Origin of the sequence: Bradyrhizobium sp. 17 (assembly GCF_023073515.1) — a bacterium.
Classification (GTDB): Bacteria; Pseudomonadota; Alphaproteobacteria; order Rhizobiales; family Xanthobacteraceae; genus Bradyrhizobium; species Bradyrhizobium canariense_D.
In genome coordinates this window covers 4676-60403 of record NZ_JADPJQ010000095.1, presented here as the reverse complement: position 1 = coordinate 60403, position 55728 = coordinate 4676, and the positions used below count along the sequence as shown (strand labels likewise).

Below are 55728 nucleotides of genomic sequence, written 5' to 3'. Positions count from 1 at the left end.
GATTGGCACCCGCGCTGGTCGGCGTCGGAAAAGTGTTCGGGCCCTTGGGCGCCGAGCCGCGCCTGCGCGAAGCCGTGACCGCTGCGCTCGGCCGGCTCTACAAGGATGGCGCGCGGCGTGCGGTGGAGATTCTGGTCTCGGCGTGACCACAAAACGGGCAGCGATGCTGCGTTGCGGTCCAGATCGACGGAAAGTCGACGGAAGTCTTGCTTGATTTTTGCCTGTCATTGCCCCACCCGAGAGGCATGGCAAAGGACAGCAAGGTGATCGCCGCGAACGCAGCGTTCTACGCCGCCTTTTCGACCGGCGATTTCGACGAAATGGAGCGGATGTGGGCGGACGATGACGCCATTTCCTGCATTCATCCCGGCTGGCCGGCCATCATCGGCCGGGCCACGGTGATCGGAAGCTGGCGCGACATCCTGCAGAGTCCGGAGCGGCCGCAGATCGTCTGCGCGGAACCGCAGGCCATCGTCGATGGCGACAGCGCGCGCGTGCTCTGCATCGAGATCGTCGACGGCACGGCATTGGCTGCGGCCAACCATTTTCGGCGCGTCGGCGACGACTGGCGCCTGGTGCACCACCAGTCCAGCCCGATCGCGCAGATTGTCGAGCAAGCTGAGGACGATAGAGCGAGCCACCGCGTCCATTAACGGGCGCCCGGCCCGCAGGCACATTCTACTGTGCATGGGGTTGTTTTTTCAGTTTTTTTGTTTTGCCGCCTCACCCGAGCCCCGACAGATCATCCAGCACGACCCGCGCCTGGCTAAAATCGTCGTCCCGGAAGAACATGCTTCTGGTGATGAGCACGGGAATGTTCGCCCGCGAAGCTGCGGTCAGGCCGTTAGCGGAATCCTCGATCGCGACGCAGTCGGACGCGTTGAGCTTCAGCCGCGCCAGGGTCTCGACATAGACATCCGGCGCAGGCTTTTTATGCCGCACGTCATCTCCGGCGACAATCGCATCAAAATCCGCGGCCCAGCACTTTCCCAGGGCGCGCGACAGCAGCGCGTCGATGTTGGCGTGCGACGTGGTCGTCGCGATCGCGAGCCGCTGGCGGCGCGCCTTGGCAGCGACGAGGAGATCCGTCACCCCGGGCCGTAAGGGGCAGCAGCCGGTTTGGACCAGTCCGGCATAATGCGCGGTCTTGATGCGGTGGAGTTCCGCGATGTCCACATCCGATAATGGCGCGGCGATCCTCAGCCTTTCATGGTGGGCGCGAATGCGTTCCTTGCCGCCCGTGACCCGCAGCAGGTCCTTGTAGACGGCCCGATCCCATTGCCAATCGAGACCGTGGCGGGCGAAGGCATGGTTGAAGGCTTGCCGATGCAGCTCTTCGGTCTCAGCCAAGGTGCCGTCGACGTCGAAGATCAGCGCGGCGGCGCGGCGGACTAGCTCAGCCGCGTCAGATAGCATGATGGCTGGCGCTTCTGCCTGCATGATCGATGCGTCCCTCCGGTGAGCGACCATCGCCTGCACAGGCGGGCGAGACAAATTGCAATATCTTTTGCCGGACCCAAAAATCTCTTATGAGCGGAGGCGCGCTGCGGCGCGAACGGGAACTCCGACCTGCAAGGAAGATGTATGCGGCTCTTTATCCTTGGCCTCGGCTACAGTGCGCGGCACTTCGTCCGCCTGTTCGGTGGCCGCTTCTCGCATATCGCCGGCACGGTGCGCGATCCCGCGCAGCGGGGCGCTCTCGCCGGCGTCGAGGTGCATGCTTTCTCCGGCAGCAGTCCGGCACGCGAGACGATCGAACGCATGAGGGACGCGGATGTCCTTCTCGTTTCGATCCCGCCCGGCAGTGCCGGCGATCCCGCAATCGCGGCCTTCTCCGGCCTGCTGGCGGCGGGCGGCGACCGCAAGATCGTCTATTTGTCCACGATCGGCGTATATGGTGATCACGCCGGCGGCTGGGTCGACGAGAGCACGCCGCCGAAGGCGGACCTCGACCGGACGCGCATGCGGGTCGCGGCGGAACAGGCATGGACCGACACGACCGGTGGCGACGCCGCGATCCTGCGGCTTGCGGGTATCTATGGCCCCGGCCGTAACGCGCTGGTGACGCTGCGCGCTGGAACGGCGCGGCGCATCATCAAGCCGGGACAGGTGTTCAACCGCATCCACGTCGACGACATCGCGAGCGCGATCATGGCTGCGATTCATCACCCGAGCGGCGGCACGTGGAACGTCTGCGACGACGAGCCGGCGCCGCCGCAGGAGGTGATCGCTTACGCGGCGAAGCTGATGAATGTTGCACCGCCGCCGGAAGAGCCGTTCGAGACCGCCGAGATGTCGGCGATGGCCCGCAGCTTCTATGCGAGCAGCGCCCGCGTCTCCAACGCGAAAATGAAGTGCGAGCTCGGCGTCACGCTTGCTTATCCGACCTACCGCCACGCCCTGGATGCGTTGTGGCAAGCGGGGGAAGGAGGATCAGGATCAAGCGTCAGCTCAACACGCCATACTTCTTGAACCAGGCCTGGGCCTGCTTCCAGGCATCTTCTGCTGCGTCCTTGCGATAGCTGCCGCGGTAGTCGGCATGGAAGCCATGCGGCGCTTCCGGATAGATCTTGAAACTCGGCCGTCTTCTTGTTCTGCTCCAAGGCTGTCTTGAGCTGCTCGACCTGGGCGACGGGAATGCCGGTATCGGCGCCGCCATAGAGGCCGAGCACCGGTGCCTTCATCTCGGGCGCGAGCTGCATCGGGCTCTTCGGCCACGGCCGATTGGCTGGATCGACCGGCGGACCGTAGAAGGCGACGCCGGCCTTGAGGCTGCCCCTGTGAGCGGCATATTCCCAGACGGTGCGTCCGCCGCGGCAGAAGCCGATGATGCCGAGCTTACCGGTGTCGCCGCCTTGCGATCCCGCCCACGCCACCGTCGCGGAATACTGGATCGCCCGGTCAAGCCGGGCGATGACAGGGAGTGTGTAGCCGTAGACACGCCTTCGCGTCCTCGCGGCGTTTCGCCCGAGCTTTGCCTGGTCATTCCACCCTCAAAGCCAAGAGGGCGCAGGGAAGACCGGGTGCCGGCTGGCACCCGCGGTCCGCTGCGCGAAAATGTAGCGCAAGGGAACCGCACAGCAGCATACAGGTGTAGCCAATCACTCGGCCTTCCCTGCGCGATGGTTGGACGGCTTATGCCGTGCTCTCCCGGGAGCCGAGTTCCTTTTGGCCTCCCTCGTCCCAACGAAAGTCACCGGCACCGCGCCGGTTGACGCGGATGCCGCATTCGCCAGGGCTTGACCGTAGCAACGACGGCCAGGACCACACGTCTATATTTTGACGTTCAGTGAAACACGCTGAAACTATGAAAATCCTTCAGAAATAGGCTTTTTCGACTACCTTGTTTCAAGGTGCTTCGGTGGGTTTCGCCAAAAATAGGTCCCGGCCCTAAGGCTTTCAGCGTCCGCACGACAAACTGAAAGCCTCAAAAGCTGAGCCCCTTGATCCCAAGCCCTTTGGAGCCGAAACCACATGCACACTACCATTACCGCCGACCCTGCTGGCAAGCGCAGCCGCAATGGCAGCGTAATCCTGGCTGATCGCCTCTGCCAGAAGCGGGTCAGCAAGCGGGTGAAAATCTACGACCGCAAATGCCCCGGTCTGTACGTCAGCATCACCAGCGCTGGCGTGGCGACCTTCTCGTTCAAGTTTACCGATCGGACCACGGGCAAGCAGCGCACCGGATGGCTCGGTGCCTACAACCCGGAGACTTTCACGGTCGAGGATGCCCGCAGCAAGGTCTACGGCCTCAAGGGCATGGGTGGCGCCGCGCTCGCCGAGACGTTCCGCGAGCAGAAGGCCACGAACGCGAAACGCGGCAAGACGGTCGCCGAGATCATCGAGGAGCGGATCGATTGGATGAAGACCCCGGTCAAGAAGCCGGACGGCGAGATGCGGCCCCGGCTGGAGGCATGGGAGAACACTGCCAGCCATCTTCGTCGCTTCCTCGGCGCGCGGCTCGGCAAGACGCTCGCGCCAGAGGTCACCAAGAATGACATCGCGACGCTATCCAACGACATCGTCGCGGGCAAGTTCGGGAGACCTTCTGTCAGCAACGCGAGGCATATGCGGAAGGCGGCCAGCGCCCTGTTCAATTGGGCAGCGGAGGCTGGCCGCGACTACGTCAGCGCGTCGCCTTGCATCAATCTTCCAAAGCTCGATGCGGAGCATGCCCGCACCCGCGTTCTTTCCGAGGACGAGATCAAGATATTCTGGCATGGCCTCGACGATGAGGATCGGATGGGCTCATGGGATCGCAGGACGCGGCTGGCGCTCAAGTTTGAGCTGGCGACCATGCTGCGGTCGAGCGAGTTGCTTAGCGCGCACCGTGACGAACTATTCGATCTCGACGGCGAGAACCCGCGCTTTGAAGTGCCGCTGAAGCGGGTCAAGAAGCGGCGGACGATCCAGCAGCCCCTCTCCGATCTCGCTGTGGAGCTCATCAAGGAAGCCTTGCGCGGATCGAACAAGCAATACGTCTTCGCCAGCCCCCTCGCCGATCAGCCGCTGCATCGCAAGGCGATGGCGGACGCATTGCGCGGCGACAAGCGCACGGGCAAAGTGAGGACTCCCGGCATCTGCCAACTGCTCGGCCTGAAGCCGTTCACGCCTCACGACCTGCGCCGGACAGCGGCGACCTTGGCCGGCGATCTCGGGTTTGACGATGCATGGATCGCCAAGTGCCTCGATCATGCTGCCAGCAACAAGTCGGAGCAGATCGTGCCGACCGTGACCGGCAAGGTCTACAATCACAGCAAGCGGATGAAGGAAAAGCGGGCGGTGCTCGATGGTGTCGCGGTCGAGCTGCTGCGGATCATCGGCAGGCCGACGGCGAAGCGATTGGAGGAGGAGCCTCGGCGCGCAGCTTGACTACATTATCCGACCGGCTCTCAGCGCGGTCAGAATTCTTCGCGGGGCCGCCTACATTCCATTGCGCAGGGCTGCGCAGACTACAAAAATCCAGTTAAATCAAGGGTGTGCTGCCGGCGTGTCCTCCGTTGTGTCCCGAACCGCTGCGGGGCCGGTTAGCGAAGATTTTTTGGCGTTCTGGCCGGTGGCGGCCCCTGCATCCCGATCCGCACGAGCATCACCGACCAGCCGCGCTCCACGTGGCCTTGCGCAAATCAATCATGCCGGCCGGTAACCTTAGTCCGCCGATGGGAGGCGCTTGTGTGCAGAAGTGAACAGACTTGTGCGCGGCGATCAATCTCAAATGGCCCGCATTGCGGCTGACCGAATAATATTTTCGATCGCCCGGCTCGGTTGGCCGGGCTTTTCGCTCTGTGGAAACCACCGCAAGCCCATTGCGGTGTAGTTGGTCAGGGTCGCTGTCGCGCATTCCTAGCCGCGCTAATGCCGCGAGCCTTCTCCCCGATCTGCTTCGCTGTTGCTTCTGCTCGTATAGCCTAATAAAAATGACTGATGTTTTGCTGATTTGCGTAACGCTGTTGTTTAGTCGGAGCATTCCCATGGCTCGGCGAGCAGTATCCCGCGACGAATTCCGAGGCTTGTTCGCGCTCTTTGCCTTCGCTGCGCAACACCACCAGAAGCACGATGGTGCGTCTCGGCTGCTGCATCTTTTCACATCCAGCCAAAACATCCCTGACGACCTTCTTGACCGATGGGCAGAGCGCGCCGAGGCGATTGGTCCTGAAGCGGTGGGCAATGAACTCAGCCTGCGCGCTCATGCAGTAGCAGACGGCAATACAAGTTACGACCACGCCAGTGCATTTCTGCACGCCCTGCTGAAAGCCTTGGATCAAACAAAGCACTGACCTTCGTTGTGCCTCTGCTATTCACTGCGCGCGCCTCGCTAATTGCTCGCAGCTAGAAGCGACGGTGCCGCATAGCGCGCCTGTCTGTCGTTGAGCTGGGGCCGGTGTCCCACTGGAAGCACGAAAGGCAGCGCTTCATCCCGCAGACAAGTAAGTGCGATTTAGTTGGAGGACATCTCTAATGCTCTATCTGCTTGCAGGCCGTCTTGGCGTTTCAAAAGTCAGCAGTTTTGCTCGACCCGACAACGCGGGTATGCAATTAATGCCACACTGGGGGATTGCCCTGTCCGGCGTTAACGCAATCACTAAGCATTGTTCAGCCTTGGTGATGTGTGCTGAGGGTACTCGTCTCCACTAACATTGCGATGTGGCAACATTGATCACTCAGCGCGACATTTGGAAAGTATACTACGCCTCTCGTAGAGAGAGTTGAAGACCATTTCAAATCGGCTGGAGCTTTTAATGACCTGTTTCAAACGGCGCATTGACGCCGTTGTCGACTTGCGCACAGCAGCCCTCATCGAAGTGCGAATTGCAGCCCTCACTGCAACGTCAGCTAAGTTCAAAATTCGGTTGGCCGAATTGAACCATCTGCGCGATCAGATCGGGGTGTCAACGCGGGAGATTGCTGGCGACAAACGTAGCCGGAGAGCCGAGAATGCTTACCATTGAAGAGTTCGCGTCCCTGCTTCTGATTGCCACGCCGTCTACGTACGGCGTACCGACTGCAATCCCTCCCGAACATAGCGCCCGGCTGATCGCGCTTGGTTACATGGCCGATATTGGAGGTAAATTGCGTATAACCACGCCCGGTAGAAAGGTCGCGACTGAGCGCCAAAAACGACGCTTGTGACCCAGAGCCGAGATCGTTTCATTCCAAATGCAACTCGTCGTTCGAAACGTGAGCAATATTGATCAGCGGGCGCAGGGGGCACTGTTTGCGTTGGTTGCCACATAGCGCGCCAAAGCGCTCTAGCCGCAACTTTCGCTCATGGCCCATGTCCGACCTCGGAGACCATTCGCTCCTCGGCCGCTGTTGGCTGTAAACCGGACATCAGAGGCCAGCAGTAAGCCCCACACCTAGGCAGGGCCGCCCAGCTTCAAACAATGAAAGGACCCCGGTCTGGGAAACCGGGGCCGTCTCATTGATGCGAGCGACGGAAATCCGCGAGATCCCAAACGGCTGCACCGACGCAGGTGCTCCATCCCGGCAACGAACAGGCTTATCGCGCTGGCATTGGTAGGCTATATCTGAGCCCTTGAATTTCGGGAGAGGGTCCTATGGCTTACTTCTACGGCAATCAAGACCGCATTGATCGCAGGGGCAAGATCGTCGCGGACATATTTTGTGCCGTGCTGCTGGCGATAATGTCTGTGGCCTTTTTTGGTGTCCTAGGTGGGATCATCGCCTTTCTGATCCTCGAAGCCGCGATCGTAGGGGTTGATTTCGTCGTTCCCGACGAACACGCAAGTTCTGGTGCAGTTGTCAGGTAACAGCGAACACTATGGTGGCGCGTTAGATAAGACCGCTCGACCGGGCATGTCGCTATCGCCGCTCATCGCCACAGGCAAGCACGGCTCCGGTCAGCGCATGGCAGCCGGAACTATCCGACCAGTGCCACGGTGACAGTCCACCGCGTTGGGTTGCTCGACTTAACTTCCATGATCGAGCGGACCATCCCCGTGACAGGCAATCCGTCCAACATCACTACCGCCCTTTCGCCCCGATACTGGGCAAAGCGGCAGCGTCGCGCCTCTCGCGGGTCAGTAATTTCTATCGTTTGCATGCAACACCAAAGGTCGCAGTACGCGATACGGTTCTGCGACGATCAGCACCGTATCAGGGAAGTGTTAACCAAAGCCTTTCGGCCCACCAGCCGGTGGCCCGTGGGTTGAACCGGCGCTGAAACCTGACGTGATAGCCGATCCGTGCCCAAGCAAAGAAGATGAGCACACTGGTCGGTCGGTTAGACGCGCGTACCAATGCTTCGAGGTCGGTTGGGATAGAGGCGTGGCGAAGACAGATCAGCGGCGGATCGACACGGCCTCGGCTTCCCATGTTTCGGCTCCCCGAAATGGAAAATTCGGACCTCGAAAACGTATTCTTGACACTCGCGATATTGAAAGAAGAGCTGGCCAGAACCCGTTGACTACCTACCCGCTCCCGCACCACAATCCCCCCTTCAGGGGCTGGTAATATGGACTACCGCAAAGAGCTAGAAGCGCTCATGGCCGAGACTGCCGCGTTGGCAGCGGCAACGGCGGTCACCATTCCTCACAAGCCGCCTGTTGCCCGTCCGCAAGCTCCGCTCGACCTCGTCGTATCGATCCTAAACGAGCCCAGCCGTCCGGCACCTCGGCCTGATAATTATGGTCCGTCCGAACGCGAGCAGATCACCAAGCGCGTAGAGAATTTCAAAGCGCACCAAGAACGGTTTCGGCGGGAGCGGGAAGATTATTATTCGAAGATTATGACGCGGGTCCGTGATGCGGCGGAAGGCCGGAGGCCGCCGGACGAATTTTAATAGGAGATCCAATGTCGCAGATTGCTAAGCGATCCATTGCCATTCGTAACCACAAAACGAGCATCAGCCTTGAGGACGAATTTTGGACGAGCCTCCGCGAAATTGCTTTGACGGAAGGCACAAACGTAAACGGCCTGATCGCGGAAATCGATAATGAACGCGCTCATGCAAATCTGTCATGCGCCATCCGGCTCTACGTGCTCGATCACTATAGATTGCGCGCCCGGATGGCCGCGCACAGCGCGATGGCTCCTACGAGCGGGTACAGCCATGAAGCAGATCACAGGCTCGTCGCTTCTTTGGAAAAGTAAGTCGCCGCTTAACCGCGCAGTCAGTGGGTAGTACCTGATGGACGCTCAGCGTCCTTATGAACTCAAAGTTATACTCAACCGGTTGGTCACGGCAGCGAGTGAATTGCGCGGGCTTTCGGGTGCGCCTGCTGATGCAACACGAGCGCACCTAATGCAACAACCGGTGCTGCGACCCTTCCTCTAGCTCATCGCTCATTTGGTCGCTGATGCGCATTAATCTATGCTCTAAGAGCTCGTTGAGAAGCATCAATGCTCTAAGCGCATCGCGCGGGTCGTCATTACAAGCGGCGATGATCTCCTCGATCGCCAGCTCGTATTCGTCGAGAACGTTTTTGGTTTGCAGGCGTGACATGCGAACAACATACAAACAGAAATTGCGGCTCGGCCAGTTTTTGCTGAGCTTATGCCCACAATTCACAGGCACGGGTCGTGTCCGAAGCGGAACGATGGCCAAAATACACGAATACCGTGGCAAAATTGCAACCTATGCACGCAGCCGGGCGCGCTACGCTGGATGGCCGGGAGGGGGCACGATGTTCGAGGTCTACTTCAATCAGAAACGTGATCTGCTCGTGCTGTGGAAAGGCTCCGCAGTGCCTGTACTCGGCTCGCGCGGTAAATGGCGGAAGAGCAAGAAGCGGGTGATCAAGGTCAGCGACGAAATCAAGTCAGCCGTCGAAACACAGGGCTACTACGTGCGAAGGCTACGGGATCATCAGCAACGGCCCGTGTAGGTTCAAGCACATTGCCCTCGTCCAATGTGTGAACAATGAGCAGCTTTGACGCGCCAAATTGTTCGAGGAACGAAATGCCGCTGACCAACATTCTCCAAGCGCCAGAAAGCTGAAGGAGAATGGGATGCGCAGGTACTTGTTTGCTTCACTTCTCGCGAGTGCGATCGCGACACCCGTAGTTGCTGATGAAGTTGGCGTTGGTGTTCAGGCCGGTCCCGTCGGCGGAGGCGTCACTGTTGGCGAGACGCATGAGCGCCGACCCGTTGATCGCGAACGCACAACTGTCATCAGGGAGCCCGAGCACCGGGAAAGTGATAGAACGACGGTCATCAAAAGAGAGAATGAGGACGGCAGCAGAGAGAAAGAAGTTATCCATCACGACAACGACTGACGGAAGTAGCCCGGTCGAACGTCCGGGCTGTTCGGGCCATTTCAGATCAGTTGGTCGAAATTGTAGAACGGCCCGACCTGATCGTCGCCGTCAGTGAGATGCACCGGGAGTACTAGCCCGGTTGGCCCAGACTGCGCCAGCACTTGCCATTCATCTGCGAGTGCCAACCATGCGTTTTGGTCCGAGGCATGTCGCGCCTGAGATGCGCGGGCGCGACACTCCTCCGCGAGCGCACGATACCTCGCCACTTCGGTCGATATGTCCGCGTCGCACTGCATGTCGCATTGTTTGCGGCGCGGTGTTGCAACGCAACCACTGCGGGGTTGAGCACTGCCGAAAGAGATCATCTGTGACAATGCCGCAACGGTTCCAAAGAACTTAAGTTCGCCAGAAAGTTGCCGGCTTCGATGCCAAATCCCGTCAAGAACGTTCCTCACAACGACGTGAGGCAACGCAGGGGATCAACTATGCGAAGAATTTGGAGCGCAAGTCACTTAGGGACCGTCGGGAGCTTGCAGGTGCAACTGGACGATTTGAATAAGCGATTGAATGAGTTTGAACGTGACCTCACCGCGCGCTCAACAATCGATGCGCTGAAGCGCGATGCACTTTCCGTTTCTAGACAGATCGACAGCATACGGTGCGCGGAAGCAACTGCTTCGCTCGGCGAACTTTTGCGGAGATAACCAACAGAAGCGCCGCTAACAACAACGCGGGCACACCAAGTCTTCTCCAGTGTCCAGCGGCTAGAGGAGAAATTCGTTGGGCATCGCGGGAGCCGCGCACGGTAGGCCGTCGCGCAATGAACGCCGCGCCGCTATCTGCAGAGTTCCTACCCGACCGCCTTGGCGCAGGTGGTGGAGAACATATTGCCCCGGCACTGCCACCCGTCGCCGAGTTCGGTCCTGTCAATCCGCTGAGGGACAAGGCCGGCGGCGGTAACGAGTACAATAGCAACGACGACTAAAGCCCAAGCGGTTGTCCAAACCCTGCTCATGATCAGCTCCGTTTCGCTGAGCAGGATCATACGCTGGGTTTTGCTTCGGCCGAATGTCGCTCGCCCGCGATCGTGTTTCAGGACCGTTTCTTGGGCCTGAGAGCACCGAGGGATTGCTGGATCACCTTCTGGCGGTGGCCTGTTGGCTGCCTTCCTAGCGTCGCGGCGGCTTCCGGCACGCTCAGCTACGAGCCAACGCTCGCGCGAGGGTGGTCCCAAGGCTCGCGAAGCGGTCCCTTTAAGCCGCAGGCCCCGTTGGGACACGATCCGCACGGCACGCTTGAGCGTCCTCCCGTTCAAGGCGCCGGGCTTACGGCTGCACCCTGCCAGCTACTAGCTCTTGAAATCACCCTTGTTGTGGGTACGGCTTCTAATCGCGTTCTGAAATGCAGGAGTTGCCGAATACCGACAGACTTCTTATCGAAAAGTTAAATGATTGCCATCATGCTACGCCCATATTTTAATCATTCAGAGGACAGCGATGTCCGAAGTGATCAATTTCCGGCGCGGCCAAGAGCATCCTGCGGTGCATCCCGCCATTATTCGAGTTCAACGGCTCACAACTGTATTATCGGGCCTACACGGAGCAAACCTGCGCACCCAAGACGACATGCGTGGCGCGCTATGGATGCTCGATCTCACCATCAGATGCGTTGGAGTTATACTGTCGGACTTCAAGGATGATCCCCGCATTAGTGAACTCATTCGGCAAGCAGAGGAACTGACGGCTTCGGTCGAGACAGCCCGCCGCATGGTTCAGCACCTTGGCCCGGCTTTGCAGACTGCTGGCCGTTCTCAGGCAAGTGATAATGACTTAGTTGTGCATGGAGCCATGAGGTTGGGAGGCCCGCGAGATGAGGCTTGTCGCAACACGTGAGTATTCGTTTCTCGACGTCCAAACTTTGAATGAGTGCCAAGCGCGTGACACGCTTTTTCGATACGGCGAGAATTCCTTTCTGTTGCACATGACTCCCGGCGCAGGCGAGAACGACCAAGTTTTCTGGTTGGACAGCCGCGCTGCTCTGCTCTGGATCAATCAGAGCGTTGAAGAATACGGATCACACTAGAAACCTAGACAGCGGACCAAAGCCAATGGTTGGAAGTCGGCGTGCACCACGCTTTCGGGTGTCCAAGCCAGCGCAGATCGAGCTTGGAGGCGACAAAACTCCCTGCATGGTGCGTGACATTTCTACGTCGGGCGCAGCACTTCAACTCCTCAACACGATTGACAGAATACCCTCCGCCTTCACGTTAATTATCCCAGAAGATGATTTGAAATTGCCCTGTCAGGTCGTCTGGCGGACACCCTTTAGGGTGGGCGTGATGTTCGTTTGAACTGACGCGGCTTAAGCCATAGAACGTCTGTGTCACTAGGACATGGAATGCCCTGATGTCCGCTTCGGGTCCGCAAACCGCCCGAGCCTTGTGATAGGGTCACATCCGGGGTTGGTGCAACAGCATACCGTGACGTCGAACTTTACCTCACCAGCATTGCTATGTGAGACGAAAGAGTAAGGTGCCTTCTAACCCACAAACAACAATAGACCCCCGGAGACTAGCTCCGAGGGTCCTGCCATGGCTGGGGTTCGGGTACATCCGCCGATCATGCCCAGCCGATGCAGTCGCAATCACGTCATCCGATCGTGGCCTCGATGTGGCCTGAGCACGCTAAAGTTCGCTCGAAAACGACTTGGCCGACAGCTCCCGTGCACGCCAATCGGCACGCCGCCGATGCTCAACCGCCATAGGTGACGCACTCCTCGAGGAAGGATGCCGCGACGTTGCTGTCCTTACGCGACTGCTCCAGCAGATCGTTGCCGGCCTTGGTGTTTACAAAATGCCCGCGCTCAAGCGCGCGCTTCAGCCCGGTCAAAGCCCAGTTGAGCACCCCCGGCAGTTCCGTGTTGATGATAAGGTCGAACGGCTCCCATGCCGGATTGCTCTTGCGAGCTGCAGCCGCAACTCCAACCGGGCTCTCCTTGTCGAAGGTGCGCGTCATCGGGATGATCAACATCCGCGTCGCCATGGACCCGCTGCTCTCCCGGAACTTGGGAGGGTGGTTCGTCGCCCAAAAAGCAGGCGTATTCGCCTTCATCGAGATCGCTGGGATGTTCTTCCCGTTAATCTCGACCGGATCGCCAGTGATGATGCACTTGACCATGTCCGAGACATGCCAGCCCGCCTGATTGAAGGCTTCGCCAAGCACCCAAGGCAGACGTTGGACAAACGACTGCAAGCCATGATTGCCTTCGAGCTTTGCGAACGCCGTCGTGATGGCGCCGCCGAAGAGCGCCGTGATCACCTTCAGGGCCACAGTCTTGCCGGTGTCGGGTCCACCATAGAGCACCAAAGCCCGCGACAACGCCTTAGGCTTATTGTCGATCAACGCCATGCCGACCAGCTCCTGAACCAGCTCAACCGTCGTCTTCCGGTCCGGGGCCGTCATGTCGGCAAATGCGTCATTGAGGGCCTGCTCCCAATGGGGACAGGTAGCGTTAGGGTCGAACCGGACAGGTAACTGCCAAGTCGCGTAATGGTCGGACTGGATCGGCTCCATCACGCCCGTGATCGGGTCGATCAGCCCGTTGAGTGCCGGCACCTTCCCATGCGCATCGAACGACACTGCAACTTGCTTGCACACCTCCGCACTACGGAGAACATGCGAGGCAGCTTCGTTGAACAAGCTGTTCGCGGACTTATTTTCACGGCCAAGATCGTTGAGAATTTTTTGCAGAGCCGGATGCAAAGATCGCGCGGCGTCAGCGTCCTTCAGCAACAGCCAGAGGCCACCGCGACAGCGCCAAAAATGCTCGTTACCCTTGAGATCGGGCACGCGCTGAAAGCGTTGTCCAATGTCCTCGCACATTCCCGCGATATAGGCATTCGCGATAACCAGCCGCAGCGGCATCTTGTCATCGCTGTTGTGGCCTACTCCGGGTCGCACAGTCGGCATATTGTTGCCGGACGAAGGATTGCCCGGCGCGACGATGCACAGCGTCGGCGACGCCTTCTTGCGCTCCTCCTGCGGATGCTTCTTGATCCAGCTCTGGCAGTCCTTGCGGATGTTGCGCTCCTCGATGTGCCAGTTCCAGCGGGCGCCGTATCCGCCGGCCGCGCGCATAGTGTAGGCTTTGAGGATGGAGACCACATCCTCGACATCCATCGCCTCGATCATCGGCCTTAATGCAGTGTTCGCACCTGACCTGATGCACCGCCCCATTACCTTCTTTTGTGTCGCAGGTATCGCGGCCGACGCGGTTCTCGTCGGGAGGCCGTCGCCTTGCCGCTGGATTACGCCTTCGGCTCGAGCTTGCTGACATAGGTGCGGGTGCACGGGATGAAGCGCCCAGCGCCGACGCAGGTCAGGGTTGCGCGTACCCTTTCTGACCCGCCAGAGGCCCCGCCCAAAACGAGCGTCACCGCCTGATCCGCCCCGCCTCACATCAAAAATATCGGTGCATCTTGCGCGCGAGGACATGCGAGCACACAATTTCCTGTGCTAAGGAACCCACGGGCCGTCAGGTTTGGGGGGTAGTTCACATGCCGAAGGCGCTCTACGTCGCCTACTTCACGGGCGTCGCAGGTCAAAGCATTGGCCTTTTCTATATCGGCGACGGAATGCTTGTCGGTGTCGATGTCACCACGATGCAATATGACGGCTCCTATGAAACCAAGCCCGACGGCAGTCTCGAAGGCGTGGTCGAATACGTGCTCGCTGCCGGAGCCTCGCTTATCACCGGAGCGCCAGCTAGTGCTGCTCCGACTACGGTCGCGGTGAAGCTCATACTTCCGGCCGATTTTGCTGATGGTCGCGTCATAACAATCGAGACACCACTCGGACCTGTGAATGCGAAGTTCGAAAAGGTCAAGGATTTGCCGTCATGAATTGTCCCGATGGCTTCTGGTGCATGCAATTCAAGGATTGGCTCAACGTGGCAATCCTTGTCATCACAGCCGTTGCGATTGTCGTGGGCCCGATCGTGGCCGTGCAGATTACGCTTCGCTTTGAGGAAAAGCGAGAGAAGCGCCGCAGGAAATACGATACGTTCCACGCTCTCATGAGGACGCGGCGGGTAACGCTTTCGGCTGATCATGTGACGGCGCTCAATGTGATCCAGACCGAATTCCACGACGATGATAGGGTGATCACCGCCTACAAGAAATACATCGACAACCTAGGAGGCCCGGCATTGCCGCCAGCATCATCAAACGAAGCTATTCGCCATTTCCTTGACGAGCGCGATGACGCCTTCAATGAGATGATGTTTGAGATCGGAAAGCATCTGGGCTTCGCACTCGATAAGCGTGAGCTCGCGAAGTACTCTTACGCTCCGCAGGCTTGGGTCAACATCGAAGCCGAACAGAATGCTCTACGACAATTCGCATTGGAGCTACTGCAGGGCACGCGAGCAATCCCGATCACCCCGTTCCAGCCGAGCCCCTCAGCAAACAAATTTCCGCCACCGCCTTCGAAGCAGCGCTGAGCGCCGCCACGACACACGGCCAAAGAAAAAGGCGTGGAGCGCGGCGGGACCGCCGGGAGTAGCAGAGCAGGCCGTGCCAGCGCATTCGATGAAATAGGGCCTAATAGGGCTCAGCGGGTTCCGGCAGGCCCTCAGCTAGTCCGCCAGCAAGTCGAAATTTTCCTTCATTTTCTGTCACTTCTGCCGATTTCAACAGGACGAAAATAGTGCTGGCGGAAAGGACCACACGGTTTTGCCGTACGCACGGCTCGCCATTTCGCCGCAGTTTTTCCAGCCCTGTCGACGGAGCCGGAAACTTACAGACGAGACGAAGCCTAGCAGCGCCGCTCGTCGGAACGCAGCCTTGGGCTCACGGAGAGCAATCCGCCCTGCCCTTGGCCTCTCGCACCCGAACGCTGCCGCGTCCACCGCAAGCCCGGCTCGCGAACATGACGACCACAAGATCGCCCCTCAAGGATGAGCCGGGATGGACGACACATACGCCATTTCCGAATTTCGGTAAAGCGGAATATTTTTGTGAGAGCGGATTGACACGGGGGCGACACAGGCGCGGTCCCGTAGCCCGGATGAAGCGAAGCGTGATCCGGGAAGGTGCCAGACGCAGCGCGAGCAGCCCCCGGATCACGCTTGCGCTCCATCCGGGCACCGGGGCTTCGCCGCCCTATCATCTGCCTTGCGCAAAAAAACACCCGGCGGTTTCCCGCCGGGTGTTCGTTCATGTGTTTCGATAGATTTTACCAGTTGCGCTGAGCGCGGAGGATCATGGCGACCGAGTCCTGATCCTTCAGCTCGTAGGCCGCGGTCGGCTTGGCGGTCGCGACGCTCGGGGAGGCGCCAACCGTACCAGAATATTTCTGGTCGAGATGGGTCCAGGACACGTCCGCCGAGAAGGTCAGGTTCTTGACCGGGGTCCACCGGGTGACGACACCTAGCTGGCCGATCGCGAAGTCCGGGTTGCAACCCGTCACACCTGCCAGGGCTCCGAACACACCGGCGCCGCCGCCGGCGCCGCAGATGGTGGTCTTGGCCAGCGTGCCGAACTGGGCCTGAGCGTAAGCACCGTACAGCGAGGAGTTCCAGTTGGGATCCCAGTTGTGGGTGTAAGCGCCACGGAAGCCCCAGGTCTTGACGGTTTCCTGCGAGCTACCGGTCACGTACACCGTGTCAGGAGCATTGGCGAAGCCAACGCTCTGGTAGGCAACACCCGAGCTACCGAACAGCGAGTAGCTGCTGCCCGACAGGTTCTGGAAGTTGTAGCGGGTCGCGCCGTCGGTGTAGACGCCCTGGATGTTGATCGTGTCACCCGCGCCGGTCGGGATGTTCTTGATCGACAAAGCGAGCTGAACAGCCCAACCCCATTTGTCGTCGGGATGGCCGGTGGCTTCGGTCGCGCCGTAATAGGCGACATGGTTGTCATGCGCAGCCACTGACGCCTGGAAGAGACCCCAGGCCTGATCGACACGCAGCTGACCGACGAGGTTCGGCGAACGCGAGCCGCCGAGGGCGTTGGTGCCGTACGAACCGCCGATGATGCCACCTGCGGTCGCGCCGGTCATGTTGAGGTTGCCGGCCTGATAGTAGGCCGTCGCATCTTCAGCGGAGAACGATGCCGTGACGCCCTGGCCGAAGTCGGCGGTGTATGTGAACTGGGTGACGCCGGTAACGGTGCCGCTGCCGCCGACGAGGTTGTCGGTGATGTTGCCGGGATAGTTGGTCCAGGGCGCGTCGAACTGCGACACGGCCTTACCCATCGTGAAGCCGGCGAACTGGATGAAGGCGTAGTATACGCCGAGCGCACCGGCCGAGGTATTGCCGTCGGTGCCGTTGACGTTGCCGCTACCCGAACCGACGAGGCCTGTGCCCGCAGCGTTGAGACCGAGCGTACCGCTGTACTGGGTGCCACCCGTTGCCGAACCGGTGCCCGAATAGTTGCCGGTCGTCCAGGTAAAGACGCCGTCGAAGAACGTGCGGACCACGCCGTATTCGGTCGCGGTGCGGGTGTCGATGTTGAGGTCTTCACGAGCGCGGAAGGTGTAGTAGTTCATCAGGCGGTTGCGTGCACCGGCAACACCGCTCTGGTTCGGGTTGAAGTCCGAATTGGTGTTGAGGTTCGCATCGGCCCGCAGGTAACCACCCAGCTTAATGCAGGTGTCGGTGCCGGGGATGTAGTAGAAACCGGCGCCGTACAGCGAGCAGATCTTCACGTATTCGACCGCCTTGGCCTTCACGGGAAGATCGGCAGCGAACGCCCCGGAGGCGGCCATCAGGCCGGCAGCCGAGCCGAGAAAGAGTGTCTTCGTCAACTTCATCAGTAAACCTCCAGGTCGGTTCAGGGGGCTCGGGTCCTCGGTGGACGCCGCTTTACCCTCTCAATTTCCGTTCAATTCAGGCCCGCACCGAAGGTTCGGACTGAAACGACAGCGAGGTGCCCCCTCCGTCGCGGCTTCACATATAGTTTATAAAAACAATGGTCTCAATTTATTGCTTTGATGAATCGACACTTCAGGTCGCGATGTGGCTTGAGGGCAACAGCGGCGATATTACCCCGGAAGATCACTATAGAAAAACCAGAAAAGCCCTCGGGGGGCATCCCGAGGGCTTCTTGGAGGTCTCGCATCGCTGTCCGTCGCGTGGGTCAAGAGCAGCGAAATAGAGTGCGATAGTAGATAATAAAATTAATTGTTCTTTGCAAGTAATAATTGAGCCTACGATTTCTTCCGCGCGGTATCTCCCCTTTGGTCGACGCGCGATTTTCGAGACGCTTCCAAGATATCCCATTAAGGATAGGCAAGGGATAAACGGGGAGGGAGCCACATGATCGAGAAGAAACTCGACAGGGCGATTACGGACTTCATCTGGAACGTCGTCGAAATTCATTCCCAGCTGGAGGACATCCACACCAGCTGGGCCGGACTGCTGGGCATTACCGAGCCGCAGTGGCTGATCCTGATGGCCATCACCGAACTGGACCAGGGGCGAGGTGTCGCGGGAATCGACATCGCGAACAAGCTGCGCGTCCACCCCGCCTTCGTCACCAACCAGACCAAGAGTCTCGAAAAGGGCGGCTTCCTGTCGCGACGGCCGGCCGCAGACGACGCACGCTACGTCCTGATGTCGCTGACGGCGAAAGCAACGACGGAGATCGAAAAACTGTCGAAGAGAAAGCTCGCCTTGAACTCGACCATGTTCAACGAGCTCGACGAGACGACCTTGGCCGATCTGAATGCCGCGCTCGCAACGATTGCCAAGAATGCCCGGCTGGCCGCACGGTTGCTGGCCATCGACGCTTCCTGACTCCCTGACGTCAGGCGCGGAACGCGCGCCTCGATTCATCCCCAATCTCTCCTCGCCTTCCCAATCTTTTCTCGCCTTCCCCCAATCTCTTGGCGCCTTAGAGGTAGGTCACGGAATCCAGCTGGCGGGCAATTCCAAGTTTGCTGTCGAGCCATTCGAAAATGAAATCGTCCACCGCGATGAAATTCTCGACCTCGCCCAGAGGGTACGGAATGCAGTTCGGCACGACGGTCGCGCAATCGGCTCCGGCCTGCCGATAGCCGGCTTGCAGTTCGAGAGCATCCTCCTCCCAAACCATTGAGCGGCTGCCGACGACCATCAGAAGCGGGCAAGGTATCCGACACAACGGCAGCAACGAACCCGTCGAGGGCCCGTCACGGACCGCCTGCTCGACGCCGATCATCCAGCGCAGCGATGCCCGGCGCATGACCGGCGTGGCAATGCCGCCGTCGCACACGGCGGCAGCCATTCTGCGATCCACGAGGGCAAGACGGGATGCGTGACTGGCGGCCGCCCCCTCGCCGTAGACCGCGATCTGCTGCGAATCGACGTCCGGACGAGCTTCCAGGTAATCCAGCCAGCATTGAAGAATATGCGCCGGCTTGAAGGGGCTACGACCGGATGAATCGCCGGCATCAACGAGCAGGAGTGACACGTTCCGTCGCCCTGAAGCCGGCAACAGCCTGCTCATCATCGAGCCGAGGGTGATGTCCTCGTCGCTGACGCAGATAACCGCGGGTGCGAAAGACCGATCGGGGAACGCCGGCAGAAAGTAGCCCGCAAGCGAGCCTTGATCAAAGCAGTCGATCTCCACACGCTCGATCGCCGAACCGGCGTCCTCCTCGAAGCCCCGGAGGCAGAGTCTGACCTTGTCTACGAGGTCGGTACCCCCGGGATCTCCGGGCCAAGACAGGTTCCTCGCGACTTCAAGGGCCGTCAGCGAGCACAGCCACGCTTCCCGCACGATCTGAGCTGAACTGGTTACGCGCGCCGATTCGGCGAATATCCGGTACTCGCCTGAGATCCTCAACCACTCCGAAATCCACCGATGCCTGTGCGCCTCGCGCACGAGTTCCCCGACGGACAAGCTTTCAAAAAAATGGGACGCACGTTTTCGCAAGCACGCCAGGCTTCGACCGGCGCCGTCGCACGTGCCGTGAGGCCAATGATCATCTTCCATGTCCGTCCCCGAACGGCGCGTCGGCGGTTGCTTGGACTCGGCGCAGCGCTGTCAGCGCAACGCCCTGCATGTCTGCTCGATGCGATGGCACGCGTGCGTGATCGCGCTTGCGTCTGCCGTCCCGATGATCGTTCCGTTTTCCCTTCGCGGGCGGGGGCACTGGACCGGACGGACTACAGTCCGAACGAACCGGTCGCAAAACAAGTCGCACGCCGACTCCAACTCAATCGTCACGTCTCAGCTCCGTTGCTGATACACAGTTTAGGCCCGCACCACTCTGCCATTTTTTGCTGTCCCGCGTTTGCAGTTTTTTGTTGCGGTGGACGACTAAAATTGGAGCTCATTTAACGAGGGAGAAGGCATCGCCTGTGTCGGCTTCCATCATGATTCCTCATGACGCTGATCCGGCGCGCCACCAATCACGCCAGCGATAAAAATGCGGCGGGTTACCGCCTGATCGATGCCGACGGCCTTCGCCAAAGGACTTTCCGCTAGTCAATGTCGCAGGAAAACCGGCGCGACAAAATCCTCGAAGTCGCTCATCCGCACCCGGCGCGCGAGACGTGACGAGGTATGATCGCGTTCTGGGAGAGCTTGGGCGATCGAGATGTGCAACATTTCTTACTTCGGTAAGCCAGTTATTTGAGCAACTCAACGACCCTGCACAACCGCCGCCGGTTTGGCGTCGTCTTGCTTTCGGCGTCAAGCAACACGGCGGGCCGCCCGCTAATCCGCGCCTTGTATCCATTATCCCAGTTGCCATCCTCACGCACTTTGCCTTACATGCCCGCCAAACTCGCCCGCGGATGACGGCCGGGCTCAAAAATCACAATTGTCAAAGGGACGAGACATGGCGCGTAACATCCTGATTCTTGGGGCTTCCTACGGCTCCCTGCTGGGCACGAAGCTGCTGATGGCGGGGCACAACGTGACCCTGGTCTGCCGCACCAAGACCGCGGAGCTGATCAACCGCGAGGGGACCGAGGTGCGCATCAAGTTGCGTGACGAGGCTGTTCACCGCGCCATCTTCTCGCGCGACCTGCCCGGCAAGCTCGACGCCGTGACGCCGGCCAATGTGGACTTGTCGCGTTACGACATGGTCGGCCTTGCGATGCAGGAGCCGCAATACACCAACCACACGGTGCGCGTTCTCATGGTCAGGATCGCCGCGGCGAAGCTGCCGTGCCTGTCCATCATGAACATGCCGCCGCTGCCCTATCTGAAGCGGATCCCCTCGCTCGCGGACATGGATCTTGAGGAGGCCTACACCAATGCGCAGGTGTGGGAGCGCTTCGAGCCCGGGCTGGTGACGCTGTGCTCGCCCGACCCGCAGGCGTTCCGTCCGCCGGAAGAGGCTGCGAACGTGCTGCACGTCGGCCTGCCCACGAATTTCAAGGCCTCCGTGTTCGGCGACGAGAAGCACAACAAGGTGCTGCGCGAGCTCGAAGCCGACATCGACGCGGTGACCCTCGACGGCCACGACGTGCCGGTGAAGCTGAAGGTGTTCGATTCCCTGTTCGTGCCGCTGGCGAAATGGTCGATGCTGCTGACCGGCAACTACCGCTGCATCACGCCGCACGAGCCGCAGTCGATCCGCGACGCCGTGCACGGCGATCTCGCGCGTTCGCAGACGATCTATGAGCATGTCGACGCCATCGCCCGGCGTCTCGGCGCCGATCCGCAGGACCAGGTGCCGTTCGCGAAATACGCCAAGGCTGCCGAGAGCCTGCTGAAGCCGTCATCGGCCGCGCGCGCGGTGGCCGGCGGCGCACCCTTCATCGAGCGCGTCGACCTGCTGGTCAAGCTGATCTCGCATCAGCTCGGCGCGCCCAATGCAGAGATCGACCGCACGGTCGAGACCGTGGACCTGAAGCTCAACGAGAAGATCGTGCAGGGCGGATCGGGCGCGCTGTAACGGGCCGCGATCCCCTTTGCCCCGCACCCATCATTGGCTGGGCGCATGCCAAGCGCACGGTGCAATGGCGGTTTCGCACATCAAGGGGGGAACTCGCGCAAGTGATACCCCAGGACGCCGGTCCGCAAGCGCCCTATCGGCCCGCACTTCTACGGCAATCGAATCGCGCCTGAAATCCGCCGTGGGCAACAACGCATGATTTACGCCATGGTGCTCGACGCGCCACGGCCGGATTGATAAGCCCCTGTCCGCGAATGATGGGACTTGAGTCGGGCATGACGGTTGCGATCGAGATGGGGCAGACCACGGCGGGCGCCGCGGCGGCCATGGACCTCGAGGAACTGCTGGCGACCCGCCTCCTGGTGCAAGGCAATTCGGGTTCCGGAAAATCACATCTGCTGCGGCGGCTGCTGGAGCAGAGCGCACCCTGGGTGCAGCAGGCGATCATCGATCCCGAAGGCGATTTCGTCTCCCTGGCGGAGCATTTCGGCCATCTCGTGATCGAGGCCGAGGATCACACCGAACGCGGCCTTCAGGTTGCCGGCGAGCGCGCGCGGCTGCATCGCGTCTCCACCGTGCTCAACCTCGAAGGGCTCGACGCCGAGAACCAGATGCGCCGCGCCGCGGCCTTCCTCGGCGGGCTGTTCGACGTGGACCGCGACCATTGGTACCCGATGCTGGTGGTCGTCGACGAGGCGCAGCTGTTTGCGCCTGCGGTCGCGGGCGAAGTCTCTGACGAAGCGCGAAAGCTTTCGCTCGGCGCCATGACCAATCTGATGTGCCGTGGCCGCAAGCGCGGGCTTGCCGGGATCATCGCGACCCAGCGGCTGGCGAAGCTCGCCAAGAACGTCGCGGCGGAAGCGTCCAACTTCCTGATGGGCCGCACCTTCCTCGACATCGACATGGCGCGCGCCGCCGACCTGCTCGGCATGGAGCGGCGGCAGGCCGAATCGTTTCGCGATCTCGAACGCGGACAATTCATGGCGCTCGGCCCCGCGCTGTCACGCCGGCCGCTGCGTTTGAACATCGGCGCGACCGAAACCCAGCCGCGCAATTCCACGCCGCGGCTGATGCCGATGCCCGAAGCCGCACTCGAAAATATGCGCGCCGTGATCCTGGCCGCGCCGCCGCCCGATGCCAGCCGGCCGCAGCGCCGGCCCGCGCCCGATCTGCTCGAGCAGCTCCGCGCCGCGAAGGCTGCCGCACCGGAGCTCGGCCCCGAAATAATCGAGGTCCCGATTAGTGCCGAAGAGCTCGCTGAACGGCGCGAACGCGTGGATCGGACCCTTCGTGCCGTGCTCGCCGCGCCCGATGCCGGTTTCCGCGCGGTGGGCGTGCTGTACCAGGAGTTCGTGGTCCGCTGCCGCATCGAGGGCCTCGGCTCGGCGGTGCCCGACCTCACCGAATTCCGCCGCATGCTGACACGCGCACGCGCCGGGCTCGGCGCCGAGCATGCCGAGGACGACGCCTGGCAGGACGTGTCGCTGCGCGCCTCGATCCTGCCCGACGACATGCAGGGCGTGTTCATGATGATCGCGCGCGCGGCGAAAGAAGGCTGGCCCTGCCCCGGCGACGCCGCGATCGCCCGCGCCTACGGCTCGCATTCGCTGCGCCGGGCTCAGCGCCTGCTCGGCTACATGGAAGAGCAGGGCCTGATCGTCTGCCAGCTCGACGGCGCCGGCCGCCGGTTCGTGACGCTGGTGGAATTGGCCTGGGCCACCGCGCCGGGCGATCCCAATGCCGACGACCTGCCGGCGGAGAGCGCAGCTTCGGCTTGAGCCCACGATTGACTCACGCTGTCTCGGTAGCATCGGCGCCCACCAGCACATCAGGCGTGCGCCGCCGCTCGAGCGCGAATAGCCTGCGATAGAGCACGACCGAAACCAGCCATGCAATCGCGAACAGCGCGATCACGGCGAAGCCGACGTTCGCGAGCGAATCGTTGAGGCCGTCGACCAGCGTCCACACACCGCCAGACAGGCCGAGCCGATCCCCGATCAGGCCAAGCGCCTCAATGCCGCCGATCAACAGCGCCACCGCGACCGAGGCACCCGTGATCGTGAGGTTGTACCAGAGCTTCCGTAAGGGATCGACGAAGGCCCAACGATAAGCGCTGACCATCAGCGCGGAATCGGCGGTATCGACCAGCGCCATGCCTGATGCGAACAGCGCGGGAAAGACCATGACGTCGGCCAGCGATGCACCAAGCGCGTATTCGCTGGCGGAGATGCTGAGCAGGCCGATCTCGGTGGCGGTGTCGAAGCCGAGGCCGAACAGGAAGCCGAGCGGGTACATATGCGCCGGCTTGGTCACCAGGCGGAACATCGGGCCGAGCAGCCGCGCGAGCAATCCGCGGCTGGCGAGCAGCGCATCAAGCTGCGCGGCGTCGTGGATGCCTTGCGCGCGCGCGATCCGGAACGTCCGCCACAGGCCGGCGAAGATGACCAGGTTGATGGCCGCGATCACCAGCAGGAACAGCGCCGACACCGACGTGCCGATGAAGCCGCCGACGTCCTTGAGCAGGCTGTCGCCGCCAAGGCTCACCAAGCCCAGCGCGAGCAGCATGGTCGCGACCACAACCACGGTGGAATGACCAAGCGCGAAATAGAGACCAACGCTGCGCGGCGCATCGCCGGCCTGCATCAGCTTGCGCACGACGTTGTCGATGGCCGCGATGTGGTCGGCATCGACGGCGTGGCGCAGGCCGAACACCCAGGCAAGCAGCGCGGTCGCCATCACCGTCGGCCGGTCACCGAACGCCGCGAACGCCCAAGCCCACGCCGCGATGTTGGCCGCGATCAACCCGCCGAACAGCAGCATCATTCCGGGGTCGACCGCCCGCAAAGATAATTTCGTCACGCCAATCATTCCGTCCGCTGCACGACCCATCGCACGAGCGGTATGATCTTTTCATAAGGTGGTCATACTGACCAGTGCAATCCCGGAGGGGCGGCACGGTTCTGCAGCAGTGCTTGCGGCGTCCTTCGGGACGCCCGCTGCGCGGGCTCCTTTAGGATGAGGTCTTGCTTCGCCGCGAGATCGCCAGACCCTCACGTTGAGGCGCCCGCCAAGGGCGGGCGTCTCGAACCATGCAGGCCGAGATGGCGCTACGCCGCCTCGGAGCCGCCGAGATAGGCATCGCGGATGCGGGGATCGTCCTTCAGCGCGCGGGCGGAGCCGGAGAGAACGATCTTGCCGGTCTGGAGCACATAGGCCTCGTGCGCGATCTCGAGCGCGAGGCTGGCGTTCTGCTCGACCATGAAGACCGAGACGCCCTCCTGGTTGATGGTGCGGATCAGCTCCAGCACGCGGTCGACGTAAAGCGGCGACAGGCCCATGGTCGGCTCGTCCATCACGATCATCCGGGGACGGCTCATCAGCGCCCGCGCCATCGCGACCATCTGCTGCTCGCCGCCCGAGAGCGAGCCGGCGCGCTGCGACAGCCGTTGGCCGAGCTTCGGGAACAGCGTGAGCATCTTGTCGAGATCCTGCGCGATCGCCTCGCGGTCGTCGCGCACGAAGGCGCCCATCAGGATGTTCTCGCGGACGCTCATGTCGGCGAACAGCCGCCGTGCTTCCGGCACCGAGGCGATGCCGCGGCGGACGATCTGCGGCGTGGTAAGTCCCAGTAGCGAAGTGCCGTCGAACGTCACGTCGCCCGAGCGCGGCTTCACGAGGCCTAGAATGATCTTCATCGTGGTCGATTTGCCGCTGGCATTGCCGCCGAGCAGGCAGACGATGTGGCCGCGCGGAACTGATATCGACAGGTCGAAATGCACCTGGGCCTGACCATAGAAGGTATTGACGTCGGTGATCGCGAGCAGCGCATCGGGAGGCGGGTTCGTCATGCCGCGCTCTCCTGCTTCGTCGTCAGGCCGTGGCCGAGATAGGCCTCGATCACCTTGGGATCACCGCGCACCGCTTCGCCCGGGCCTTCCGCGATTTTCTTGCCCTCGTCCATGACGATGACGCGATCGGAGAGGCGCATCACCATTTCGAGCTTGTGCTCGATCAGCAAGATCGTCAGCCCTTCGGCTTTCAGCTCGGCGACGAGCCCCTGCATCTCCGTGGTCTCGGTCGGATTCATGCCGGCGGTCGGCTCGTCCAGCAGCAGCAGGCGCGGCTTCAAGGCGAGCGCGCGCGCGATCTCGACGCGGCGGCGGTTGGCGTAAGAGAGGCTGTAGGCCGGCTGATCGATACGCGGCAGCAACCGCTCGCCGAAGCGCGCGAGAATGACCTTCACCTCCTCGCGCAGCCGCTCTTCCTCCGCCTTGACGCTGGCGGGGCGCAGCAGCGCCAGACCCAATTCCAGCAGCGGGCCGATCACCGGCACTGCCGGTTTCACCGCGCGCAAGCGCGTATGCGCACCGATCAGGACGTTGTCCATCACGCTGAGATTGCCGAAGACGCGGCCGAGCTGGAACGTCCGCGCGATGCCTCCGGCCGCCAGGCGTTCCGGCGAGAAACCTGTGATGTCCTGACCTTCGAAGCGAACCGTCCCGGCGTCCGGAAGGTCAAGCCCGGTCACGAGATTGAACAGCGTTGTCTTGCCCGCCCCGTTCGGGCCGATGATGCTGATCAGCTCGCCTTTGGCGAGATCGAGATCGATGGCGTCGACGGCGGTGAGGCCGCCGAAGCGCCGCGTGAGCCCGCGCAGGGACAGCATCGCCGTGTGTGCGTCCATCATCACACCGTCCCCAAAAGGCCCTGCGGCCTGAACCGCACCAGCAGCAGCAGCACGATGCCGTAGATCAGGATGCGATACTCCGCCGCGATGCGGAACACTTCCGGCAGGCCGACCAGCGCGACCGCCCCGAGAATCGCCCCGACGACATTGCCGAGACCGCCGAGGATGACGACGGTCAGCGCCAGGATGGATTGCTGCGTGTTGAAGGTCTCGTGGTTGATATAGGAATAGAGATGCGCGGCGATGCCGCCGCTGACCCCCGCGGCAAAGCCGCCGAAGATGAAGGCCAGCGATTTGTAGCGATTCAGGCTGAGGCCATAGGCCCGCGCGGCGATGTCGTCGTCGCGGATGGCGCGAAAGCTGCGGCCGAGATGCGAGCCGAGCAGGCGTCCCTGCAGCAGCGCCAGCACGACCATCACGATGAAGCTGAACCAGTAGATCGAAATCGGGCTGACCAGCTCATAGCCAAACAGCGACAGCGGCGGGATGCCGGAGATGCCGATCGGCCCGCGCGTGACGCTCTCCCAATTCAGGATCACCAGCGAGACGATCTCGCCGATCGCGAGCGTCGCGATTGACACATAATGTCCGCGCAGCCGGAACGACGGCGAGATCAGCGCCGTGCCCAGCGCAGCACTCATCAGGCCGCCGCCGATGATGGCAAGGCCGACCGGGACAGCGAACGTGAGCGACAGCAGCGCGGAGGTGTAGGCGCCGATCGCGAGCAGCGCGGCGTGTCCCAGCGAGACCTGACCAATCGTGCCTGCAACCAGGGTGAGGCTCAGCGCGAGCATGCCGAGCAGCCAGGCGTTGATCAGGGTCTGGAGCACGTAGAACGACAGGGGCAACAGCGGCAGGATCGCGAAGACGGCGGCAGCGATCAGCAGAGCCCAGCGCGGAATCCGCACCGGGCGGCTCGGCGCGATGAAAGTGCCGGTGAGCGGCTCGGGCGGCGCCTGCCGTGCGCTGGCGAACAGACCGTTCGGGCGCAGCACGAGCACCACGACCAGCAGCAGGAACGCGAACAGATTGCGGTAGCTGGTGCCGAACACGGCGACGCCGTAGCTCTCCACCAATCCCAGCAGCAGGCTGCCGATCACCGCGCCCGGCACATTGCCGGCACCACCGACGACTTCGGCGACGACGCCCTTGAGCGTCGCCTGCAGGCTCATGGCGGTGTCGATCTGGTTATAGTACATGCCGACCAGCAGGCCGGAGACGCCCCCGAGCGCAGCCGCAATGCCGAACACGGCCTGATTGACTCGGTTGACGTCGACGCCCATCTGCATCGCGGCGTCGCGGTCCTGCGCGGTGGCACGCACGGCCCAGCCGAGCTTGCTGTAGCGCAGGAACACGAACAGCAGCAACGCGCTGGTGAGGCCGACACCGGCGATGAGCAGATCGAGCGGGCCGATCGTGCCGCCGCCGATCTGGAAGCGGACATCCGGCAACTGGCTCGGCAATGCGCGCGGATTGGGCGAAAAAGTCAGCATCACGAGCTGATCGAGCACGAAGCTGATGCCGATGGTCGCCAGCAGCGGTGCGATGCGCACCGAGTTCTGCAGCGGACGCAGCCCGAACCGCTCGATGATCAAGCCCACCAGCGCCGCCGCCACCGCGACCACGATGATGGTGAGCGGCAGCGGCGTATGCAGCTGCACCACCGCGACCCAGCCGATATAGGCGCCGACGAGGTAGATCGACCCTTGCGCAAAGTTGATCAGCCGGCTGACGCCGAAGATCAGCGCGAGCCCGACCGCAACGAGGGCGTAGACGTTACCGACGATCAGCCCGTTGATCGTGTAGTCGAGCCAGGAAGACACGCAGAAATCCCCTCAGGTCGGCTTGCCGTCCCAGAGCGCGAACTGGCCCTTGCGCACGACGAGCTCGGCGTTCATGGCGCCCTTGACGCGCCGGCTCTCGACGTCGAACGTCGCTTTGCCGAAGATCACGCTCGAGACGTCCTTCACTTTCGTGAAGGCGTCGCGGATCGCGCGCCGGTCGGCGCCGCCGATCTTCACCACAGCGGCCGCCATGTTCATCGCGTCGTAGGCGTAGGCGTTGAACGCGTCGGGCTCCACCCCGTTGTATTTCTTCTTGAAGCCGGCGATGAACGTCTGCACCTCGGGGCGCGGGTCTTCCGGGAAGTAGCGCGTGCCGACATGGACGTCCTCGACGGCCTCGCCGCCGAGCTCCAGGAATTTCGGCGAGTAGACCGAGCTCGCGGCGCAGATCACCTGCTTCAGCCCGACCTGGCGCGCCTGGCGCGCGATCAGCGCACCGTCGGAATAATAGGAGATCAGGATCAGCCCGTCGGGATTGGCGTCGCGGACCCGCACCAGCGTGGAGCGGAAGTCGCGCTCCTCCGCGATGTAGCCTTCGGTCACCGCGATTTCGGCGCCGTGCTCCTTCGCGGCCTTAACGAAATAGTCGCGGCTGGTACGGCCCCAATCGGTGTTGAGGTGCAGCACGGCGAGCTTCTTCAGGCCGAGGCGCTTGACGGCATAGGCCGCCAGCAGCGGCTGCTCGTCAGCCTGGCTGACCGAGGTGCTCCACATGAAGTCGCCGCCCTTGGTGAAATCGGGATGCGAATTTGTGAATCCGAACTGCACCAGCCCGCCGCGCTGATAGATCGGCGAGGCCGCCATCGAGGCGGGGCTGGAGAAGTCGCCGAGCTCCATGACAATCCTGGGATCGGAGACGAATTTCTGGGCGATCGCCACCGACTGGCGCGGGTCGCTCTGGCTGTCCTCGAAACTATAGGCGAGCTTGCGACCGTTGATGCCGCCCGCTGCCTGGATCTCGTCGAGCGCGAGATCAAAGCCCTGCTTCCACTGCGTGCCATATTGTGCGTTCGGCCCGGTCAACGGACCGCTGACGCCCAGCAAAATCGGTTCGGACGATTGCGCAAGCGCGGCGCGCGAGAAGGCTGCCCCCGCCATCATGGCGGCAAGCGAGCCCTTGACCAGGGTACGACGATCGATGTTGCTCATGGACGGCTCCATCCTGTCAAGCGTTGAAACAACTAGCAATTTCCATGCCGGTGAGATCAGCTATTTCGAGGGCTCGCCGAGCGACAGCATCAGCCGGTTCGCCCAGTTGAAGAACGACGCGCCGTTGATGACATCGACGATCTCGGCATCGTCGAGACCGGCGCGGCGCAGCTCATCGATATTGTCGGGGCCGAACGCGATCGGCGTCGCAGCCAGCGCCACCGAGGCCTTGACGACCGCATTCCAGCGCTCCCCGAGATCGGCGCCGACGCCCTCGTCGAGCAGGCGCTGCACATCGTCGCGGCGCTTGGAATAGGTGCTGGCGAACCGCGCATGCACGGAGGCGCAGTAGATGCAGCCGTTGTAGCGCGAGGTCGCAGCCGCCGCGAGCTCGCGTTCGGCGCGCGGCAGGCCGTCGGCGACGTTGTAGAAGATGTCCTTGTCGGTCTTGGTGCGGGCCTCCAGCACCTCGGGATCGCGCACCAGCAGGCGGAAATACTCGGACTTGGAACGGGAGCGATCGACGAGGCCCGCGAAATGCCGCTCGGTCAGCTCGGCTTCGAGCAGCGGGTCGATCCAGGACACCCAGCCCAGTTCGTCCTGGGTGAAGACGACGGGCGGATTGGCATTGTTTGCAGCGCTCATGATGCAGCCTCCTTACGCGCCGGCCGCGGCGTTCGTGGTGCGCCCGAGCGAGGCACCGAGCACGCGCAGTCCGGTGACGACGCGCACCTGGAACGACAGGAACGCAACGAGCTGAGAGAACGTGACGATTCCGGTGTTCGACCAACCGGCGGCGAGCAGAGCCTTCATGTCGGCGGCGGCCGCATCGCGCGGGCGGAACACCAGCAGATGCGCATGTTCGAACGCCGCAGCGAGCCGGTCCCCGAGATCGGGCTTGCGCTCCGCGCTGACGCGGTAGATCAAGCCGGCCTTGTTTTCGACAGACAGGGGGCCGGTTGGAAAGGCACCGTAGGGGCCCGAGGTCTCGCCCCGCGCGATTTCGACATCGACAGCTTCGACCAGGCGCGCGCCATCGGCGGTCGCAGCTAACTTCGCCCGATAGAAGCCGGCCATCGTGGGCTCGCGGTGAAGCCCGATCACGAAGAGCGCGACCGCGGCGCGCTCCACCAGCGAGACATCGCCGGCGTCGATCGGCTCGAACAGCGAGAGATAGCTCTTCTGCGCATTGTCGCGCGCCTGGATGCGCTTGGCCCGAATGCCGTCCAGAGCCGAACCCGGTTCGATCCCGGCGAGCGTGTCGATGATATCTTTCGTAGCCATCATTCAGCCTCTTGCAACCTCATTCCGACTAACCCGCCAGCGCCACGTCGGGCGCCGTCCGCGCCCAACCCAGCGCCGGCGCGACCTTCTCCGCCACCAGCTCGATCGAGCGCAGGATATGGGGATGCGGGGCATCGACCGAATGCGCCTGGAAGACGAGATCGGTCACCCGCTCCAGCGTGGCGTCGGCGCGGAGCGAAGCGATGACGTCGTCGGCCGCGCCGACATGGGTGTCGAACGCCGCGATCATCTCCTCGAGCGTTTCGCCTGGCTTGGCGTGGCCGCCCTTGAGGAATTGCGGGAGCGCGCGCCGCAGGCCGATATCGGCAAGACGCATCGCCTCAGTCCGGTCGTCGGCAACGAAGACGGTGCGCGAGGCCATGATGCGGGGCTCCCGTCCCGGCGGCAGCGCTTCGAGATAGGCATCGATCACCGGATTCTGAATCTCGGCGAGCGTTGCCTTCGGCGCCTCCTTGGTTCGAGGCTGGGTGCGCGACAGCAACAGGCCATCGCCTGCCTTGCCGGCACGCGCGCCGCCCGCGACAGAGAACGTCGCCTGCCAGATCCTGTCGTCCAATTGCGGCCGCTGCGGATAGAGCGTGTCACCACCTTCGAGCGGCTTGCCGACCAACGCGGTGCGGACGACGTCCAGATTGCGCGCAAAGATCTCGTTGCGCTGGGCGCTGTCGAGGCCGAAGGCGGCAAAGGCCGAGGGATTGCCGCCGGTGCCGACACCCAGCTCGAAGCGACCGTTGCAGAGCAGATCGAGCACCGCGGCATCCTCCGCCACCCGCACCGCGTTCTCCAGCGGCAAGGTGACGATGCCGGTGCCGAGCCTGATGCGCGAGGTCTGGGCTGCGACATAACCGAGGAAGGTGAAGGGGGACGGCAGGCCGCCCTCGCGCTCGTGGAAATGGTGCTGCGCGATCCACGCGGACTCGAGGCCCGCCGTCTCGGCGCGCACGATCTGCTCGGCCGCGAAGCGATATCGGTCGGCCGGCGGGGCCTCGTCGAGAAGCCGTGTGAAAAACCCCAGGCGTTTCAGGTTTGCTAAGCGTTTCATACGACCCCTGTCGGACGAGGATAGGTCCCGATGATGTCGGTTGCCGCAGCTCCAGACAAGCGGGCATTGCGCAGGGCTAGTACGCAAGCCCGCCCGCCGGGATCGCCCTGAGCTGAACTTTGGCTGGGCAGACTGCCTACCAGCTCGGCAGAACCGCGCCCTTGAACTTGGTCAGGATGAACTCCTTGACCTCCGCCGTGTGATAGCTGTCCACCAGGATCTTGACCCAGGGCTTGTCCTTGTCGACCGTGCGAACGGCGATGAGATTGACGTAGGGACCCTTCGGGTCCTCGCGCAGGATCGGATCCTTGACGGGATCGAGGCCAGCCTGGGTTGCATAATTGGTGTTGATCGCGGCGGCGTCGACGTCGTCGAGCGCGCGCGGCGCCTGCGCCGCGTCGACCTCGATGAACTTCAGCTTCTTGGGATTCTCGGTGATATCGAGCACCGTCGGCTTGAAACCCGTGCCGTCCTTCAGCTTGATCGCGCCCTTGTCGCGCAGCAGCAGCAACACGCGGCCGCCATTGGTCGGATCGTTCGGGATCGAGACCTTGCCGCCCTCGGGGATATCGGCGAAGGCCTTGTGCTTCTTGGAATAGACGCCGATCGGGAAATTCACGGTCAGGCCGACGGCTTCGATCTTGTAGCCACGGTCCGCCTTCTGATTGTCCAAATATGGTTGGTTCTGGAACGAATTGGCCTGGATCTCGCCGGCATCGAGCGCGGCGTTCGGCACGACGTAGTCGGAGAATTCGATGAGCTGGATGTCGAGACCCTGCTTGGCGGCGATCGGCTTCACCGCCTCGAAGATCTGGGCGTGCGGCCCCGGCGTCACGCCGATCTTGATGGTCTCGCCTGAAGCGGCGGCCGACCAGGCGGCGAGCACGGTCGCAAGGATCAGGGTGGAACAGAACGACATCTTGGTCTCCATGACTCGGCAATGATTGGAACCGTATTCGCTTCTCCGCGGCGCGAAATCAATGAAATGTAAATCCATATTGACCGATTGACGCGGACCACGCTTCTCCGTTCGACCGCATGTGGGGAACGAATGCATCTGCGCAAGCGTGAGACGCGTCACGACAAAACCCACGGATCGTTGCCCGTAGCCCGATGGAGCGATGCGCAATCCGGGGCGCCGCCAGCGCGGCTGGACTTATCCTGGTTGCGCTCGGCTCCATCCGGGCGTCAGACCTCTCCCCGCACATTCGTCATTTCGCCGCAGGGTTTTCTGACCTTGGTGGCATTGCCGCCTCGCCCATGATCAAACATGATGGGCCTTGGCCGGTGACGACTTGTCCTTGAAGTGGGGGATCATCCGATGAACGAGAACGAAATCCGCAAGTCCATCACTGAGGTGCAGCAGGGCACCTTGTCGCGACGCTCGTTCATGCAGACGATGGCTGCGATCGGGATCGCGGCGCCTGTCGCGAGCCAGATCCTGGTCTGGAACGACGTGGCGATGGCGGACGCCACCCTGCCCTACAAGCCGACCAAGGCCGGCGGCGGCGGCCCACTCAAGATCCTGCTCTGGCAGGCCCCTACACTGCTCAATCCGCATTTCGCGCTCGGGACCAAGGACCAGATCGCCTCGCGCGTCTTCTTCGAGCCGCTCGCCGGCTGGGACAAGGACGGCAACCTCGTCCCCTGCCTCGCGGCCGAGGCTCCGTCCAAGCAGAACGGCGGCCTTTCGCCGGACGGCCTGAGCGTGACCTGGAAACTGAAGCAGGGCGTGAGATGGCATGACGGCAAGCCCTTCACCGCCGACGACGTCGTGTTCACCTGGCAATACGCCTCGGATCTCGCCACGGCGGCGTACACTACGGGGTCTTACAAAGACATCACGGTCGAGAAGATCGACGACCACACCGTCAAGGTGCTGTTCAAGGCGCCGACGCCGTTCTGGGCCGATCCCTTCGTCGGCTCGGTCGGTCCGATCCTGCCGAAACATCATTTCGGCGACTATGTCGGCGCGAAGTCGCGCGAAGCGCCCGGCAATCTGAAGCCGGTCGGCACTGGTCCCTACAAATTCGTCGAGTTCAAGCCGGGTGACCTGATCCGGGCCGAACGCAATCCCGACTATCACGTCAAGAACCAGCCGCATTTCGACACGCTCGAGATCAAGGGCGGTGGCGATGCGGTGTCCGCGGCGCGCGCCGTGCTGCAGACCGGCGAATACGACTATGCCTGGAACATGCAGGTGGAGGAGGAGGTCCTCAAACGCATGGAGGCCAGCGGCAAGGGCAAGCTCGACGTCACGCCATCAGGCAACGTCGAATTCATCATCCTCAACACGACGGACCCCTGGACCGAGGTGGACGGCGAGCGCTCAAGCCCCAAGACCAAGCACCCGACGCTGTCCGATCCCGCCGTTCGCCGCGCGATCAATCTGCTGATCGACCGCGAGTCGATTCAGAAATTCATTTACGGGCGCGGCGGCGTCGCCACCGCGAGCTTCGTCAACGCGCCCAAACAGTTCAAGTCGCCGAAGCTGAAATACGAGTTCGACGTCGACAAGGCGAACAAGATCCTCGACGAGGCCAGCTGGGCCAAGGCCGCGGACGGCATCCGCGAGAAAGACGGCAAGAAGCTCAAATTCGTCTTCCAGACCTCGACCAATGCGCCGCGTCAGAAGACGCAGGCCATCATCAAGCAGGCCTGCCAGAAGGCCGGGATCGAGATCGAAATCAAGGCGGTCACGGCATCGGTGTTCTTCTCGTCCGACGTCGGCAACCCCGACACCTACTCCAAGTTCTATGCCGACATGGAGATGTACAACACCACGCAGCCGCAGCCCGACCCGGAGCGCTTCCTGAACCAGTGCGTCTCCTGGGAGATCTCCAACAAGGAAAACAAATGGCTCGGCCGCAACGTCTCGCGCTGGTCCGATCCCGAGGCCGACAAGGCCTACAAGGCTGCGCAGAACGAGCTTGATCCGGTCAAGCGGGCCGCGCTGCTGATCAAGGTCGACGAAACCTTTTGCGAGGCCAACGTGTTCCTGCCGCTTCTATCCCGCAACATCGTCAACGCAGGGGTCAACAACCTCATGGTCGACATGTCGGGATGGGACGTCACGACCTGGAATCTGGCGAGTTGGTATCGCAGCTGACGCCGGAGAGGCTGAACGCGCAAACTCCGCCTCGGCAGACCACCAGCTCAATCCCTGCCGGCGAATTGACGGTCGAGGTTTGACGCCGCGTCGGCGCTTCTGAGCCGTTTCATCAGCTCATCCCGCTCCTTGCCGTCGGGCAACGCCTCGGCCTTTTCACGGATGGTCCTGGTGAACTCCGCAAGCCGTTCTTGCAGAGTGGTGGTTTGCTGAACGCGACGCCGCCTGAGCACGATCGGGTCTCCATCTCATGGCACCATGCGGTGCCTTTCCGGATTGCCGATGATAAGTGCGAGCGCAGCCATGTCTGTATCAAATGATATAGTTCACGCCATTGGTGCCGACACCCTTTGTTCACATGTGAACAGTGGGAGCCACCTTCACCTGCCGCTCCGGAACGAAAATGGCGGCTGTTACATTGACGCGGCGAGACAGCACGGACGCGCCATGGGCAAGATATTGATCAGCACCGCCGTCGTAAGCCTGGCGCTCATCATTGCCTTCGCGGTCTATGTCATCACTCTCTGAATTGCCAAGTAGAAGCGAATGATGGTGCGGCTCGGACATCAACCGCGCGCGCAGCAATCGACCAACAGGTCCCAGATCCGCTGCGCCTCGCGCGATGCGCTGCTTTCCGGCCCCTTCTCCGGGTTGGACTGCGAATAGTCCGCCACCGGACGTTCCTCGCGAGGCACGATCCATCGCTGGGAGATCGGGTCGTACCATTTTCCGATCATCATTTCAGTCACGCCGATCGACTCACCGATTTGATCCTGGGCGAGCTACGGCTCACGGGCTTCGTCAATCCCATTCACCGCGCCTCGCCCATTTTACAAATCGGCTTCTGACACAATCGTTCCTGCCGCGGCTCAGCCAGGCCGTGCCGGATGAAGCGTACGGGGATGCCGCTCGTGCAGCAGCCGCGCGAGCTCTTCCCGCTCCGCAGGACGCCCCTTCATGGCGGTCTCGAACAGCGCTTCCTGGATGTCGCGGGGCATGTCACCCCACACGTCCATCGCCGCTCGTCCGAGCAGGCCCGCAAGATGATCCGCACCATCGCTCATTCGGCTCTCCTGATCTGATCACGGGAATGGAACAGCTAGGGCTGTGCAGCGTTCCAGTTCCATCATTGTCAAAGGAGACGTCGTTTATGGGATTCTTCACCAAGGACATCAAATCGATGGAAGACCTGCTGCTGCACGGCCTGCAGGATATCTATTACGCGGAACAGCAGATCCTCAAGGCTCTGCCGAAGATGATCGAGAAGGCGACAAACAGGGACCTTGCCGCCGGCTTGAAAGCCCATCTGGAGGAGACCAACAAGCAGGTCGACAGGCTCGGCAAGGCATTCGCGAAGCTCGGCAAGGAGCCCAGCGGGACACACTGTCCCGCCATCGACGGCCTCATCAAGGAGGCCGATGAGACCGCGGGCGAAATCGAGGACAAGGCCGTGCTCGATGCCGCGATCGTGGCCAACGCACAGGCCGTCGAGCATTATGAGATGTGCCGCTACGGCACGCTGATCGCATGGGCGGAGGAACTCGGGCACGACGACATCGTGCGCTTCCTCACGACGAACCTGAACGAAGAGAAGGCCGCCAACACCAAGCTGAACACCGTGGCGCTTCGCAAGGGCGTCAATGCCAAGGCGTCCAGCGCGGCTTGATCGAGACGTACTGAACGTGGCGGTCCTGCTCGCGGGTCGCCACGTTCCCGTTGCACGATCGCTTAGATAAACGGCTTGCCGCCGGTGACCGCCAGGGTCGCTCCCGACGTGTAGCTCGAGAGCGGATCGGCGAGCATGACATACGCGGTCGCGAGTTCGGCCGGTTGGCCGGCCCGTTGCATCGGCACTTGCTTGCCGAAGTTCTTGACTTTGTCCTCCGGCATCGTCGACGGAATCAGCGGCGTCCAGATCGGACCCGGAGCGACCGCATTGACCCGAATGCCCTTTGCCGCCAGCATCTGCGCAAGGCCGCCGGTAAAGTTCTGAATGGCGCCCTTGGTCGTGGCATAGGCCAGCAGGGTTGGATTCGGCATGTCGGAGTTCACCGACGCGGTGTTGATGATCGCCGCTCCCGGGCGCATGTGGGGGACCGCAGCCTTGGTGAGATAGAACATGGCGTGAATGTTGGTCTCGAACGTCCGCTGCCATTCCTCGTCGCTGATCTCAGCGATCTCCTTGAACGTGTCCTGATGCGCCGCGTTGTTGACGAGGATGTCTATTGCGCCGAACGCCTCGACGGTGCGCTGCATGATCGCGCGACAATGATCGGGATTGCGGATGTCGCCGGGGATCAGGACGACCTTGCGTCCCTCGCGCTCCACCAGCGTCTTGACCTCAGCGGCATCCTCGTCCTCGTTCAAATAGGCGATGACGATGTCGGCACCTTCCCGGGCATAGGCGATCGCGACCGCGCGGCCGATGCCACTGTCGCCACCGGTGATGATTGCCTTCTTTCCGGACAGTCGCCCGGAGCCCTTGTAACTCTCTTCGCCGTGATCCGGTCGTGGATTCATCGCGCGGGTCGAACCGGGCATCGATTGCTGCTGGGACGGATAAGGCGGCTTTGGATATTCGGTCATGGAGGGGCTCCAGGGATTTACTCCGCTAACGGAAAGCTTTCGGAAGCGTTCCTCGCGGTTCCATCACGCCTCGTGGCCAAGCCGCACGATGATGTCGCTCGGCAACAGCGCTGGCGCGTCGGCGGCGCCCAATCGCCATAGGCTCTCGCCCGCGACCAGCGCCGGCATGGGCAGTTCGTGGTCGGCGAAATTGGCAACAATCTGCAAGATGTCTCCCTTCTGCGTCCGCCAACCGGCATCCAGGCCGCCCTTACGCTGGTTCTCCCCCAGCAACCTGCAATGAGCCGAAACGAAACCCCGTTTGATCAGCGGAACGATCTTCTCGCGCCGTATCTTCAGCAATCGGGCTGTGAGGCCGCGAAACCTGGCGCTGGCGGGAGAGCGGTCGATGCCGGCCCAGTCGAGCTTCGATGCCCCGAAGGTTTTTTCATCGCACGGATCCGGAATCCTGGCGCGCATGCCGGGCGTCGAGAACGCCTTGAAGTGCGCGAACTCCTTGCGCCGCCCTTCCCGCGTCAGCTCGGCAGCTTCGCCGGACCAGTCTGCGAAAAACAGGAATGGCGTCTCGGCCGCGGCTTCCTCACCCATGAACAACAGGGGAATATGCGGGTTCAAGAGAACCAGTGCCATGGCCTGGTCCAGCTTCTCCGGACCGACCAGCGCGGAAAGCCGCTCCCCGAGCGCGCGGTTGCCGATCTGGTCGTGGTTCTGGGCGAAGAAGATGGTGGCATCAGGCGGCAGATGCGCGCTCGGCTCGCCGCGCGGTTCGTCATGCAGCGGAAAGATTTCGCCCTGGTAGGCAAAGCCCTCGGTGAGCGCTCGCGCGAGATGTTCAAGCGGCCTGTCTGCGAACGCGCGATAATAGCCTTCGTCCTCGCCCGTCAACAGGACGTGGAGCGCGTTGTGAAAATCATCGCCCCATTGCGCGTCATAGAGCCGGGTTCGCCCCTGAGCACGGTCGAGCAGGCGGGCCTGATTGGCCTCGTTCTCCAGCATCAGATGCACGCGCCGGTCCGGCAGCTGACTGCGAACCGTCTCGGCAAGCTCGATCAGGAAATGGCGGTCGGAATCGTCCTTCAGGGCGTGAACGGCGTCGAGCCGCAAGCCGTCGAACCCGTAGTCGCGCAGCCACATCAACGCGTTCTCGATCAGGAACTCGCGCACGAACGCGCCGTCGTGTCCCTCGAGGTTGACGGCAGGGCCCCAGCCGGTGCTGTGGCGCGCGGTAAAGAAACTTTCCGCATAGAGGTGCAGATAGTTCAGCTGCGGTCCGAAATGGTTATAGACAACATCGAGATAGACCATGATGTCGAGGGCATGCGCCGCGCGTAACAGCCGCTTGAGGTCTTCCGGCCTGCCGTAGCGCGCATTCGGCGCATTCAGCAGCACGCCGTCATAGCCCCAATTGTGCCGGCCGGGGACATCATTGAGCGGCATCAGCTCGATTGCGGTAATGCCGAGATCGCGCAGATAGGGCAACTTCGTCTCGACGCCGGCATAGGTGCCCTCCTCACTGAAGGTGCCGACGTGCAACTCGTAGATCACGGCCTCCGCCCAAGGGCGGCCGGGATAGAGCACCGAGTCTCGGAACGCCGCAGTGTCCACCACCTCGCTCGGGGCCCCGACGTCGTCCGGCTGGAAGAACGAGGCGGGATCGGGAACGACCAGGTCTTCGTTGATCCTGAACTGATAGCGCGTGCCGACATGCGCGGCGGGACTCAACGCCTGGTACCAGCCATCGTGGTCGCGCATCATCCGGAGTGGCGGCCGGCCGGCTTCGAGCAATTCGACCGATTGCGCCGTCGGCGCCCACAGATTGAAGCAGACCCCGTGGTCGAGACATCGAGGGCCGTGGTGTCGCGCTGGCCCAGCCATTCCCAAACTGTGACTCAAACCTGGCCGCCTTTGCGTGCATGGCTGGAAGTTACGGCACGCTTCGCGAGGCTCGATTTTACGATCGCTTGAGCATGCTCAACGGGAGAAGCCGAGATGTGGGCATTCGTTCCTCAGCCGGCGCCACACCGATGCGCCATGTGCGTTGTGTGCACTTTTGGGCCGAGGTGCGGCGACGATGGGTTGGGGAAGATCACTGTTGCAAACAGGGAACGGAATCGCCGGGGCGACGGTTGCAACTCCACACGGGAGTTTTCGTCATGCGCCGCTCGAAGCCACAGCCGATCCGCAATAAGCTCGACCTCGCCGACCGTACTCAGGTGCGCCTCGTCAGAAAGCGTCTCGGACTATCCGACGCAGAGCTGACCAGCATCGTCGAGCGGATTGGCAACTCGATTGCGGCTATCAGCAAGGAGGCGGCGCTGCAAAGGGCAACCACGCTGCCGAAGCCGGACGATGTGCCTCCTGTCGCGGTGATTACTTCTGCGACCGTCGGCGAGCAGGCGACGCGGAAGTGACGGCAACCTCACCAAATTCTTCAGGGGCTATTCGGGGGCAGCGATGGATCAAACGGTACATTCAGACGACACCCTGACGCGGGCGGCCTCGAGCCTGCGCCGCTCCCGCATCAGCGAGGGCAAGCCGTTTCCGCTCGGCGCCACCTGGGACGGGCTCGGCGTCAATTTCGCGCTGTTTTCAGCCCATGCCACCAAGGTCGAACTCTGCCTGTTCGACGACAGCGGCGAAACCGAACTGGAGCGGATCGAACTCCCCGAATATACCGACGAAGTCTGGCACGGCTATTTGCCCTCGGCCCGCCCCGGCACCGTCTACGGCTACCGCGTCCATGGCCCCTACGAACCCGACGCTGGACACCGCTTCAATCCCAACAAGCTCGTGCTCGATCCCTACGCCAAGCAGCTGGTCGGCCGGTTGCGCTGGGGACCGGAGCTGTTCGGCTACCAGCTCGACGATGCCGACAAGGATCTCTCCTACGACGAACGCGACAGCGCGCCCTTGATGCAGAAATGCCGTGTCATCGACCCGGCCTTCACCTGGGGCGCCGCGCGCAAGCCGGAAGTGCCGTGGGAGCGGACGATCGTCTACGAGATGCACGTCAAGGGGTTTACCCAGTTGCATCCGCTGGTGCCCGACGCAGACCGCGGCACGTTCTCCGGTCTCGCGCACTCGGAAGTTCCGGCCTACCTGCGCTCGCTTGGCATTACCAGTGCAGAATTGTTGCCGATCCATGCCTTCGTTGACGACAGCTATCTGGTCGAGAAAGGCTTGCGCAATTACTGGGGCTACAACTCCCTTGCCTTCTTCGCGCCGGAGCCGCGTTACCTCAGGACGCCGTTCGCGAACGAATTCAAGGCCATGGTCAACCAGTTCCACGCCCATGGCGTCGAGGTCATCCTCGACGTCGTCTACAATCACACCGCTGAAGGAAACGAGCTCGGCCCAACCCTCTCGTTCAAGGGCATCGACAACGCCAGCTATTACCGCCTGCTGCCGGACCAGCAGCGCTACTACATCAACGACACCGGTACCGGGAACACGGTGAACCTGTCGCATCCACGCGTGCTGCAACTGGTCGCGGATTCCCTGCGCTACTGGGCGACCGAGATGCGGGTCGACGGTTTCCGCTTCGATCTCGCCACCATCCTGGCGCGCGAACCTTACGGGTTCGATGAAGGCGGCGGCTTCCTCGATGCCTGCCGGCAGGACCCCGTGCTTTCCAGCGTCAAGCTGATCGCCGAGCCCTGGGACATCGGTCCGGGCGGCTATCAGGTCGGTCAGTTTCCGCCGGGATGGGCGGAGTGGAACGACAAGTTCAGGGACACCGTGCGCGCCTTCTGGAAGGGCGACGAGGGATCGATCGCGGACTTCGCCAAGCGCGTGTCCGGATCCGGCGATCTCTTCAACAAGCGCGGCCGCCGGCCATGGGCCAGCGTCAACTTCGTCACAGCCCATGACGGCTTCAATCTCAATGACCTCGTCTCGTACAACGACAAGCACAACGAAGCCAATGGTGAGGATAATCGCGACGGCCACAGCAACAATCATTCCTGGAATTGCGGCGCCGAGGGACCGACGGACGATCCGGACATCACGGCGCTGCGCGAGCGCCAAAAGCGCAATCTGCTGGCGACCATGCTGTTGTCGCACGGCACGCCTATGCTGCTTGCAGGCGACGAATTCGGACACACCCAACACGGCAACAACAACGCGTACGCCCAGGACAACGAGATCACATGGCTCGACTGGCTCCGCATCACCGCAAATGGCCGCAGCCTGCGCGAATTCACGCGCAAGCTGATCGCCACGCGCAAGGCATTTCCGATTCTTTACCGCAGCCGCTTCCTGGTCGGCTCCCACAATGAAGAGCTGGACGTGAAGGACGTGACGTGGCTCGCGCCGTCCGGGGAGGAAATGACGACGGACCAGTGGCAGGACGGTAACGCCAAATGTTTCGGCCTGCTGCTCGACGGCCGCGCCCAGGAGACCGGGATCAAGCGCCGCGGCTCGGACGCAACCATGCTGCTGATCTACAACGCCCATTACGACGTCGTGAATTTCACCTTGCCCGCAGTCGCCGAGGGACGCAGCTGGATCGGGTTGATCGACACCAATCAACCGGAGGGGCAAATGCCCGCATTCGAGTTCGGGCACGTTTATGCGATGACGGGGCGATCCCTCGTGGTGTTCGGTCTCGCCACCGAAACCATCGCCACGCGCCGCCTGCGCCAGGGCCTCGGCGCGCTGCTGGACATCGTGGAGGCGCCGCTGCCGGGGTAGTTGGTCGTGACACGGTGAGCCGACGCTTTCGAGTTGATGACGACAGGGAACGCACGCAGGTTATCGGCGTTCGAGTAGATGGGGCATCAGTCGGAGAACACCGAGATGAAGTTCACAGGTGCCGTTATCCTCGCCGCTCTCGCGCTGCCTGGAGCAGCCTGGGCGCAGGCCAGCAAGCCTGACGTTTCGTCCGCGCCGAGCGCGCAGAATTCGGGTGCCGGCATTGCCGGGCAGCCCGGCAACAAGAACGGGCCGGCCGCAAAGCCTGGTGAGACCGTCGGATCGAGTTCGACGAGCTCCACTGGCAACACCGCCGTGCAGTCGCAGGACCCGTCGAATATTCAGGGCGCGCCAGGCAACAAGAATGGGCCGCCCGCCAAGCGTCCGGACCAACGCTAAACGAATACGCCCACAATCCTGCCGATCGACTCGAACGACCTGCGCCCGATATCATCGGCGCAGGTCGTTTCGCGAGGAACGAACGCTAAAGCCGCCCGTTCGGAAGACATCCTCTTTCCTGTCCTCCCAATACGAGAGTCCCCACCATGTATCACCACGTCAAGAAGCTGATGTTCACCGTTCGCGTCGACGAGCCGGATCCCCGCTTCGGCAACATGCTGCTGGAGCAGTTCGGCGGCGCGAATGGCGAGCTCGCCGCCGCGATGCAGTACTCGATCCAGGGGTTGAACTGCGAGGATCCCGATCGCAAGGACCTGCTGATGGACATCGGCACCGAAGAGCTCAGCCATCTGGAAGTGGTCGGCACGCTGGCGCGGATGCATCTCAAGCCGTCGAAGTTCGACCGTCAGGCGGCCGAAGCCGATCCCCTCATCGCCATCGCCGGCGGCGGCGGCGTCAATCTCTTCAACTCCCAGGGCAATGCCTGGACCGCCGACTATCTGAAGATCACCGGCGAGCTTGACGTCGATCTGCGCAGCAACATCGCCGCGGAGGCGCGGGCCAAGATCGTCTACGAGCGGCTGATCAATTTCTGCGACGACGCCGGCAGCAAGGACGCGCTGCAGTTCCTGATGACCCGCGAGATCACGCACATGAAGGCGTTCGCGCTCGCGCTCGAGAGCATGGGCAAACCAGCGTTCAGCATCGGCCGCATCGCGCCGACGCCCGGCCTCGTGGACCAGTTCTTCAACGATTCCACCGGCGCCGGCGACCATGGCGAGATCGACACGCGCGGCCCGTGGAACGAGGGCGGCGACTGGGTGTTCACGGAGTCGCCGGCGATCCAGGCGGGCGAACCGGGTCCGGCCTCGGCCATCGTCACCGAGAGCTCGCCGCCCGCGGACGAAGCGGGTCTCGGCGATCTGCTCATCAACGAGCTGCGCGATATCCTGCATGCCGAGAAGCAATTGACCAAGGCGCTTCCCAAGATGGCGGAGGCCGCCCGCTTCGATCAGTTGCGCGAGCTGTTCGAGCAGCACCTCGCCGAGACCGAAGCGCAGGTCGAGCGCATCAACGAATGCTTCGAAATGCTCGGTAAATCCGCCCGCGCCAAGCCCTGCAAGGGCATGATGGGCCTCGTCGAGGAAGGCCAGGAGATCATGGCCGAGGGCGAGGACAAGGAGGACGCGGCGGCCGACCTCGCCCTGATCGGCGCAGCGCAGCGCGTCGAGCATTACGAGATCGCGGGCTATACCACGGCGCGCAACCTCGCCCAGCAGCTTCGCCACAGTGCCATTGTCGCCCTGCTGTCGAAATCGCTCGCCGAGGAGGAGAACGCCGATCAGCTTCTCAACCAGGTGGCTCGCTCGCTGATGTCGGTGGCGAAAATGCCGGCGGCAGTCGAGCAGACCGAATGATCCCTAGCCGTCCAGCAGGTCGAGAAACTCCTCGACCCGGCTGAACGGATCCTGGTCGCGGCGGCCGGCGTGAACAACGCGGTCGCCGTCGCGCTGCAGCGCTCCCGTCTGCGACTTCGCCCTCGATTTCCGTAGTCGCCCCGGCAGGAACGTCGCGGCGACGGCCTCGGGCCCGACATCGAGCCTGACGATACCGCGCCGCTTGCAATCGATCCGCAGCCGGGCGGAGGCGAAGAAGTCGCGGGCCTCCGGCGGCAGCCTGCCGAAACGACGCGAGATCTCCTCCTCCAGATCTTCCAGATCGTCGTCGCTCCGGCACCTGGCAGCGCGCCCATAGATCTCGAGCCGGACCGCCTCGGATTGCACGTAGCCTTCAGGCAGCATGTCGGCGAGCGGCATATTGAGATCGGGCACCCACAGATCGGCCCCGGTATCGCTGCCTCGCTCGGACGCGCGCTTCAGCAGATGACTGTAGAGCACCGGTCCGAACACCTGGACATGCCCGGACTGCTGTTCCGAGAACAGATCGCCGGCGCCCCTGAGGTCGAGGTCGCGCTCGCTGATCGCAAAGCCGGCCCCGGGCTTGCTGAACTCCTCCAGTACCGCCAGGCGCTTCTCGGACTGCTCCGAGGTCGATTCCGTCAGCAGATGAGCAAAAGCGCGCGTGCCGCCGCGTCCCACCCGTCCCCTGAGCTGATGCAGCTGCGCAAGCCCGAACTTTTCGGGCCAGCACACCACGATGGTGTTCGCGCGCGGAATATCGAGACCGCTTTCCACGATATTGGTCGCCAGCAGTACGTCCGCCTCGCCATCGACGAAACTCATCATGCGATCGTCGATCTCGTCCACGGGCAGTCTGCCGTGAAGACAGACGATGCGCAGCTCCGGCGCCACCGATTGCACCCGCGCCAGCATCGGCTCCAGATCCTGGATGCGTGGGCAGATCAGGAAGCTCTGACCGTGCCGCCTGCGCTCGCGGAGCAGCGCTGCGGCAATGGCAGCATCGGACAGCGGCGCGATCCTGGTCACGATGGGAAGGCGATGAACCGGCGGCGAGGCGATGACGCTAAGATCCCTGAAGCCGGCAAGACCCGCCGCGAGCGTGCGCGGGATCGGCGTGGCGCTCATCCACAGCGAATGGGCACCCTTGGCGAGGCCTGAAAGCTTCGCCTTCTCGGCCGCTCCGAAGTGCTGCTCTTCGTCGATGATGACGAGGCCGAGGTCGGCGAACTTCACGTCCTTTGCCGCAAGCGCCTGCGTGCCGACCACGACTTTCAGCGTGCCGCGCCGCAGCCCCTCCTTGGTCTCTCGCGTCTCCGGGCCTGAACTGGCTCGTGACAGGCTTCCCACCTCGATGCCGAGAGGGCCGAACCGCTTGCGGAAGGTTTCGACATGCTGCCGCGCCAGCACGGTCGTCGGCGCCGCGATCGCCACCTGTTTGCCGGACAGCGCCACTGCGGCCGCCGCCCGCAGCGCGACCTCGGTCTTGCCGAAGCCGACGTCACCGCAGATCACCCTGTCCATGGGGTGGCCCGCCGCAAGATCGTCGAGGACGTCTTGAATCGCCTGGGCCTGGTCCACTGTCGTGAAATAGGGGAACCGGGCGACGAATTTTTCGTAAGCTGGCCCCGGCGGCACCAGTTTGGGTGCACGACGGCGGAGGCGCTGGCTGATGTGTTTGGCGAGCGCCTTGGCGGCGACCTGGATTTCCGCTTCCGCCTCGGTGCGCCGCGCCCACCAGCTGCTGCCGTCCGCCTTGTCCAGCGTCAGCTTCCCGGGCTCGCCGGCATAAGGCCAGATCACGGCAAGATCGGAGGGCGGTACGAGCACGGCATTGTCGCCCGCGAATTTGAGCCTGATCATCTCGCGTCGCGATCCCTTGCCCATATCCAGGGTCTGCAAGCCATCGAGCACGGCGAGCCCGCGTTGCAGATGGACGATAGCGGCGCCCTTTTCCGGCACGTCGGGATGATCGAAAGCCGGATTCCAGGCGCGCGCCATCGGCTGCGGATGATGGGCTCGGCTGCCGAGCACGTCGGACGCGGTCACGACGACGAGCGGCTTGCGGCCGGCGCCAATGAACCCCGCGTCGAAATCGGCCAGCAGCGCGCCTTCGCGGCTCCGTGCCTTCGTCACCTCGCTCCAATCGGCCAGGCGCTCCGCCTTGATGCCGCTCATGCGCTCCATCGCGCGAAGGTCGTCCTCGACGGCCGCGACGAACAGCAGCCGCGATCCGCCGCGCTGCATGTCGGCGACGAAGGCGCGAAGCGCCTTGCGAGGCGAGGCCAGCTTCGAGAACTCCGGCGTCGAGATGAAGGCCGCCTTGCGCGGCAGCACGCTGATGCGCTTCTTCAGCTGCTTCCAGTCCGCCTGCCCCAGATATTCGCGTTCCGCATCCCTGCGGCCGGCAGCGTCCTCGATCGTGCCCTGCCAGCTCTCGGCGTGAGCCGATACCCCGGCATCCGCGATCCATCGCGCGCGGCTGCAATAATCAGGCAGTGTCGCCCGCTGTCCGCGCGTAGCTCCCAGAGCGATCCGCTCGGACATGGGATCTATGATCAATTCCGGGGTCTCGTAGACGACCTCGTGCTCGATGGGATCAACCGCGACGATCTTGCGGATCGTGTCGCCGGAATGCTCGATCCGGAAGGGAGCGAGTGCGCCGGCGGGAAACACTTCGAACGTCTTGCCATGGAACAGGACACCGCCCGGATACTCCGCCTCTTCGTCGAGATCGTAGCCGAGAGCTTCCAGCCGCGTCTCCAGCTCGGTCTCGGAATAGGGCGCGCCCACCTTCAGCGTGAGGCTCGACCGCGACCAGCTCGCCGGCAGCGGCAGCCGTTCCATGATGGCTTCCGCGGTGGACACCAGGAAGACGGGCTTCTTTGTCTTGGCGAGACGCCGCAGCACCGAGCTGCGCCGGCCCGCGATCTCGCGGGAGGGCTCGAGGCCGTCGAAGGGCAGCGTGTTCAGGCGCGGAAACACCAGCACGTCGACCGAGGGATCGAGGGCGTGGATCACGCCGCCCAGCCGCTCCGCCCTACTCTCGTCGTCGCAGAGGAAGACGAGGCCGTCGCGGCCGGACTTCTCCCACTGCTCGAGCAGATGCAGCGCCAGCATGCCGAGCGGCGATGAGGAGGCGACCGCGGAACGCGAGGCGCTCTTGTCCGGGCGCTTGCTTGTCGAGCTGGTACTTTTCGAGCTCTTGCTTTTCGAACTCGTGCTCTTCGCGCTCTTGCTTATCGAGCCTACGCTTTTCGAGCTCTTGCTTTTTGTCTTTATCGCGCCGGTCGTGGCCCGGGCTTTGCTGGTGGGCGCCAATGTGTATCCAACTTTGTTTCGCAAATAGAGGCGAGCGACGACGAGCCCTCCCGTCGAGCTCCGTCGATAACGCGCCTCGGGCTTGAGCGCCCATTGACGTCATTACAATTTTGCAATTGCGTTGAAAAGCAGAGACAGGGGGCAAAGGCAAGCGGCCTGAACGGGCAGAAGGCTAACGGGCAGGCGGCTATTGCAGAACCTTCGGCAGCACCACGACCACGTCCACGCTCTGCGCGAGGATGTGCGTGGCGACCACAGCGAGCTGGTGCGAGAACTCGTCCTCGATCTCGGCCGCGCAGTCTTCGTCGCTGGCAATGGCAAACAGCAGATTGCCGTCGATTTCGTCGAACCGGATGCCGGCGAAGAGGCGATCGAAAATCTCGGCGCCCGCGATGTACGCGATTCGCGCCTGGATGGCCTGGTCCTCGACGAGCGACAACTTCCTCATGGACGCAACATATGGCCGCACCATCCGAATGCAAGAGCAGGAGAGCGCTGGCGCGGCGTGCCTTGCGAACTATATTGGTGGCATCGTCCCGCCTAACCGCCAATTGCCTTGAGGAAATTCTTGATTCTGTTCCTGCTGCTGATCTTCCTGCCGATCGGCGTGTCGGCCGGCCGCTATTATTTGCGCGGCGACGGCCGCGGCAATTGGCAGACGGCGGATCGCTCCAGCGCCGGCCTGCTGCCGCCCGCATCGGCCAATCCGGATGCGCTGATCCGCGTCTTCGCCGCGCGCACCGTGCGCTGGCGCAGTATTTTTGCCGTCCACACCTGGATCGTCGTCAAGGAGAAGGGCGCCACAACCTATAGCCGATACGACTACACGGCCTGGGGTGACCCTGTTCGCAGCAACGGCTTTCCGCCCGACGGCCGCTGGTTCGGAGCCCTCCCGGAAACGGTGGTCGCCGTCGATGGCGCGCGGGCCGAAGCGCTGATTCCGAAGATCCGTGCCGTCATCGAGAATTACAAGTTCCGCGCCTATGGCGACTACAGCGCCTGGCCGGGACCGAATTCCAACACCTTCGTGCAGGCGGCGCTGGATGCTGTTCCCGAGCTGCGTGCCGTGCTGCCGCCGACCGCTATCGGCAAGGACTTTCCCTACAGCGGACGCTGGGCCGGCATCACGGCGTCCGGCACCGGGCTCTACGCCTCGCTGGCGGGTTATCTCGGCATGACCATCGGCTGGGTCGAAGGGGTCGAGATCAATTTCCTCGGCGCGGTGCTCGGCCTCGACATCCGCCGCCCCGCGCTGAAGCTTCCCGGCATAGGCCGCCTGGGTGTCGCGGCTGGCGCGTAACGCGATGACGGAGCAGTCCCGTCAACGTCGGTCACCTCCCAAGCTTCCCGACATCGTCCTTCCAATGTGTGCTTCAGGTCACAGCAGAATCGAGCGCCTTGGCCTAGACTGAACTTGCATGGCCGCAAACAAGGTAACGGCGGTACGCACCAGGCTGGAGAGGCGACCAACAGCTACGAACTTTTGAGGCCGCCAGGGTGAAGAACTCGGCGGCTTTTTCTCTGTCCGGCGAACGCGCGGACGAACCTTGTTCGCTGCCGAGGTGGCTACCGGCAGCGCCAGCTTCTATCGTTTCTCTGGCGGATCCGAGAGCTTCCGCTGATCGCGCTCTTGTTCGATCTGCCGTTCCGCTTCGACCCAGAACTCCACATCGCGATCGGCCGGGTGACCGGCTTGCTCCCAGAGCTCGTACGCGCGCGCTCGCACCTTGCCGCGCCGCATCATGCGAAGAAGCTTTTGCTTCAGCTCCTCGGCGAAGCTCCTGAATCGCTGGACGGTGGTTTCGTCTTTGACGAGCGCAGCCGCTCGCGTTGCGAGTTCGATCTGGTGCTCTATCTTTTGCCGCTCGTCCACCGCAAACCCCGCCGTAGCCACGGGCCTGCGTCGCAGCCCGTGCTGCTCACATCCTCAATTCCTGCTGGAAGGCTCTGTTCCGCCTTCAATGCCAGGTCCTTCAATGCCACGTCGTGTCCGCTTCGACGATCACCGCCCTTGTTTCGGGATCTTCCGTCGTGTTGCAGGTGCAGGGCATGCCCGCACCGCAGCGGCAGCCGCCCAGTTCCTCACTCCAGGCGCGGAGCGGGTGGTTTTCGCAGACCCATCCCAGACCATAGCAGAATGGGCATCTCTTGTTGGTCACAGCGTATCCGGCGTCCGCATGGGGTTCGACTTGTCCTCGTTGCGCAACTCCTGCTCGGCCGCGCGCCAGAACTCTTCCTCGCGGCCTTCCGGCTTGCCCGCCTGTTCCCACAGGCGGTGCGCGCGTTCTCTGATGTCGTGATCGGTCGGCTCCGGCATTGCATCTCCTGCGAAGAGACACGGCCCCACCCTGGGGGGTATGGGGGCTTGGAGGCGGGGCCGTGCAGGCCAGCAAATCGGCGGCGACGCTGGCCCGCTGAGTCAAGCCTCGATGGTGCGCAAGAGTTCCTAGCGAGACGTTGCCATCAGCCGAAATCCGCGATGCGGGCGTCGAGCGCAAAGATGCTTTGATAGACTTCCGGCTCGCTCGCCCCGGCCATGACGTCGGGCGCAAGCTCGCTCGCCCGCTGCAAGGCAGCCTGCAACGAGGCGACGTCGAGCGCCTCGATCAGCAAAAGCCCCGCGAAGAACCCCTCGTTCTTCCGCATGCCTTTCTCAGCGGTCGGCACCGATGTCCGCGCCTCGTCGGTCGCGCCGATCTGCACCGCGGCAACCCCGTCGCACGCAACGAGCGCCTGAGCCAGACCTTGGGGATATTTCGGCAATGTCTCGATCCGGAGCGCCACGATCGATGCGCCCTCGCCCCGCCCTGCCCGCGCGATCATGACGCCCCCGCCCCGCATGAAATTGCCGAGCTTCGGCATGATACGCTGGGACCACGGCGTCGGTGCGTTGAGGCGCGCCAGATAGGCCTCGCCGTCGAGGACCTCCGGCGTCTCCAGCTCATACAGAATGAAGAAGCGGCTGATGTCGTCCCTTGCCGCGCGGAAGACACGCGATGCCAGGAAGCCCTTCGTCGTCACGCGCTCGGTCGTGTGCTCGCGCGTCAGCCAGTGCCGGTAGTCGGTCAGGTCGTGAGCCTCGACGTCGCTCCAGATGGCGAGAAATCCCGTGCCGCGCATCCCGCCCTCCATGCCTACGCCTTGCCGCCGGCCGCAAGCCCGTGCAGAGCCGGTGCGATGGCCTCAGGCAATTGGCCCAGCCGTTGGACCGCCGCGAGCATCGCGGCGAGATAACCATAGGGACCCAGGCCGCAAATGACCGCCGTGCAAGCACTCGACGTGATCGAGTGGCGGTGCAACTCGTCCCGCGCGTGGATGTTCGAGATGTGCACCTCGATCTTCACACCCTCGAAAATCTTCAGCGCATCGATCAGCGCGATCGAGGTGAATGAATAGGCCGCGGGATTCATGATGATGGCGTCCGCGTTGCCATGGGCGGACTGGATCAGGCTGACGAGTTCGCCCTCCATGTTCGATTGATGGAACGACATCGAAACGCCGAGCTGGTCGGCCAGCGCGCGGCAGCTCGCCTCGATCTCATCGAGCGTCGTCGAGCCGTAGATGTGGGGCTCGCGGATGCCGAGGAAATTGAGATTGGGTCCGTTGAGGATCATGATCCTTGCGGCCATTTTCGCTTGTCCTTCTTTTGTTGCCGACGCCTCTAGCCGCTGAACCACTTGGCCGGGATCGTCACCAGTCCCGGGAATAGCACCATCGCGAACAGGACGATCAGTTGCGCGATCAAGAAGGGCCAGACGCCCTTGATGATATCCTCCATGCTGATCCTGGAGACGCCGCAAACCACATTCAGCACGATACCGACCGGTGGCGTGATCAGGCCGATGGCATTATTGATGATGAAGAGAACACCAAAGTAGACGGGATCGATGCCCGCCGCCTTGACGATCGGCATCAGGATCGGCGTGAGGATGAGGATGGTCGGCGTCATGTCGAGGGCCGTCCCGACGATCACCACCACGACCATGATCGCAAGCATCAGGAGCGTGTTGTTGCCCATGAAGGGCTTCAGCAGGGTAACGATCTGTGTCGAAATCTCGGACACAGTGATGAGCCAGGACGATACCAGCGCCGCTGCCACGAGAAACATCACGATACTCGTCGTCAGCGCAGAGGAGACGAACACCTCGTAAAGCTGCGACAGCTTCAATTCCCGATAGATGCAGGTCGCGACGAAAAGCGAATAGACGGCGACGACGACTGCGGCTTCCGTCGGCGTGAAGATGCCGAAGCGCAGGCCGACCACGATGATGACCGGCAGCATCAATGCCCAGAAGCCGTCGACCACCGCTTTCACCATTTCCGAGAGCGATGCTCTTGGCGGGGGCGTCAGGTTCTCACGGCGCACCACCCACCACCAGGCCAGGCAGAGCCCTGCCCCGAGCAACATCCCGGGGACGATCCCCGCCAGAAACAGTTTCGAGATCGACACCCCCGCGGCGACACCGAAGATGACGAACCCGATGCTGGGCGGAATCACGGGCGCGATGATGCCGCCGGCCGCCACCAGACCCGCCGCGTAGGATTTCTTGTGGCCCGCCGCCACCATCATCGGCACCAGCAGGGCGGCCAGAGCCGCAGCGTCGGCTGCCGCGGAGCCCGAGAGCGACGCAAGGATGCAGGACGCGAGGATCGTCACGTAACCAAGTCCGCCGCGAAAATGCCCGACCGCGACGAGCGCAACGTTGACGATTCGCTTGGCCAGACCGCCCTTGTTCATGACCTCGCCGGCGAGCATGAAGAATGGAATGGCCATCAGCGGAAAGCTGTCCGCGCCGTTGATGACGTTCTGCGCCACGATCTGGGCGTCGAACATGTCGATCGTGCTCATCAAGGCCACGCCGCAGACGATCAGCGCAAAGGCGATCGGCATGCCCAGCGCCATGGCGCCGAGCAGCGAGAAGGTGAAGACGGCGATCGTCATGGCGTGATCCCGGTGATTTCCAGGATGTGAGCGCCGGGCGGCACGATACGAGGAGACAGCATCAGTGCTCCTCCGATTCCCTGACGGCCACCATGTCGGCTTCGCTGGCCTGTCCGGACATGACGCGGAACAGGTCGTAGAGAAGGATCACTCCGGCCGAAACGCCGAAGATCACGCCCACGCCATAGAAGATGCCGAGCGACAGGCCGGTCGCCGGGGCGCGGTCGTCGATATTGATGATCGTCTGCCGCCAACTTCCCGAGAGCAGAAGCCAGTCGGCGAACAGCATCAGGACGTAGCTGACGATGAAGCAGATGCGTTTGCCGTAAGCCGGCAGCATCCGCACAAGGCTATCGACGCCGAGATGGGCGTGCTCACGCATTGCCACGACCGCACCGAGGAAAGTCAGCCAGACCAGGAGCCAGCGCGACAGCTCCTCGGAAATCGCAATACCGGAGTTGAAGCCGTAGCGCAGGACAACGTTGCCGAAAACCAGCACCACCATCACCGCAAGACATGCGGCGATGATGCCCTTCAGCAGGGTGCAATAGAGGTCGAGAATTCGCGCCATGCGTGCCGTCCGGGCAAAGTCGGGTTCAGAGCCGGCCCACTGGCCGGCTCTGCCTCTTGCATGCTGACGAGGTCGACTATTTCACGTCCTTGCGGATGCGATCGAGCTCGTCGTTGAACAGCTTGACCGCCTCCGGCTTGAGATTGGCGGCAATCTTGTCGACGACCGGCTGCGCCGTCTTGCGCATGCGATCGAGCTCTTCCGGCGCGACGGTGTTGTACTGCATGCCCTTCGCCTGTAATTCAGAGAGGGCCTTTTCGGTCTGAAGGCGGGTCTGCTCCTTTTGATAGCCTCGGCTTTCCTCATACGCCTCGCGCATCAGGCGCTGCTCGGTCGGCGAGAGCTTGTCCCAAAACGCCTTGCTCACCAGAATAATGTTCAGGGTGAAGGTGTGATTGGTGGCGGAAACGTATTTTTGCACTTCGTAGAACTTGTTGGAGAGAATGACCGTGAAGGGGTTCTCCTCGCCATCGACGGTGCGCGTCTCCAACGCCGAATAGAGTTCGCCGAAGGCCATCGGAACGGGATTGGCCTTGAAGGATCCGAAGGTCTCGAGATAGACCGGGTTCGGAATGACGCGGAGCTTGAGGCCGTTGAAATCCTCGACCTTGGTGATCGGCCGCGTGCTGTTGGTGACGTTGCGGAAGCCGAGGCCCCAATAGCCCAGACCGATCAGCCCCTTCGACGGCAACGTATCGAGCATCGACGTGCCGAACTTGCCGGTCCCGAGAGCATCCGCCTGCTCGATGGTCTTCACGATGAATGGAAAGTCGATGAGGCCGAACTCCGGCACGACGGTTGCGAGCGACGTCGTCGAGGCCGACAGCATTTCCTGCGTGCCGCCGCGCAGCGCGGATTGCTGCTGCAGCTCGTTGCCGAGCTGCGAGGCCGCGAACTCACGTATCTTCATCTTGCCCCCGCTCTTCGCCAGCAGGATCTCCGCAAATTTCTGCACCCCCGCGCTGACGGGGTGATCGGTGTTGTTCAGGTGTCCCCACCTGATCGTGCGCTCCTGAATGTCCTCAGCGGATGCACCGACCGTCAGCGCCACGCAGATCGCCGTCGCAGACAGCGCCCGTACCAACAAGCTCATTTTGACCTCCCTGTTCGATCGGGGCACGACGGCGGCTTCAGCCATTCTTTTCTGCACCCTCAGGTCAATCAAAAAACATAACTACATTTTTTGGTCAAATGATAAATCGCAATTCATCTGATATTTTTGATTACGTCTGTTGGTAGGCGTCTGCTATATTGCTGGTAACATTGATGGTTCGGCCGCCCACCACGGGCGTTGCGCGCATATTGCGGGATCGGAGAGCATGACGTCACTCGAGGGGCGCCCCTTGTCGGCGGGCGACAGCGGTTATCAGCGGATTCGATCCGACATCATTTTCGGCGTGCTGACGCCGTCCGGACGTCTCAAGCTCGACGCCATGAAGGAGGACTACGGCGTCAGCATCTCCACGCTGCGCGAGATCCTCAATCGGCTGACCTCGGAGGGATTCGTGGTCGCGGAGGGCCAGCGCGGCTTCGAGGTGGCGCCGATATCCATCCAGAACCTGCGTGAACTCGCCGGCCTGCGCATCCTGCTGGAGCAGCATGCAATGGCCGAGTCGTTTCGTGCCGGCGACGTCGAGTGGGAGGGCCGCGTGGTGTCCGCGCATCACAAGCTGGCGGCCACCGAACGCACCGTCCTCAAGGAGGGGGACGATCCCGAGCTGCGCAAACGCTACGACGGCGAATTCCACCAGGCTCTCATCTCGAATTGCGGTTCGCGCGAGCTGATGCAGACCCACGCGATCGTGTTCGACAAATATTTCCGCTATGCGCTGCGCTACCGCGGCGCAGAGACGATCAACCAGCACAAGGCGCTGCTCGAATGCGCCCTCAAGCGCGACATCAAAAGCGCCAAAACCGTGCTCACCGATCACATCAACGGGTGCGTCGCGCACGCCCTCGCCTCCTGGAACGAGGATTGATCGTCCGCGGCCTGACGTCGTTCGGAGACAGCGCTCGTCGCTGCAATCGGATTTCGGGATGACTCCTGACATGATTCCCGCATATCGGGTCGAGACCGCGGTCGCCGCAGGCGACATCCTCGGCGAGACGCCATTGTGGTGCGACCGCTCCCGCAAGCTGTGGTGGGTCGACATCGACCGGCGGCTGCATCAATCCTTCGATCCGGCGACCGGCGCGCATCAGGTTGTTCCGTACGCGTGCAACTTCCTCGGCAGTCAGGCCTTGACGGCAGATGGCTCCCACCTGCTCGCGCAGGATCTGGGGCTTTATCGCCGCGCGTTCGATGACGATCCTCCAGGTCAGCTCTGCGAGGTCGAAAGCGGCCTCGACAATCGCCTGAACGACGGGCGCGTCGACGCGCGGGGCCGGCTGTGGATCGGCACCATGGACAACCAGCTGCATCGGCCGAACGGAGCGCTGTATCGGGTGGACGCGGACGGCCGGACAACGCGCATGTTCGGCGATGTCATCGTGACGAACGGCATCGCGTTCTCGCCCGACAATCGCACGCTCTACTTCACGGACACGAGGCGTTACCGCACCTGGCAGTTCGACTTCGATCTCGATGACGGCGCGATTAGCAACAGACGGCTGTTCGCGGATTACAGCGCCTCCGGCGAGAGGCCCGACGGCGCGTGCATCGACGCTGCGGGCGGACTGTGGACCGCATTCTTCTCCGGCGGCCGGGTGGTGCGCTATCGGCCGGACGGCCGGATCGATACCGTCATTCCGGTGCCGGCGACCAATCCGACCTGCGTATGCTTCGGCGGAGCCGATCTGAAGACCCTGTTCGTGACGACGGCGAGAAAGTTTCTTGATCGCGAGCAACTGGGCCGCGAACCCCAGGCGGGTCATGTTCTGGCCATTGATGGCATTGCACAGGGACTTCCAGAACACCGCTTCGGCAATTCATCCTGAGCGCCTGCCACCGAGACGTCGCGGCACATGACGCGACCAGGCATTCAAACAGCGGACATGATTTCTCGTTCTCGCGGCGCGTTTCGCCCGAGCTTTGCTTCGTCACTCCGCCCTCATA

At 62.5% G+C, this 55728-nt stretch carries 58 protein-coding genes and 1 pseudogene (1 of these 59 running past the window's edge); 27 read left to right on the top strand and 32 right to left on the bottom strand.

Annotated features, from left to right (window positions below; translation table 11 throughout):
• Together IVB13_RS17525 and IVB13_RS17520 are read left to right on the top strand one after the other, a co-directional pair.
• On the top strand, positions 1-146 hold the 3' end of the coding sequence (locus IVB13_RS17525; RefSeq protein WP_247489884.1) for a mannitol dehydrogenase family protein. Its footprint begins 1324 nt before the window's first position; 146 of the gene's 1470 nt are visible here — the last part of the coding sequence; its start codon lies beyond the left edge, outside the window; its stop codon occupies positions 144-146.
• A gap of 99 nt (positions 147-245) precedes the next feature.
• Positions 246-653, top strand: a complete 408-nt coding sequence (locus tag IVB13_RS17520) for a nuclear transport factor 2 family protein (RefSeq protein ID WP_018453996.1) — start codon at positions 246-248, stop codon at positions 651-653.
• Between the two features lie 70 nt (positions 654-723).
• Here the strand turns inward: IVB13_RS17520 and IVB13_RS17515 are convergent, their stop codons facing one another.
• Positions 724-1440 carry an HAD family hydrolase gene (locus IVB13_RS17515; protein WP_204512155.1) on the bottom strand — a complete coding sequence of 239 codons (717 nt, stop codon included), beginning with the start codon at positions 1438-1440 and terminating at the stop codon, positions 724-726.
• Between the two features lie 144 nt (positions 1441-1584).
• On the opposite strand from IVB13_RS17515, the gene IVB13_RS17510 reads away from it, so the two are divergent.
• Positions 1585-2472, top strand: coding sequence for an SDR family oxidoreductase (locus tag IVB13_RS17510; protein ID WP_247370112.1), 888 nt, complete (start codon positions 1585-1587; stop codon positions 2470-2472).
• Here IVB13_RS17510 and IVB13_RS17505 read toward each other — a convergent pair.
• Positions 2447-2882 (bottom strand): annotated as a pseudogene (locus IVB13_RS17505) (dienelactone hydrolase family protein); the annotation flags it as partial. The gene IVB13_RS17510 and the pseudogene IVB13_RS17505 overlap by 26 nt on opposite strands.
• A 592-nt stretch (positions 2883-3474) precedes the next feature.
• On the opposite strand from IVB13_RS17505, the gene IVB13_RS17500 reads away from it, so the two are divergent.
• Entirely contained in the window at positions 3475-4872 is a 1398-nt protein-coding gene (locus IVB13_RS17500) for a tyrosine-type recombinase/integrase (protein ID WP_247489882.1), read from the top strand.
• Between the two features lie 536 nt (positions 4873-5408).
• On the opposite strand, the gene IVB13_RS17495 is transcribed toward IVB13_RS17500, so the two are convergent.
• The gene (locus IVB13_RS17495; protein WP_247489880.1) at positions 5409-5774 is read right to left on the bottom strand and encodes a hypothetical protein; all 366 of its coding nucleotides are present in this window, start codon (positions 5772-5774) and stop codon (positions 5409-5411) included.
• Between the two features lie 432 nt (positions 5775-6206).
• Between IVB13_RS17495 and IVB13_RS17490 the strand changes: the two genes are divergently transcribed.
• From IVB13_RS17490 to IVB13_RS17475, 4 genes are all read left to right on the top strand, one after another.
• Positions 6207-6449, top strand: a complete 243-nt coding sequence (locus IVB13_RS17490) for a hypothetical protein (RefSeq protein ID WP_247489878.1) — start codon at positions 6207-6209, stop codon at positions 6447-6449.
• A 609-nt stretch (positions 6450-7058) separates the two neighbouring features.
• A complete protein-coding gene (locus IVB13_RS17485) occupies positions 7059-7271 on the top strand; it encodes a hypothetical protein (RefSeq protein WP_247489877.1) in 213 nt (70 codons plus the stop codon).
• Positions 7272-7975: 704 nt separating this feature from the next.
• A complete protein-coding gene (locus IVB13_RS17480; RefSeq protein WP_247489875.1) occupies positions 7976-8302 on the top strand; it encodes a hypothetical protein in 327 nt (108 codons plus the stop codon).
• Between the two features lie 11 nt (positions 8303-8313).
• Positions 8314-8613 (top strand): ribbon-helix-helix domain-containing protein, encoded by a 300-nt coding sequence (locus IVB13_RS17475; protein WP_247489873.1) that lies wholly within the window; start codon positions 8314-8316, stop codon positions 8611-8613.
• Between the two features lie 148 nt (positions 8614-8761).
• On the opposite strand, the gene IVB13_RS17470 is transcribed toward IVB13_RS17475, so the two are convergent.
• Positions 8762-8965, bottom strand: coding sequence for a hypothetical protein (locus tag IVB13_RS17470; protein WP_247489871.1), 204 nt, complete (start codon positions 8963-8965; stop codon positions 8762-8764).
• A gap of 181 nt (positions 8966-9146) precedes the next feature.
• Here IVB13_RS17470 and IVB13_RS17465 point away from each other — a divergent pair, with 181 nt between their 5' ends.
• Positions 9147-9347: a hypothetical protein gene (locus tag IVB13_RS17465; protein WP_247489869.1), complete on the top strand. Its 201-nt coding sequence runs from the start codon at positions 9147-9149 to the stop codon at positions 9345-9347.
• A 145-nt stretch (positions 9348-9492) separates the two neighbouring features.
• Here IVB13_RS17465 and IVB13_RS17460 read toward each other — a convergent pair whose 3' ends face one another.
• A complete protein-coding gene (locus IVB13_RS17460; protein WP_247489867.1) occupies positions 9493-9723 on the bottom strand; it encodes a hypothetical protein in 231 nt (76 codons plus the stop codon).
• A 533-nt stretch (positions 9724-10256) separates the two neighbouring features.
• On the opposite strand from IVB13_RS17460, the gene IVB13_RS17455 reads away from it, so the two are divergent.
• From IVB13_RS17455 to IVB13_RS17445, 3 genes are all read left to right on the top strand, one after another.
• A complete protein-coding gene (locus tag IVB13_RS17455; RefSeq protein ID WP_247489865.1) occupies positions 10257-10424 on the top strand; it encodes a hypothetical protein in 168 nt (55 codons plus the stop codon).
• 792 nt (positions 10425-11216) lie between these two features.
• On the top strand, positions 11217-11612 hold the full coding sequence (locus IVB13_RS17450) for a hypothetical protein (protein ID WP_247489864.1): 396 nt from the start codon (positions 11217-11219) through the stop codon (positions 11610-11612).
• A gap of 215 nt (positions 11613-11827) precedes the next feature.
• A complete protein-coding gene (locus IVB13_RS17445) occupies positions 11828-12070 on the top strand; it encodes a PilZ domain-containing protein (RefSeq protein WP_247489862.1) in 243 nt (80 codons plus the stop codon).
• 400 nt (positions 12071-12470) lie between these two features.
• Here the strand turns inward: IVB13_RS17445 and IVB13_RS17440 are convergent, their stop codons facing one another.
• Complete coding sequence (locus tag IVB13_RS17440) at positions 12471-13910, bottom strand: DNA primase family protein (protein ID WP_247489860.1); 1440 nt, start codon at positions 13908-13910, stop codon at positions 12471-12473.
• Positions 13911-14275: 365 nt separating this feature from the next.
• On the opposite strand from IVB13_RS17440, the gene IVB13_RS17435 reads away from it, so the two are divergent.
• On the top strand, positions 14276-14620 hold the full coding sequence (locus IVB13_RS17435) for a hypothetical protein (protein ID WP_247489858.1): 345 nt from the start codon (positions 14276-14278) through the stop codon (positions 14618-14620).
• A complete protein-coding gene (locus IVB13_RS17430; RefSeq protein WP_247489856.1) occupies positions 14617-15219 on the top strand; it encodes a DUF6680 family protein in 603 nt (200 codons plus the stop codon). Before IVB13_RS17435 ends, IVB13_RS17430 begins: the two co-directional genes overlap by 4 nt.
• A 734-nt stretch (positions 15220-15953) precedes the next feature.
• Here the strand turns inward: IVB13_RS17430 and IVB13_RS17425 are convergent.
• Positions 15954-17528: a porin gene (locus tag IVB13_RS17425; RefSeq protein ID WP_085348489.1), complete on the bottom strand. Its 1575-nt coding sequence runs from the start codon at positions 17526-17528 to the stop codon at positions 15954-15956.
• A 505-nt stretch (positions 17529-18033) separates the two neighbouring features.
• Between IVB13_RS17425 and IVB13_RS17420 the strand changes: the two genes are divergently transcribed.
• Positions 18034-18513: a MarR family transcriptional regulator gene (locus IVB13_RS17420; RefSeq protein ID WP_247337729.1), complete on the top strand. Its 480-nt coding sequence runs from the start codon at positions 18034-18036 to the stop codon at positions 18511-18513.
• A gap of 97 nt (positions 18514-18610) precedes the next feature.
• Here the strand turns inward: IVB13_RS17420 and IVB13_RS17415 are convergent, their stop codons facing one another.
• Entirely contained in the window at positions 18611-19693 is a 1083-nt protein-coding gene (locus IVB13_RS17415) for an alpha/beta hydrolase (RefSeq protein ID WP_247337728.1), read from the bottom strand.
• An 850-nt stretch (positions 19694-20543) separates the two neighbouring features.
• Here IVB13_RS17415 and IVB13_RS17410 point away from each other — a divergent pair.
• Entirely contained in the window at positions 20544-21608 is a 1065-nt protein-coding gene (locus IVB13_RS17410; RefSeq protein WP_247337727.1) for a 2-dehydropantoate 2-reductase, read from the top strand.
• Positions 21609-21883: 275 nt separating this feature from the next.
• Positions 21884-23386, top strand: coding sequence for an ATP-binding protein (locus tag IVB13_RS17405; RefSeq protein ID WP_247366660.1), 1503 nt, complete (start codon positions 21884-21886; stop codon positions 23384-23386).
• A 13-nt stretch (positions 23387-23399) separates the two neighbouring features.
• On the opposite strand, the gene IVB13_RS17400 is transcribed toward IVB13_RS17405, so the two are convergent.
• The 9 genes from IVB13_RS17400 to IVB13_RS17360 form a co-directional block, all read right to left on the bottom strand.
• A complete protein-coding gene (locus IVB13_RS17400; RefSeq protein ID WP_247401791.1) occupies positions 23400-24431 on the bottom strand; it encodes a HoxN/HupN/NixA family nickel/cobalt transporter in 1032 nt (343 codons plus the stop codon).
• Positions 24432-24715: 284 nt separating this feature from the next.
• The gene (locus IVB13_RS17395; protein WP_085357560.1) at positions 24716-25456 is read right to left on the bottom strand and encodes an ABC transporter ATP-binding protein; all 741 of its coding nucleotides are present in this window, start codon (positions 25454-25456) and stop codon (positions 24716-24718) included.
• Positions 25453-26295 carry an ABC transporter ATP-binding protein gene (locus tag IVB13_RS17390; RefSeq protein WP_018453942.1) on the bottom strand — a complete coding sequence of 281 codons (843 nt, stop codon included), beginning with the start codon at positions 26293-26295 and terminating at the stop codon, positions 25453-25455. The genes IVB13_RS17395 and IVB13_RS17390 overlap by 4 nt, the downstream gene beginning before the upstream one ends.
• Positions 26295-28118: an ABC transporter permease gene (locus IVB13_RS17385; protein WP_247401784.1), complete on the bottom strand. Its 1824-nt coding sequence runs from the start codon at positions 28116-28118 to the stop codon at positions 26295-26297. Before IVB13_RS17385 ends, IVB13_RS17390 begins: the two co-directional genes overlap by 1 nt.
• A 12-nt stretch (positions 28119-28130) precedes the next feature.
• A complete protein-coding gene (locus IVB13_RS17380; RefSeq protein ID WP_247489854.1) occupies positions 28131-29288 on the bottom strand; it encodes an ABC transporter substrate-binding protein in 1158 nt (385 codons plus the stop codon).
• Between the two features lie 60 nt (positions 29289-29348).
• Positions 29349-29933 carry an alkylhydroperoxidase domain protein gene (locus IVB13_RS17375; protein ID WP_247401782.1) on the bottom strand — a complete coding sequence of 195 codons (585 nt, stop codon included), beginning with the start codon at positions 29931-29933 and terminating at the stop codon, positions 29349-29351.
• Between the two features lie 12 nt (positions 29934-29945).
• Complete coding sequence (locus IVB13_RS17370; protein WP_204513992.1) at positions 29946-30572, bottom strand: CMD domain protein; 627 nt, start codon at positions 30570-30572, stop codon at positions 29946-29948.
• A 28-nt stretch (positions 30573-30600) separates the two neighbouring features.
• Positions 30601-31635 (bottom strand): putative FMN-dependent luciferase-like monooxygenase, encoded by a 1035-nt coding sequence (locus IVB13_RS17365; RefSeq protein ID WP_247489852.1) that lies wholly within the window; start codon positions 31633-31635, stop codon positions 30601-30603.
• A 136-nt stretch (positions 31636-31771) separates the two neighbouring features.
• Entirely contained in the window at positions 31772-32566 is a 795-nt protein-coding gene (locus IVB13_RS17360; RefSeq protein ID WP_204512175.1) for a MetQ/NlpA family ABC transporter substrate-binding protein, read from the bottom strand.
• 390 nt (positions 32567-32956) lie between these two features.
• On the opposite strand from IVB13_RS17360, the gene IVB13_RS17355 reads away from it, so the two are divergent.
• Positions 32957-34744 carry a peptide ABC transporter substrate-binding protein gene (locus tag IVB13_RS17355; protein ID WP_247401769.1) on the top strand — a complete coding sequence of 596 codons (1788 nt, stop codon included), beginning with the start codon at positions 32957-32959 and terminating at the stop codon, positions 34742-34744.
• A gap of 47 nt (positions 34745-34791) precedes the next feature.
• Here the strand turns inward: IVB13_RS17355 and IVB13_RS17350 are convergent, their stop codons facing one another.
• From IVB13_RS17350 to IVB13_RS17335, 4 genes are all read right to left on the bottom strand, one after another.
• Entirely contained in the window at positions 34792-34977 is a 186-nt protein-coding gene (locus tag IVB13_RS17350) for a hypothetical protein (RefSeq protein ID WP_018453934.1), read from the bottom strand.
• A gap of 121 nt (positions 34978-35098) precedes the next feature.
• On the bottom strand, positions 35099-35311 hold the full coding sequence (locus tag IVB13_RS17345; RefSeq protein WP_143273036.1) for a hypothetical protein: 213 nt from the start codon (positions 35309-35311) through the stop codon (positions 35099-35101).
• Entirely contained in the window at positions 35311-35493 is a 183-nt protein-coding gene (locus IVB13_RS17340; RefSeq protein WP_143273038.1) for a hypothetical protein, read from the bottom strand. Before IVB13_RS17340 ends, IVB13_RS17345 begins: the two co-directional genes overlap by 1 nt.
• Positions 35494-35613: 120 nt before the next feature.
• Positions 35614-35808: a hypothetical protein gene (locus IVB13_RS17335; protein WP_007614011.1), complete on the bottom strand. Its 195-nt coding sequence runs from the start codon at positions 35806-35808 to the stop codon at positions 35614-35616.
• An 86-nt stretch (positions 35809-35894) separates the two neighbouring features.
• Between IVB13_RS17335 and IVB13_RS17330 the strand changes: the two genes are divergently transcribed.
• Positions 35895-36410: a ferritin-like domain-containing protein gene (locus tag IVB13_RS17330; protein ID WP_018453931.1), complete on the top strand. Its 516-nt coding sequence runs from the start codon at positions 35895-35897 to the stop codon at positions 36408-36410.
• Positions 36411-36472: 62 nt separating this feature from the next.
• Here IVB13_RS17330 and IVB13_RS17325 read toward each other — a convergent pair whose 3' ends face one another.
• Complete coding sequence (locus IVB13_RS17325; protein WP_247489851.1) at positions 36473-37330, bottom strand: SDR family oxidoreductase; 858 nt, start codon at positions 37328-37330, stop codon at positions 36473-36475.
• Between the two features lie 63 nt (positions 37331-37393).
• Positions 37394-39205 carry a malto-oligosyltrehalose trehalohydrolase gene (treZ, locus tag IVB13_RS17320; protein ID WP_247453319.1) on the bottom strand — a complete coding sequence of 604 codons (1812 nt, stop codon included), beginning with the start codon at positions 39203-39205 and terminating at the stop codon, positions 37394-37396.
• 278 nt (positions 39206-39483) lie between these two features.
• Between treZ and IVB13_RS17315 the strand changes: the two genes are divergently transcribed.
• The 4 genes from IVB13_RS17315 to IVB13_RS17300 all read left to right on the top strand — a co-directional run bounded on the left by IVB13_RS17315 (position 39484) and on the right by IVB13_RS17300 (position 43839).
• The gene (locus IVB13_RS17315; protein WP_018453928.1) at positions 39484-39741 is read left to right on the top strand and encodes a DUF3606 domain-containing protein; all 258 of its coding nucleotides are present in this window, start codon (positions 39484-39486) and stop codon (positions 39739-39741) included.
• A 43-nt stretch (positions 39742-39784) separates the two neighbouring features.
• A complete protein-coding gene (glgX, locus tag IVB13_RS17310) occupies positions 39785-42022 on the top strand; it encodes a glycogen debranching protein GlgX (protein WP_247489849.1) in 2238 nt (745 codons plus the stop codon).
• 105 nt (positions 42023-42127) lie between these two features.
• Positions 42128-42421 carry a hypothetical protein gene (locus IVB13_RS17305; RefSeq protein ID WP_026232628.1) on the top strand — a complete coding sequence of 98 codons (294 nt, stop codon included), beginning with the start codon at positions 42128-42130 and terminating at the stop codon, positions 42419-42421.
• A 146-nt stretch (positions 42422-42567) separates the two neighbouring features.
• Positions 42568-43839 (top strand): DUF892 family protein, encoded by a 1272-nt coding sequence (locus IVB13_RS17300; protein ID WP_018453925.1) that lies wholly within the window; start codon positions 42568-42570, stop codon positions 43837-43839.
• A gap of 3 nt (positions 43840-43842) precedes the next feature.
• On the opposite strand, the gene IVB13_RS17295 is transcribed toward IVB13_RS17300, so the two are convergent.
• Positions 43843-46959, bottom strand: a complete 3117-nt coding sequence (locus IVB13_RS17295) for a DEAD/DEAH box helicase (RefSeq protein ID WP_247401728.1) — start codon at positions 46957-46959, stop codon at positions 43843-43845.
• On the opposite strand from IVB13_RS17295, the gene IVB13_RS17290 reads away from it, so the two are divergent.
• A complete protein-coding gene (locus IVB13_RS17290) occupies positions 46958-47188 on the top strand; it encodes a hypothetical protein (protein ID WP_094183527.1) in 231 nt (76 codons plus the stop codon). The genes IVB13_RS17295 and IVB13_RS17290 overlap by 2 nt on opposite strands.
• Positions 47189-47347: 159 nt before the next feature.
• On the opposite strand, the gene IVB13_RS17285 is transcribed toward IVB13_RS17290, so the two are convergent.
• Positions 47348-47608 (bottom strand): hypothetical protein, encoded by a 261-nt coding sequence (locus tag IVB13_RS17285; RefSeq protein ID WP_007595982.1) that lies wholly within the window; start codon positions 47606-47608, stop codon positions 47348-47350.
• A 120-nt stretch (positions 47609-47728) separates the two neighbouring features.
• Here IVB13_RS17285 and IVB13_RS17280 point away from each other — a divergent pair, with 120 nt between their 5' ends.
• A complete protein-coding gene (locus tag IVB13_RS17280; RefSeq protein WP_247489847.1) occupies positions 47729-48460 on the top strand; it encodes a DUF3750 domain-containing protein in 732 nt (243 codons plus the stop codon).
• Between the two features lie 285 nt (positions 48461-48745).
• On the opposite strand, the gene IVB13_RS17275 is transcribed toward IVB13_RS17280, so the two are convergent.
• The 7 genes from IVB13_RS17275 to IVB13_RS17245 all read right to left on the bottom strand — a co-directional run bounded on the left by IVB13_RS17275 (position 48746) and on the right by IVB13_RS17245 (position 53766).
• The gene (locus IVB13_RS17275; protein ID WP_247394190.1) at positions 48746-49033 is read right to left on the bottom strand and encodes a DUF2934 domain-containing protein; all 288 of its coding nucleotides are present in this window, start codon (positions 49031-49033) and stop codon (positions 48746-48748) included.
• Positions 49034-49315: 282 nt separating this feature from the next.
• Positions 49316-49477, bottom strand: coding sequence for a DUF2934 domain-containing protein (locus IVB13_RS17270; RefSeq protein WP_247489845.1), 162 nt, complete (start codon positions 49475-49477; stop codon positions 49316-49318).
• A gap of 146 nt (positions 49478-49623) precedes the next feature.
• A complete protein-coding gene (locus tag IVB13_RS17265) occupies positions 49624-50280 on the bottom strand; it encodes a hypothetical protein (protein ID WP_247401683.1) in 657 nt (218 codons plus the stop codon).
• A 14-nt stretch (positions 50281-50294) separates the two neighbouring features.
• Positions 50295-50789, bottom strand: a complete 495-nt coding sequence (locus IVB13_RS17260; protein WP_247401682.1) for a type II 3-dehydroquinate dehydratase — start codon at positions 50787-50789, stop codon at positions 50295-50297.
• Between the two features lie 32 nt (positions 50790-50821).
• The gene (locus IVB13_RS17255; RefSeq protein ID WP_247401660.1) at positions 50822-52102 is read right to left on the bottom strand and encodes a TRAP transporter large permease subunit; all 1281 of its coding nucleotides are present in this window, start codon (positions 52100-52102) and stop codon (positions 50822-50824) included.
• Positions 52103-52163: 61 nt separating this feature from the next.
• Positions 52164-52673 (bottom strand): TRAP transporter small permease, encoded by a 510-nt coding sequence (locus IVB13_RS17250; RefSeq protein WP_247401657.1) that lies wholly within the window; start codon positions 52671-52673, stop codon positions 52164-52166.
• 76 nt (positions 52674-52749) lie between these two features.
• Positions 52750-53766, bottom strand: a complete 1017-nt coding sequence (locus IVB13_RS17245) for a TRAP transporter substrate-binding protein (protein ID WP_018453915.1) — start codon at positions 53764-53766, stop codon at positions 52750-52752.
• A 226-nt stretch (positions 53767-53992) separates the two neighbouring features.
• Here IVB13_RS17245 and IVB13_RS17240 point away from each other — a divergent pair, with 226 nt between their 5' ends.
• Both IVB13_RS17240 and IVB13_RS17235 read left to right on the top strand, forming a co-directional pair.
• Positions 53993-54652, top strand: a complete 660-nt coding sequence (locus IVB13_RS17240) for an FCD domain-containing protein (RefSeq protein WP_085348502.1) — start codon at positions 53993-53995, stop codon at positions 54650-54652.
• Between the two features lie 58 nt (positions 54653-54710).
• On the top strand, positions 54711-55610 hold the full coding sequence (locus IVB13_RS17235) for an SMP-30/gluconolactonase/LRE family protein (protein WP_085357214.1): 900 nt from the start codon (positions 54711-54713) through the stop codon (positions 55608-55610).
• The last annotated feature ends 118 nt before the right edge of the window (positions 55611-55728 follow it).

Coding starts and splice junctions, on each gene's coding strand:
- IVB13_RS17435 (WP_247489858.1), top strand. CDS start 14,276: ATGCCGAAGGCGCTCTACGTCGCCTACTTCACGGGCGTCGCAGGTCAA.
- IVB13_RS17475 (WP_247489873.1), top strand. CDS start 8,314: ATGTCGCAGATTGCTAAGCGATCCATTGCCATTCGTAACCACAAAACG.
- IVB13_RS17315 (WP_018453928.1), top strand. CDS start 39,484: ATGCGCCGCTCGAAGCCACAGCCGATCCGCAATAAGCTCGACCTCGCC.
- IVB13_RS17250 (WP_247401657.1), bottom strand. CDS start 52,673: ATGGCGCGAATTCTCGACCTCTATTGCACCCTGCTGAAGGGCATCATC.
- IVB13_RS17305 (WP_026232628.1), top strand. CDS start 42,128: ATGAAGTTCACAGGTGCCGTTATCCTCGCCGCTCTCGCGCTGCCTGGA.
- IVB13_RS17335 (WP_007614011.1), bottom strand. CDS start 35,808: ATGAGCGATGGTGCGGATCATCTTGCGGGCCTGCTCGGACGAGCGGCG.
- IVB13_RS17515 (WP_204512155.1), bottom strand. CDS start 1,440: ATGCAGGCAGAAGCGCCAGCCATCATGCTATCTGACGCGGCTGAGCTA.
- treZ (WP_247453319.1), bottom strand. CDS start 39,205: ATGGCTGGGCCAGCGCGACACCACGGCCCTCGATGTCTCGACCACGGG.
- IVB13_RS17365 (WP_247489852.1), bottom strand. CDS start 31,635: ATGAAACGCTTAGCAAACCTGAAACGCCTGGGGTTTTTCACACGGCTT.
- IVB13_RS17360 (WP_204512175.1), bottom strand. CDS start 32,566: ATGGAGACCAAGATGTCGTTCTGTTCCACCCTGATCCTTGCGACCGTG.
- IVB13_RS17270 (WP_247489845.1), bottom strand. CDS start 49,477: ATGCCGGAGCCGACCGATCACGACATCAGAGAACGCGCGCACCGCCTG.
- IVB13_RS17345 (WP_143273036.1), bottom strand. CDS start 35,311: ATGTCCGAGCCGCACCATCATTCGCTTCTACTTGGCAATTCAGAGAGT.
- glgX (WP_247489849.1), top strand. CDS start 39,785: ATGGATCAAACGGTACATTCAGACGACACCCTGACGCGGGCGGCCTCG.
- IVB13_RS17375 (WP_247401782.1), bottom strand. CDS start 29,933: ATGAGCGCTGCAAACAATGCCAATCCGCCCGTCGTCTTCACCCAGGAC.
- IVB13_RS17500 (WP_247489882.1), top strand. CDS start 3,475: ATGCACACTACCATTACCGCCGACCCTGCTGGCAAGCGCAGCCGCAAT.
- IVB13_RS17255 (WP_247401660.1), bottom strand. CDS start 52,102: ATGACGATCGCCGTCTTCACCTTCTCGCTGCTCGGCGCCATGGCGCTG.
- IVB13_RS17330 (WP_018453931.1), top strand. CDS start 35,895: ATGGGATTCTTCACCAAGGACATCAAATCGATGGAAGACCTGCTGCTG.
- IVB13_RS17395 (WP_085357560.1), bottom strand. CDS start 25,456: ATGACGAACCCGCCTCCCGATGCGCTGCTCGCGATCACCGACGTCAAT.
- IVB13_RS17370 (WP_204513992.1), bottom strand. CDS start 30,572: ATGGCTACGAAAGATATCATCGACACGCTCGCCGGGATCGAACCGGGT.
- IVB13_RS17510 (WP_247370112.1), top strand. CDS start 1,585: ATGCGGCTCTTTATCCTTGGCCTCGGCTACAGTGCGCGGCACTTCGTC.
- IVB13_RS17465 (WP_247489869.1), top strand. CDS start 9,147: ATGTTCGAGGTCTACTTCAATCAGAAACGTGATCTGCTCGTGCTGTGG.
- IVB13_RS17485 (WP_247489877.1), top strand. CDS start 7,059: ATGGCTTACTTCTACGGCAATCAAGACCGCATTGATCGCAGGGGCAAG.
- IVB13_RS17420 (WP_247337729.1), top strand. CDS start 18,034: ATGATCGAGAAGAAACTCGACAGGGCGATTACGGACTTCATCTGGAAC.
- IVB13_RS17460 (WP_247489867.1), bottom strand. CDS start 9,723: ATGGATAACTTCTTTCTCTCTGCTGCCGTCCTCATTCTCTCTTTTGAT.
- IVB13_RS17235 (WP_085357214.1), top strand. CDS start 54,711: ATGACTCCTGACATGATTCCCGCATATCGGGTCGAGACCGCGGTCGCC.
- IVB13_RS17440 (WP_247489860.1), bottom strand. CDS start 13,910: ATGATCGAGGCGATGGATGTCGAGGATGTGGTCTCCATCCTCAAAGCC.
- IVB13_RS17445 (WP_247489862.1), top strand. CDS start 11,828: ATGGTTGGAAGTCGGCGTGCACCACGCTTTCGGGTGTCCAAGCCAGCG.
- IVB13_RS17245 (WP_018453915.1), bottom strand. CDS start 53,766: ATGAGCTTGTTGGTACGGGCGCTGTCTGCGACGGCGATCTGCGTGGCG.
- IVB13_RS17400 (WP_247401791.1), bottom strand. CDS start 24,431: ATGATGCTGCTGTTCGGCGGGTTGATCGCGGCCAACATCGCGGCGTGG.
- IVB13_RS17355 (WP_247401769.1), top strand. CDS start 32,957: ATGAACGAGAACGAAATCCGCAAGTCCATCACTGAGGTGCAGCAGGGC.
- IVB13_RS17295 (WP_247401728.1), bottom strand. CDS start 46,959: ATGCTGGCGCTGCATCTGCTCGAGCAGTGGGAGAAGTCCGGCCGCGAC.
- IVB13_RS17285 (WP_007595982.1), bottom strand. CDS start 47,608: ATGAGGAAGTTGTCGCTCGTCGAGGACCAGGCCATCCAGGCGCGAATC.
- IVB13_RS17425 (WP_085348489.1), bottom strand. CDS start 17,528: ATGAAGTTGACGAAGACACTCTTTCTCGGCTCGGCTGCCGGCCTGATG.
- IVB13_RS17405 (WP_247366660.1), top strand. CDS start 21,884: ATGACGGTTGCGATCGAGATGGGGCAGACCACGGCGGGCGCCGCGGCG.
- IVB13_RS17410 (WP_247337727.1), top strand. CDS start 20,544: ATGGCGCGTAACATCCTGATTCTTGGGGCTTCCTACGGCTCCCTGCTG.
- IVB13_RS17415 (WP_247337728.1), bottom strand. CDS start 19,693: ATGGAAGATGATCATTGGCCTCACGGCACGTGCGACGGCGCCGGTCGA.
- IVB13_RS17470 (WP_247489871.1), bottom strand. CDS start 8,965: ATGTCACGCCTGCAAACCAAAAACGTTCTCGACGAATACGAGCTGGCG.
- IVB13_RS17240 (WP_085348502.1), top strand. CDS start 53,993: ATGACGTCACTCGAGGGGCGCCCCTTGTCGGCGGGCGACAGCGGTTAT.
- IVB13_RS17450 (WP_247489864.1), top strand. CDS start 11,217: ATGTCCGAAGTGATCAATTTCCGGCGCGGCCAAGAGCATCCTGCGGTG.
- IVB13_RS17300 (WP_018453925.1), top strand. CDS start 42,568: ATGTATCACCACGTCAAGAAGCTGATGTTCACCGTTCGCGTCGACGAG.
- IVB13_RS17480 (WP_247489875.1), top strand. CDS start 7,976: ATGGACTACCGCAAAGAGCTAGAAGCGCTCATGGCCGAGACTGCCGCG.
- IVB13_RS17520 (WP_018453996.1), top strand. CDS start 246: ATGGCAAAGGACAGCAAGGTGATCGCCGCGAACGCAGCGTTCTACGCC.
- IVB13_RS17265 (WP_247401683.1), bottom strand. CDS start 50,280: ATGCGCGGCACGGGATTTCTCGCCATCTGGAGCGACGTCGAGGCTCAC.
- IVB13_RS17380 (WP_247489854.1), bottom strand. CDS start 29,288: ATGAGCAACATCGATCGTCGTACCCTGGTCAAGGGCTCGCTTGCCGCC.
- IVB13_RS17430 (WP_247489856.1), top strand. CDS start 14,617: ATGAATTGTCCCGATGGCTTCTGGTGCATGCAATTCAAGGATTGGCTC.
- IVB13_RS17325 (WP_247489851.1), bottom strand. CDS start 37,330: ATGACCGAATATCCAAAGCCGCCTTATCCGTCCCAGCAGCAATCGATG.
- IVB13_RS17290 (WP_094183527.1), top strand. CDS start 46,958: ATGCCGAGCGGCGATGAGGAGGCGACCGCGGAACGCGAGGCGCTCTTG.
- IVB13_RS17260 (WP_247401682.1), bottom strand. CDS start 50,789: ATGGCCGCAAGGATCATGATCCTCAACGGACCCAATCTCAATTTCCTC.
- IVB13_RS17390 (WP_018453942.1), bottom strand. CDS start 26,295: ATGATGGACGCACACACGGCGATGCTGTCCCTGCGCGGGCTCACGCGG.